General features: G+C 71.8%; 48 protein-coding genes (2 of these 48 running past the window's edge). 39 read left to right on the forward strand and 9 right to left on the reverse strand.

The window, feature by feature from the left end:
- From ACIBKY_RS05855 to ACIBKY_RS05870, 4 genes are all read left to right on the forward strand, one after another.
- Window positions 1-401: the 3' portion of a family 2B encapsulin nanocompartment shell protein gene (locus tag ACIBKY_RS05855; protein ID WP_397094731.1), read on the forward strand. 928 nt of this gene lie to the left of the window's left edge; 401 of the gene's 1,329 nt are visible here — the last part of the coding sequence; its start codon lies beyond the left edge, outside the window; it ends in the stop codon at window positions 399-401.
- A gap of 110 nt (window positions 402-511) precedes the next feature.
- The gene (locus ACIBKY_RS05860; RefSeq protein ID WP_397094733.1) at window positions 512-1,963 is read left to right on the forward strand and encodes an alpha/beta fold hydrolase; all 1,452 of its coding nucleotides are present in this window, start codon (window positions 512-514) and stop codon (window positions 1,961-1,963) included.
- An 11-nt stretch (window positions 1,964-1,974) separates the two neighbouring features.
- On the forward strand, window positions 1,975-2,427 hold the full coding sequence (locus ACIBKY_RS05865; RefSeq protein WP_397094734.1) for a hemerythrin domain-containing protein: 453 nt from the start codon (window positions 1,975-1,977) through the stop codon (window positions 2,425-2,427).
- Window positions 2,424-2,774 (forward strand): nucleotide pyrophosphohydrolase, encoded by a 351-nt coding sequence (locus tag ACIBKY_RS05870; RefSeq protein WP_397094735.1) that lies wholly within the window; start codon window positions 2,424-2,426, stop codon window positions 2,772-2,774. Before ACIBKY_RS05865 ends, ACIBKY_RS05870 begins: the two co-directional genes overlap by 4 nt.
- A gap of 475 nt (window positions 2,775-3,249) precedes the next feature.
- Here the strand turns inward: ACIBKY_RS05870 and ACIBKY_RS05875 are convergent, their stop codons facing one another.
- Window positions 3,250-5,352 carry an ATP-dependent RecD-like DNA helicase gene (locus ACIBKY_RS05875; RefSeq protein ID WP_397094737.1) on the reverse strand — a complete coding sequence of 701 codons (2,103 nt, stop codon included), beginning with the start codon at window positions 5,350-5,352 and terminating at the stop codon, window positions 3,250-3,252.
- Window positions 5,353-5,421: 69 nt separating this feature from the next.
- Between ACIBKY_RS05875 and ACIBKY_RS05880 the strand changes: the two genes are divergently transcribed.
- From ACIBKY_RS05880 to ACIBKY_RS05910, 7 genes are all read left to right on the forward strand, one after another.
- Complete coding sequence (locus tag ACIBKY_RS05880) at window positions 5,422-6,282, forward strand: 3-methyladenine DNA glycosylase (protein WP_397094738.1); 861 nt, start codon at window positions 5,422-5,424, stop codon at window positions 6,280-6,282.
- Between the two features lie 48 nt (window positions 6,283-6,330).
- On the forward strand, window positions 6,331-7,107 hold the full coding sequence (locus ACIBKY_RS05885; protein WP_397094740.1) for an SDR family oxidoreductase: 777 nt from the start codon (window positions 6,331-6,333) through the stop codon (window positions 7,105-7,107).
- Window positions 7,108-7,123: 16 nt separating this feature from the next.
- Complete coding sequence (locus ACIBKY_RS05890; RefSeq protein ID WP_397094742.1) at window positions 7,124-8,482, forward strand: pyridoxal phosphate-dependent decarboxylase family protein; 1,359 nt, start codon at window positions 7,124-7,126, stop codon at window positions 8,480-8,482.
- A gap of 59 nt (window positions 8,483-8,541) precedes the next feature.
- Entirely contained in the window at window positions 8,542-11,379 is a 2,838-nt protein-coding gene (locus tag ACIBKY_RS05895; protein ID WP_397094744.1) for an alpha-L-fucosidase, read from the forward strand.
- A 33-nt stretch (window positions 11,380-11,412) separates the two neighbouring features.
- A complete protein-coding gene (locus ACIBKY_RS05900) occupies window positions 11,413-13,089 on the forward strand; it encodes a glycosyl hydrolase family 28-related protein (protein ID WP_397094746.1) in 1,677 nt (558 codons plus the stop codon).
- A gap of 22 nt (window positions 13,090-13,111) precedes the next feature.
- On the forward strand, window positions 13,112-15,058 hold the full coding sequence (locus tag ACIBKY_RS05905) for a family 10 glycosylhydrolase (RefSeq protein ID WP_397094747.1): 1,947 nt from the start codon (window positions 13,112-13,114) through the stop codon (window positions 15,056-15,058).
- Window positions 15,059-15,312: 254 nt separating this feature from the next.
- Window positions 15,313-17,349 carry a M14 family metallopeptidase gene (locus ACIBKY_RS05910; protein WP_397094749.1) on the forward strand — a complete coding sequence of 679 codons (2,037 nt, stop codon included), beginning with the start codon at window positions 15,313-15,315 and terminating at the stop codon, window positions 17,347-17,349.
- Window positions 17,350-17,725: 376 nt separating this feature from the next.
- On the opposite strand, the gene ACIBKY_RS05915 is transcribed toward ACIBKY_RS05910, so the two are convergent.
- The 3 genes from ACIBKY_RS05915 to ACIBKY_RS05925 form a co-directional block, all read right to left on the reverse strand.
- Window positions 17,726-19,210, reverse strand: a complete 1,485-nt coding sequence (locus tag ACIBKY_RS05915; protein WP_397094751.1) for a sodium:solute symporter family protein — start codon at window positions 19,208-19,210, stop codon at window positions 17,726-17,728.
- Between the two features lie 24 nt (window positions 19,211-19,234).
- Window positions 19,235-19,999, reverse strand: a complete 765-nt coding sequence (locus ACIBKY_RS05920; RefSeq protein ID WP_397094752.1) for a sugar isomerase domain-containing protein — start codon at window positions 19,997-19,999, stop codon at window positions 19,235-19,237.
- 385 nt (window positions 20,000-20,384) lie between these two features.
- Window positions 20,385-21,368, reverse strand: a complete 984-nt coding sequence (locus tag ACIBKY_RS05925) for a LacI family DNA-binding transcriptional regulator (protein WP_397094753.1) — start codon at window positions 21,366-21,368, stop codon at window positions 20,385-20,387.
- A gap of 81 nt (window positions 21,369-21,449) precedes the next feature.
- On the opposite strand from ACIBKY_RS05925, the gene ACIBKY_RS05930 reads away from it, so the two are divergent.
- The 6 genes from ACIBKY_RS05930 (at window position 21,450) to ACIBKY_RS05955 (ending at window position 28,820) form a co-directional block, all read left to right on the forward strand.
- A complete protein-coding gene (locus ACIBKY_RS05930; RefSeq protein WP_397094754.1) occupies window positions 21,450-22,862 on the forward strand; it encodes an AGE family epimerase/isomerase in 1,413 nt (470 codons plus the stop codon).
- Window positions 22,862-23,587, forward strand: a complete 726-nt coding sequence (locus ACIBKY_RS05935) for a 6-phosphogluconolactonase (RefSeq protein WP_397094755.1) — start codon at window positions 22,862-22,864, stop codon at window positions 23,585-23,587. The genes ACIBKY_RS05930 and ACIBKY_RS05935 overlap by 1 nt, the downstream gene beginning before the upstream one ends.
- The gene (manD, locus tag ACIBKY_RS05940; RefSeq protein WP_397094757.1) at window positions 23,584-24,792 is read left to right on the forward strand and encodes a D-mannonate dehydratase ManD; all 1,209 of its coding nucleotides are present in this window, start codon (window positions 23,584-23,586) and stop codon (window positions 24,790-24,792) included. Before ACIBKY_RS05935 ends, manD begins: the two co-directional genes overlap by 4 nt.
- Window positions 24,789-26,090, forward strand: a complete 1,302-nt coding sequence (locus ACIBKY_RS05945) for a mannitol dehydrogenase family protein (protein ID WP_397094758.1) — start codon at window positions 24,789-24,791, stop codon at window positions 26,088-26,090. Before manD ends, ACIBKY_RS05945 begins: the two co-directional genes overlap by 4 nt.
- A gap of 134 nt (window positions 26,091-26,224) precedes the next feature.
- Window positions 26,225-27,475, forward strand: a complete 1,251-nt coding sequence (locus ACIBKY_RS05950) for an erythromycin esterase family protein (RefSeq protein ID WP_397094760.1) — start codon at window positions 26,225-26,227, stop codon at window positions 27,473-27,475.
- 52 nt (window positions 27,476-27,527) lie between these two features.
- Window positions 27,528-28,820: an MFS transporter gene (locus ACIBKY_RS05955; protein ID WP_397094761.1), complete on the forward strand. Its 1,293-nt coding sequence runs from the start codon at window positions 27,528-27,530 to the stop codon at window positions 28,818-28,820.
- Window position 28,821: 1 nt separating this feature from the next.
- Here the strand turns inward: ACIBKY_RS05955 and ACIBKY_RS05960 are convergent, their stop codons facing one another.
- Window positions 28,822-31,905 (reverse strand): BTAD domain-containing putative transcriptional regulator, encoded by a 3,084-nt coding sequence (locus ACIBKY_RS05960; protein ID WP_397094763.1) that lies wholly within the window; start codon window positions 31,903-31,905, stop codon window positions 28,822-28,824.
- Between the two features lie 59 nt (window positions 31,906-31,964).
- On the opposite strand from ACIBKY_RS05960, the gene ACIBKY_RS05965 reads away from it, so the two are divergent.
- The 5 genes from ACIBKY_RS05965 (at window position 31,965) to ACIBKY_RS05985 (ending at window position 38,002) form a co-directional block, all read left to right on the forward strand.
- Window positions 31,965-33,467: an MFS transporter gene (locus tag ACIBKY_RS05965; protein ID WP_397094765.1), complete on the forward strand. Its 1,503-nt coding sequence runs from the start codon at window positions 31,965-31,967 to the stop codon at window positions 33,465-33,467.
- Between the two features lie 113 nt (window positions 33,468-33,580).
- Window positions 33,581-34,750, forward strand: coding sequence for a serine hydrolase domain-containing protein (locus ACIBKY_RS05970; protein ID WP_397094766.1), 1,170 nt, complete (start codon window positions 33,581-33,583; stop codon window positions 34,748-34,750).
- A 34-nt stretch (window positions 34,751-34,784) separates the two neighbouring features.
- Window positions 34,785-35,741: an aldo/keto reductase gene (locus ACIBKY_RS05975; protein WP_397094768.1), complete on the forward strand. Its 957-nt coding sequence runs from the start codon at window positions 34,785-34,787 to the stop codon at window positions 35,739-35,741.
- Window positions 35,742-35,891: 150 nt separating this feature from the next.
- The gene (locus tag ACIBKY_RS05980; RefSeq protein ID WP_397094769.1) at window positions 35,892-37,454 is read left to right on the forward strand and encodes an alpha/beta fold hydrolase; all 1,563 of its coding nucleotides are present in this window, start codon (window positions 35,892-35,894) and stop codon (window positions 37,452-37,454) included.
- Window positions 37,455-37,507: 53 nt separating this feature from the next.
- Window positions 37,508-38,002 carry a beta-class carbonic anhydrase gene (locus ACIBKY_RS05985; RefSeq protein WP_397094770.1) on the forward strand — a complete coding sequence of 165 codons (495 nt, stop codon included), beginning with the start codon at window positions 37,508-37,510 and terminating at the stop codon, window positions 38,000-38,002.
- A gap of 30 nt (window positions 38,003-38,032) precedes the next feature.
- Here ACIBKY_RS05985 and ACIBKY_RS05990 read toward each other — a convergent pair whose 3' ends face one another.
- Window positions 38,033-38,434 (reverse strand): hypothetical protein, encoded by a 402-nt coding sequence (locus ACIBKY_RS05990; protein ID WP_397094771.1) that lies wholly within the window; start codon window positions 38,432-38,434, stop codon window positions 38,033-38,035.
- 113 nt (window positions 38,435-38,547) lie between these two features.
- Here ACIBKY_RS05990 and ACIBKY_RS05995 point away from each other — a divergent pair, with 113 nt between their 5' ends.
- On the forward strand, window positions 38,548-39,795 hold the full coding sequence (locus tag ACIBKY_RS05995; protein WP_397094773.1) for a hypothetical protein: 1,248 nt from the start codon (window positions 38,548-38,550) through the stop codon (window positions 39,793-39,795).
- 34 nt (window positions 39,796-39,829) lie between these two features.
- On the opposite strand, the gene ACIBKY_RS06000 is transcribed toward ACIBKY_RS05995, so the two are convergent.
- The 3 genes from ACIBKY_RS06000 to ACIBKY_RS06010 form a co-directional block, all read right to left on the reverse strand.
- Window positions 39,830-40,252, reverse strand: a complete 423-nt coding sequence (locus ACIBKY_RS06000; RefSeq protein ID WP_397094774.1) for an SRPBCC domain-containing protein — start codon at window positions 40,250-40,252, stop codon at window positions 39,830-39,832.
- A 45-nt stretch (window positions 40,253-40,297) separates the two neighbouring features.
- The gene (locus ACIBKY_RS06005) at window positions 40,298-41,050 is read right to left on the reverse strand and encodes an alpha/beta fold hydrolase (RefSeq protein WP_397094776.1); all 753 of its coding nucleotides are present in this window, start codon (window positions 41,048-41,050) and stop codon (window positions 40,298-40,300) included.
- A 364-nt stretch (window positions 41,051-41,414) separates the two neighbouring features.
- Complete coding sequence (locus ACIBKY_RS06010) at window positions 41,415-42,368, reverse strand: hydroxyacid dehydrogenase (RefSeq protein WP_397094777.1); 954 nt, start codon at window positions 42,366-42,368, stop codon at window positions 41,415-41,417.
- An 85-nt stretch (window positions 42,369-42,453) separates the two neighbouring features.
- Between ACIBKY_RS06010 and ACIBKY_RS06015 the strand changes: the two genes are divergently transcribed.
- From ACIBKY_RS06015 to ACIBKY_RS06090, 16 genes are all read left to right on the forward strand, one after another.
- Entirely contained in the window at window positions 42,454-44,079 is a 1,626-nt protein-coding gene (locus ACIBKY_RS06015) for a TIGR04028 family ABC transporter substrate-binding protein (protein ID WP_397094778.1), read from the forward strand.
- Between the two features lie 20 nt (window positions 44,080-44,099).
- On the forward strand, window positions 44,100-44,981 hold the full coding sequence (locus tag ACIBKY_RS06020; RefSeq protein WP_397094780.1) for an ABC transporter permease: 882 nt from the start codon (window positions 44,100-44,102) through the stop codon (window positions 44,979-44,981).
- Window positions 44,978-45,745: an ABC transporter permease gene (locus ACIBKY_RS06025; RefSeq protein ID WP_397094781.1), complete on the forward strand. Its 768-nt coding sequence runs from the start codon at window positions 44,978-44,980 to the stop codon at window positions 45,743-45,745. The genes ACIBKY_RS06020 and ACIBKY_RS06025 overlap by 4 nt, the downstream gene beginning before the upstream one ends.
- Complete coding sequence (locus tag ACIBKY_RS06030; protein ID WP_397094783.1) at window positions 45,742-47,259, forward strand: dipeptide ABC transporter ATP-binding protein; 1,518 nt, start codon at window positions 45,742-45,744, stop codon at window positions 47,257-47,259. Before ACIBKY_RS06025 ends, ACIBKY_RS06030 begins: the two co-directional genes overlap by 4 nt.
- Complete coding sequence (locus ACIBKY_RS06035) at window positions 47,256-48,230, forward strand: putative FMN-dependent luciferase-like monooxygenase (RefSeq protein ID WP_397094785.1); 975 nt, start codon at window positions 47,256-47,258, stop codon at window positions 48,228-48,230. The genes ACIBKY_RS06030 and ACIBKY_RS06035 overlap by 4 nt, the downstream gene beginning before the upstream one ends.
- On the forward strand, window positions 48,227-48,796 hold the full coding sequence (locus ACIBKY_RS06040) for a CMD domain protein (RefSeq protein ID WP_397094786.1): 570 nt from the start codon (window positions 48,227-48,229) through the stop codon (window positions 48,794-48,796). The genes ACIBKY_RS06035 and ACIBKY_RS06040 overlap by 4 nt, the downstream gene beginning before the upstream one ends.
- A complete protein-coding gene (locus tag ACIBKY_RS06045) occupies window positions 48,793-49,344 on the forward strand; it encodes an alkylhydroperoxidase domain protein (RefSeq protein WP_397094788.1) in 552 nt (183 codons plus the stop codon). The genes ACIBKY_RS06040 and ACIBKY_RS06045 overlap by 4 nt, the downstream gene beginning before the upstream one ends.
- Complete coding sequence (locus ACIBKY_RS06050; protein ID WP_397094789.1) at window positions 49,341-49,958, forward strand: VOC family protein; 618 nt, start codon at window positions 49,341-49,343, stop codon at window positions 49,956-49,958. The genes ACIBKY_RS06045 and ACIBKY_RS06050 overlap by 4 nt, the downstream gene beginning before the upstream one ends.
- Entirely contained in the window at window positions 49,955-50,467 is a 513-nt protein-coding gene (locus ACIBKY_RS06055) for an OsmC family protein (protein ID WP_397094791.1), read from the forward strand. Before ACIBKY_RS06050 ends, ACIBKY_RS06055 begins: the two co-directional genes overlap by 4 nt.
- 23 nt (window positions 50,468-50,490) lie before the next feature.
- Window positions 50,491-53,217, forward strand: a complete 2,727-nt coding sequence (locus ACIBKY_RS06060) for a glycoside hydrolase family 2 TIM barrel-domain containing protein (RefSeq protein WP_397094792.1) — start codon at window positions 50,491-50,493, stop codon at window positions 53,215-53,217.
- A 226-nt stretch (window positions 53,218-53,443) separates the two neighbouring features.
- The gene (locus ACIBKY_RS06065; RefSeq protein ID WP_397094794.1) at window positions 53,444-54,145 is read left to right on the forward strand and encodes a helix-turn-helix domain-containing protein; all 702 of its coding nucleotides are present in this window, start codon (window positions 53,444-53,446) and stop codon (window positions 54,143-54,145) included.
- A 10-nt stretch (window positions 54,146-54,155) separates the two neighbouring features.
- On the forward strand, window positions 54,156-55,391 hold the full coding sequence (locus ACIBKY_RS06070; protein ID WP_397094795.1) for a hypothetical protein: 1,236 nt from the start codon (window positions 54,156-54,158) through the stop codon (window positions 55,389-55,391).
- A gap of 45 nt (window positions 55,392-55,436) precedes the next feature.
- The gene (locus tag ACIBKY_RS06075; protein ID WP_397094796.1) at window positions 55,437-56,243 is read left to right on the forward strand and encodes a lysophospholipase; all 807 of its coding nucleotides are present in this window, start codon (window positions 55,437-55,439) and stop codon (window positions 56,241-56,243) included.
- 4 nt (window positions 56,244-56,247) lie between these two features.
- The gene (locus ACIBKY_RS06080) at window positions 56,248-56,664 is read left to right on the forward strand and encodes an NUDIX domain-containing protein (protein WP_397094797.1); all 417 of its coding nucleotides are present in this window, start codon (window positions 56,248-56,250) and stop codon (window positions 56,662-56,664) included.
- A 30-nt stretch (window positions 56,665-56,694) separates the two neighbouring features.
- On the forward strand, window positions 56,695-57,237 hold the full coding sequence (locus tag ACIBKY_RS06085; RefSeq protein ID WP_397094799.1) for a TIGR03086 family metal-binding protein: 543 nt from the start codon (window positions 56,695-56,697) through the stop codon (window positions 57,235-57,237).
- A gap of 31 nt (window positions 57,238-57,268) precedes the next feature.
- Window positions 57,269-57,671, forward strand: the 5' portion of a protein-coding gene (locus ACIBKY_RS06090; protein ID WP_397094800.1) for an ArsR/SmtB family transcription factor. The gene runs 182 nt beyond the window's last position; 403 of the gene's 585 nt are visible here — the first part of the coding sequence; it begins with the start codon at window positions 57,269-57,271; the stop codon falls past the right edge of the window.

Genomic DNA, 57,671 nt, shown 5'->3' on the forward strand with positions numbered 1-57,671 from the left:
TCCTGTCACGCCGCCGCAGCTCCCACTACTTCTTCGCCCACCCCCGGGCGATCGCCGCCCTCGGCAGGCAGTGCACCGCCCGCCGCGTCCAGCCGGACGTCACCGAGGTCAACGGCGCCAAGGTGATGGCCTGGCGCGGGGTGCCGATCCTGCCCACCGACAAAATCCCGATCAGCGAGCAGGGACTCAGCTCAATCATCGTCATGCGTACGGGGACGGAGAAACAGGGTGTCATCGGACTGACCCGCACCGGGCTGCCCGACGAGTACGAGCCCGGACTGTCGGTGCGCAAGCTGGGCATCGACGACAAGGCGATCATCAGCTACCTGGTGACCACCTACTACTCGGCGGCGGTGCTGGTGCCCGACGCGCTCGGCGTACTGGAGAACGTCGAGGTCTGAGTACGACGGCGGGATGACGTCGCGGGTCGGCCGTCCGGCCGACCCGCGGGGCGCGGTGCTGGGCAGTTCGGCCGATCCGCGGGATGCCCGTGTTCCGGAAGTATCCCCGTGTGCGTATCCATACCGTCCTCGCCCTGCTCACCCCGCTCGTGGCCGTGGCCGCCTGCGGCACCGTGACCACCACCGCGGCCCGCCCCAAGCCCAGCGTTGCCGCCCCCGCGGTCTGGCGGGCCTGCCCCGGCGGGCAGGGGGCCGAGTGCGCGGACGTCGCGGTCCCGCTCGACTGGAGTGAGCCGGACGGCCCGGTCATCGAGATCGCCGTGGCCCGCAGGAAGGCGCCCAAGTCCGAGGGCACGATCGTGTACCTGCCCGGCGGCCCCGGTCAGTCGGGCGTCGAGACGCTCATCGCGAGCAAGGAGTTCGGCGGGCTCGAACGCCGCTACGACATCGTCAGCCTCGACCCGCGCGGCGTCGGCGCCAGCAGCCCGCTCACCTGCCCGGCGGGGCAGGTCATGGCACTCGGCCCGGAGCGCCTCCCCACGACCGACGCCCAGCTGCGCGAACTGCGGCAGGCCACCGCCGCTCTCGCCAAGGCGTGCAGGAAGGCCACCGGGCCCGCGTTCGACCACCTCGACAGCGCCAGTGCCGCCCAGGACCTCGACCGGGTCAGGCAGGCCATCGGCGCCGACAAGATCACGATCTACGGCCACTCGTACGGCACGCTGCCGGCCCAGGAGTACGCCGCCAGGTTCGGGCAGCGGTTGCGCGGAGCCGTACTGGATGGGGTCATGGACCACAGCCTGGACCGGCGGACCTTCACCGTCAGCGCGGCCAGGGCGCTGGAGGAGTCGTTCGGGCAGTTCGCGACGTGGTGCGTCAAGGACAAGACGTGTGAGGTGGACGATCCGGTCGCGGCCTACCGGCGGGTGCTGGCCAAGGCGGAGCGCGGCAAGCTGGGCAAGGACGAGAACGGGCGGGCGTGGACGCCGTACACGGTGACCGCGACGATCGACGCGATGCTGTTCACGCCGTCGTGGCCCGCCGCGGGCATGTTCCTGAACACGCTCGACAAGGGCAGGCCGTGGCGGACCGACGGCGACGACACCCTCCCCAAGCGGATCAACCACGCCGACCCGATCGTCTGCCAGGACTACGCGATGGCCTACCGCGACGCCGCCGAGATCAAGGCCGACCTCGCCGCCGCTGCCGCCGTGGCGCCGACCGTCCGCTACTCTCCGAACGCGATGAAGGCGGTCCTGACCTGCCAGGGCTGGCCCGCGCCGGTCAGGAACCCGCAACGCGCGCCCGCCTCCAAGGCGACCGCGCCGCTGCTGCTCCTGCAGAGCCGCTACGACAACGCCACCCCCGTCGCCTGGGCCTCGAACGTGGCCAGGCAACTGGGAAAGCGGGCCCACCTGACCGTGTTGCCCGACTGGACCCACGCCATGAAGCTCTACAACAAGGGCTGCCAGGCACGTTACGCCGCCGGCTACCTGTCCTCGCTCACGCTCCCGCCCGCGAACCCGGCATGCACCAGCACGCCACCCGGGGTGACCCTCTAGGATCGGGGCCCGTGAGTCAGATCGCCGCGTTCGGAACCCAGCTCATCGAGGTGCACGACTGGTTGAGAGGGGAGCTCGAACGGTTGCGCGAGGACCTCGCCTCCGGCGGACGCCCGGCCGACCTGCGCGCCCACTGCCTGGCGTTCTGTACGGCCGTGACCCGGCACCACACGGGCGAGGACGGCGTGGCCTTCCCCGCGCTCGCCGAAGCCCACCCGGAACTGCGGCCCGTCATCGCGCAACTGGAGGAGGACCATCAGCTGGTGGCACACCTCCTCGAACGCATCGAGGCCCTGGACGGCAGCGACCCCGAGGCCGCCTTGTCCGAGCTGGACGGCCTGACCGCGATCCTGGAGTCGCACTTCACCTTCGAAGAACGCAAGATCGTGGCCGCGCTTGATGCCCTTGACCTGCCAGAATGGCGAGATCATCGGCCTGACTACCTGGTGCGGGACAGCTCGTGAGCACCGAGATCGAGGAGCTGGCCGCCCGGTTCCGCGCGTTCGTGGAGGCTCGGGACTGGGAGCAGTTCCACACGCCCAAGAACCTGGTGATGGCGCTGGCCGGGGAGGTGGGGGAGCTGGTGGCCGAGTTTCAGTGGCTGGCGCCCGGCGAGCCGCTGGACGAGGCCGCCATGGGGCGGGTGCGGGCTGAGCTTGGGGATGTGACGGGGTATTTGGTGCGGTTGGCGGATGTGCTCGGCGTGGATCTGATCGCTGACGCCCATGCCAAACTGGACCAGAGCGAGAAGCGGTACGACGCCGAAAGCTACCGAGGATCAGCCCGCAAGGCCCCACCCCTGCCTCCCTAGCCCCTGCCCTGCCTCCTGCCTCCTGCCCCTGCCTTCCCCTCTGGCTCCCCGACGTCGGGTTTCTTTGCATGCCTGGGTTTCTTGCCCCTTGGCCCTCTGGGCTTGCGCCCCTTCTAGGCTCTGGCCCCGGGCCTTCGCGTGTTCCGCCCCTTGGCAAGGAACGCCTCCAGACATGGGATTCCGCCGGGAGACGATCTTGGCCATGTCGGGGATCCGGCCCTTCTGGGTATCCGGAACAACGTCCCTACCAGGTCGGCGACTGTTCCGGTGGGGAACTGCCTTGCACAGCGCGCGAGCCGCGCCGGAGGCGCGCGGTTGAGGGCGTCCGAGCGGAGCGAGGTCCTTTGAGCGGGGTGGGCTCCAACTGCTCAACCACTTGGGTGGGCGACGGGTGGGACCCCCAAAGGAGCGCCCGACCGAAGGGAGGCCCTTTGACCCGGGGAAGGGCGCCCGACCGTAGGGAGGTCCTTGCCTTTCAGAGGCCCGCCGCCTCCAGCCGGGCTGTCAGGGTGGTGTTGCGGCGGTGGCCCAGGCGGTGGACGGCGAGGTCGAGGGCGTTGCGCTGGCCCACCAGGACCACCCAGGAGCGTGCCCGTGTCACCAGCGTGTACAGCAGCCGCCGCCGCAGCATGATGCCGCCCGACTCGGCCACCATCGGGGCGACCACGAACGGGTACTCGCTGCCCTGTGCCCGGTGCACGCTGATCGCGTAGGCGTGGGTGAGGTCGTCGAGTTCGTCGAAGGTGTAGGTGACGAGGTCGCCGTCGTCGATCTGGACGTCGGCCTGGCGTTCCTCGGGGACGAGGCGGGTCAGGGTGCCGGTCTCGCCGTTGAAGACGCCTTTGTCGTAGTTGTTGCGGATGGGCATGACGCGGTCGCCCACGCGGAAGAGGGTGGCGCCGGACCAGTGTTCCGGCTTGCCGTCGGCGGCGGGGTTGCGGACCTCCTGGAGGCGGCGGCCCAGCTCGGCGGTGCCGGTCGTGCCTTTGCGCATGGGGGACAGCACCTGTACCTGGGCGGGGGTGATCTGCTGTTTGCGGGGGATCGCGACCGTGGCCAGGTGGACCACCCGGTCGGCGATCGCCTCCGGGTCGTCGAGTTCCTCGAACCAGAAGCCGCCGCCGCCCGGCAGCGCGGGCAGGTCCCCGGCCCGGATGCGGTGGGCGGCCTTGATGATGGCGCTGCCCTCGGCCTGGCGGAAGACGCGGGTCAGGCGTACCCGGGGAATGCTCTCCACGGCGAGCAGGTCGGCGAGTACGCTGCCGGGGCCCACGCTGGGCAACTGGTCGCTGTCGCCCACGAGCAGCAGGTGCGTGCCGGACGGCAGCGCCGCGGCGAGCCTCGTCGCCAGGCCCAGGTCGAGCATGGAGACCTCGTCGACCACGACGAGGTCGGCCCGCACGGGCGTCTCGTCGAACAGCGCGTCGGGGTCGGGTTCGTGGGCGAGCACGCGGTGGATGGTCATCGCGGGCAGCCCGGCCAGCTCCGACAGGCGTTTGGCCGCCTTGCCGGTGGGGGCGCAGAGCGTGACGGCGCCGCCCATCGCGCGTACGGTCGCCGCCAGGGCCTTGACCGTGTGGCTCTTTCCGCAGCCCGGCCCGCCCGTGAGGATCGACAGGGTGCTGGTCAGGGCCATGGTGACGGCGGCGCGCTGGTCGTCGTCGAGGCTTTCGTCCTCCTGGTAGGAGCGCAGGGTCAGCGTGGAGCGGGCGCGGGCCAGCCGGGCGAGTTCGGTGGTGAGCCTGAGCTCGCGGCTGTGGAGCTCCTTGGGGTAGACGGCGTCGGCCTCACGCACGACGCGGCGTTCGGCGGTCAGCGCGTCGAGGCCCTGCCTGATGAGGTCCTCGTCCTGCTCGATGAGGTCGATGGTCTGGGTGACGAGCGCGGTGGGGGACAGGAAGCAGTGGCCGCCGCCGCTGGCCGCGGCGTCGAGCCGGTCGAGCAGCGCCGCCTGGATCCGCTGGGGGCTGCTCTCGGGTACGCCGGAGCGCAACGCGATCCGGTCGGCGGTGGCGAACGCGATGCCCCTGACCCGGTCGATCAACTGGTAGGGATCCTTGGCCAGCACCTCGCCGGACTCGGCGCCGAACACCTGGTAGATCTTGGCCGCGAGCAGCGGGCTGACCCCGAAGCCCTGGAGCACGACCATGAGTTCGGCGACGGCCTTCTGCTCCCGCCAGGCCTCGACGATCTGGGCCTGCCGGACGGGGCCGATGTTGATGACCTCGCGCAGGCGGCCGGGTTCGGCGTCGATGATGGTGAGGCTCTGCTCGCCGAAGTGCCCGACGATGGCCTGCGCCAGCCGCGGCCCGATGCCTCTGATCAGGCCGGATCCGAGGTAGAGCTGGATCGCGCGGATCGTCGACGGGGTGATCCGCTCGCAGCCGGTGACCGCGAAGCGGCGGCCGTGGCGCGGATGGTCCTCCCAGGCGCCCAGAAGCCTGACCGTTTCGCCGGGCTGCACGCCGCCGAGCGCCCGCCCGGCGGCGACGAACCCGGGCCGGCCGTCGCTGCTCACGCGGGCGACGGTGTAGGCGTCGTCACGCACGAAGACGAGCTGCTCGACGGACGCTTCCACGTCTCGAACATTAGGCCATGCCACCGACAGGGGGCGCGGGCACCGGGCTGGAGTTCCTACCATGATGCGGTGGAGACGCTGGAGGAGCGGGAGTGGCGGCGGCGGGCCGAGGCGCACGAGCGCCGGGTGGACGCCTGGGTCGGGCCGCATCTGCGCAGGCGGCAGGAGCGCGAGACGCATCCGGTCGAGGACTTCCTGTTCAGCTACTACAGCTTCCGCCCGGCGAAGCTGCGCCGCTGGCATCCGGGCGCCGGGGTCGTGCTGCTGGGGGCCGAGGGCCTCGGGGCCGAGTACGTGGACGTCGAGGGCGGGCAGCGACTGGACACGGAGAGCCTGCTGGACAAGCGGCTGGCCATGGTCGAGTGGACGGCGCGGCTGCTGGGGGCGACGGCCGGCCGTACCGGACAGTTCGGGTGTTTCGGGATGCACGAGTGGGCGATGGTCTATCGCACCGATGCGGTACGGCACGCCAGACAGCCCCTCAGGATGGCGCCCAAGGAGATCGCGGCGGTGGTGGAGGCGCGCGGGGTGCGCTGCAGCCACTTCGACGCGTTCCGGTTCTTCACCGAGGCGGCCCGGCCGCTGAACGTGCTGGAGCCCACCCGCGAACGGCAGGCCGAGATGGAACAACCCGGCTGCCTGCACGCGAACATGGACCTCTACAAGTGGGCCTACAAGCTGTCGCCGCTGGTGCCGAGCGAGCTGATCGCCGACTGCTTCGCGCTGGCGCGGGAGATCCGTGAGGTGGACATGCGCGCCAGCCCGTACGACCTGGGCGCACTCGGCTACCGGCCGATCCCGATCGAGACGGTGGCGGGGCGGACCGAGTACGCCGCGCTGCAGCGGGGGTTCGCGGAGCGGGCGGCGCCGCTGCGCGGGCGGCTGCTGGGCGTGTGCGAGGAGCTGATGGCGATTGACGCCCCGGCGTGAGGAGAACTAGGTTCTGGATACCGGCTGGTCGGTACAGGAGCGTGGTGTATGCACATCAGGGGCAAGGTCGCCGTGGTCACCGGAGCGGCGGGCGGGATCGGGCGGGCGATGGCACTGCGCTTCGCCGCCGAGGGTGCCGCCGGGATCGTCGTCGCCGACCTGGACGGTGACGGCGCCGCCGCCGTGGCCAAGGAGATCGGCGAGCGGGCGGTGGCCGTACAGGCGGATGTGTCCGTCGAGGGCGAGGTCGCGGCGCTGGCGAGCACGCCCTTCGGGCCCGTCGACCTCTTCTGCTCCAACGCCGGCGTCATCGCCGGACACGGCCTGGACGCGAGCGACGCGGAGTGGGGCACGTTGTTCGGGGTCAACGTCATGGCGCACGTGTACGCCGCTCGCGCCGTGGTGCCCGGCATGGTCGAGCGGGGCGGTGGCTACCTGGTCAACACGTGCTCGGCGGCCGGGCTGATCAGCTGCCCCGGCGACGCCCCCTACGCGGTCACCAAGGCGGCGGCGATCTCCTTCGCCGAATGGGTCTCCATCCACTACGCCGGCAAGGGCGTCAGGGTCAGCGTCCTGTGCCCGCAGGGCGTGCGGACCGGGATGCTCCGGCGCGGCGTCGAGGAGGACCACCTCACCGCGCGGGCGGTCGGCGCCTCCGGCCCGATCCTGGAGCCGGAGGAGGTCGCGGCCGCCGTCGTCGCGGGTGTCGAGGCGGAGCGGTTCTTCATCTTCCCGCACCCCGAGGTGCCCGAGTACGTGCGGCGCAAGGCCGACGACCCCGACCGGTGGCTGGCCGGGATGTCGCGGTTCGTGGAGTCGCTGTAGCGGATATGGTGCGCGGGTGGAGGACCTGAGCCGTCTGTTCCGCCTGGCCGCCGAGCATGGGGCCGGCTACCGCCGCTCACTGCCGGACCGGCCCGTCGGCGTGCCCGTCGATCAGGGCGCGCTGGTCGAGGCGTTCTCCGGGACGTTGCCCGACGGTCCCACTCCGCCGGAGCGGGTGCTGGCCGAACTGCTCGCCGCCGCCGCGCCCGGCCTGGTCGCGAGTGCGGGGCCCCGGTACTTCGGGTTCGTGGTCGGCGGCGCCCTGCCGGCGGCGAGCGCGGCCGAGATCCTCGCCACCGGCTGGGACCAGATGGCGACCAACGCCGTCTCCTCGCCCGCGGCGCTCGCGGCCGAGGCCGTCGCCGGGGGCTGGCTGAAGGAGCTGCTGGGGATTCCGGCGTCGGCTTCGGTGGGGTTCGTCACGGGATGTCAGGCGGCCAACACCGTCGGCCTGGCCGCCGCGCGGCACCAGGTGCTCGCGGAGGCGGGCTGGGACGTGGAACGGCGCGGGCTGCCCGGCGCGCCGCCGATCCGGGTGCTCGCCGGAGCGGAGCGGCACGGGACGATCGACCGGTCGCTGCGGCTGCTCGGCCTCGGGACCGATGTGCTGGAGCCGGTGCCGGCCGACGCGAACGGCGCCATAGACCTCGGGTCACTGCGGGAAAGGTTGCGCGCCGGGCCCCTCATCGTCTGTCTTCAGGCGGGCAACGTGAACACCGGCGCCTGCGACCGGCTCAGGGAGGCGTGCGAGCTGGTCCACCGGTACGGCGGGTGGGCGCACGTGGACGGGGCGTTCGGACTGTGGGCGGCGGCCGGCCCCGCCACCCGGCACCTGGTGGACGGCGTGGAACTGGCGGATTCCTGGGCCTGCGACGGGCACAAGTGGCTGAACCTTCCCTATGACTCGGGGTTCGCCTTCTGCGCGCGGCCCGAGGCGCATGGGGCGGCGATGTCCTACGCGGCCGCGTACCTGGTCGGGTCGGGTGGTGCGCCGGAGGGCGCGGACCTCACCGCGGAGTCCTCGCGGCGGGCCCGAGGGTTCGCGGTGTGGGCCGGGCTGCGGGAGCTGGGGCGCGACGGGGTCGCGGCGCTGGTCGAGCGCTGCTGCGCGCTGGCCCGCCGGTTCGCGGACGGGCTGGGCGCGGCCGGGTTCGAGGTGGTCAACGAGGTGGTGCTCAACCAGGTCCTGGTCGGGTTCGGCGACGACGCGCGTACGGACCGGGTGGTGGCGGCGGTCCAGGCGGACGGCACCTGCTGGGTGGGCGGCACGACCTGGCGGGGACGGCGGCTGATGCGGATCTCGGTGGCGAACGCCACCACCACCGAGGCCGACGTGGACCGCTCGATCGCCGCGATCATCCGCGCCTCGATCTAGGCGGCCGCACGCTTGACCGCGTTGCAACCGCTTGTAATCATCGGATGTCTGGAGGTGCCATGCGATCTCGCGCGCTCGCCGTCATCCTGGTCCTGTTATCCGGCCTGCTCTGGGCCCCACCCGCCCTCGCGGAGGCCGAGCATCCACGTCAGAAGTGGATGCGCGACTCCACCGCCGGGCTCTTCCTGCACTGGGGCATGTTCACCGCCCCCCGCCACCTCGACTGCGCCGCCTGGGAGCGCGACGTCACCGGGGGCGGCTGGACCGCCGGCTACTGGGTGGACGAGGCGCGTAAGCTCGGCGCTTCGTACATCGTGCTCGCGACCTTCCACAGCAGGCTCGGGTACGCCCGCCCGTGGCCGTCCAAGATCCCGGGAAGCTGTGCCACGGAGCGCGACCTGCTCGGTGAGCTGGTGGCGGCCGGCAAGGCCAAGGGCGTGCGGATCATCCTCTACATGACCGACGACCCGCAGTGGCACAGCGAGCAGGGCGTCCAGACACTCGACTCGGCCGCCTACTCCGCCTACAAGGGCCGGCAGGTGGACCTGACCACGCGCGACGGCTTCGGCATGTACTCCTACGACCTGTTCTTCGAGGTCATGGAGAACTACGCGGACCTGGCCGGCTTCTGGATCGACAACGACAACGCCTACTGGGAGCGGAACCGGCTCTACGAGCAGATCAGGGAACGGCGCCCGTCCTGGTTGCTGAGCAACAACAACGAGGACACGCCGATCATGGACACGGTCAGCAACGAGCAGAAGACCGGCATGACCCCGTCCTACGACTACCCGCAGGCCGCGTGGACGCCGATGCCGCGCCTGGTCGAGGCGGACTACAAGCTGCCGACCACGGGCCAGTGGTGGTACGACGGCGGCGACCACCCCGTCGACACCCGGCTCAGCACCGGCCGCTACATCACCAACGCGGGCTCGTCCATGAAGTCGCTCATGGCCGAGACCCCGATGGTCAACGGGAGGTTCCCGCCGCAGCAGGAGGCGTTCAACGACTTCATGGCCGGTTGGGTTCCGCCCATCCGCTCGTCTCTCTACGGCACCGAGGGTGGCGGGTACATGTACGGCGGACTGCAGCCCGGCTTCTGGAACGACGGCGCCCACGGGGTGGTCACGGTGGAGCCGGGCGCGCGCACCCAGTACGTCCACGTGGTGACCCGCCCCCGCACCGACCACGTACGGCTGCGCGACAACGGATACTGGGTCACCCGCGTCAGCGACCTGCGCACCGGCGAGAGCCTGCGCTTCCACCAGTCGGCCGGGCACCTGACGATCCTGGGCATCACCGACTGGGACCCGTACGACACCGTCTTCAAGGTCGAGACAGCGGGCCAGCGCTTCTACCACGACAAGATCCGCGCCACCGCACCAGAACTCGTAGACGGAGATTTCTCGACTTACTGGGATAACAAGGGCCAGCTCCCTGCCTCCACCACCCTCGACCTGGGCCGCCGCCGCGTTCTCACCTCGCTGGCGGTCAACCAGCGCGAATGGTCGCCCACCTACGCCCGCGAGAGCTTCGGCCGCCCCGAGGACTCCGCGCGGATCAAGGACTACCGCGTCTTCCTGAGCTCCGACGGCAAGGACTGGGGCAGCCCCGTACGCACCGGCGCCCTGCCCAGCGCCCGCGGGGTGCGTTTCATCGACCTCGGCGAGCAGAAGGCCCGCTACGTCAAGCTGGAGGTGCTCAACACCTGGGGCGGCCCGCAGGCCCCGCGCTACCACCGCCAGTTGCAGATCGACGAGATCAAGGTCGCCTACGCCCACCCGTTCTCGGCCGGCCCCGCCGCGCCCCTGGAGGCCGAGCACGCCGACCGCGCGCGCGGCGCCCGCCCCGACCTGTGCCGCACCTGCTCCGGCCACGTCCGGGTCACCGGCCTGCGACATGGCACGCTGACCTTCGACGACGTGACGGTGCCGGAGGACGGGACCTACCGGCTGCGGCTCGACCACACCTCCGGCACGGACACCTCGGTGAAGGTCGCGGTGAACGGGGCCGCGGCGATCGAGGTCCCGGTGAAGGCCGACGCCAAGGACGTGCCGGTCTCCACGGCGCTGGCCGTACCGCTCAAGAAGGGCGCGAACACGATCGTGCTGTCGGCGAGCGCGGCCGGGATCGACCGGATCGGGGTCGCGCCCCTGCCACCCGCCTCCCAGGTTCCGACCACGACGCTGACCGTCGAGCCGGGCGGCCTGCAGTGGGCGGGTCCGGGTCAGCAGGCGATCAAGGTCTCGGCCACGCTGCGCCTGGACGCCGACGACCAGCTCGACCAGGTCAGGCTGGCGCCGACGGCCCCGCAGGGCTGGACGGTCCAGGGCGACCCGGCGACCGCGGCCACGCTGCGGCTCGGCCAGACGCTCTCGGCGACCTGGACGCTCACCTCGCCGCCCGGCCGGGACATCACCCCGGCCGACATCCCGATCACCGCGGCCTTCCAGGTGCTCGGCCGCCCCGCCCAGACCTCCAAGCAGGTCCGGGTACGGCCCCGCCCGGCCGACCGGGTGTGGATGCGCGAGGCCGAGGACTCGGCCAACCGGCTCGGCAGCGCCGGCATCACCGGCTGCGGCCCGTGCTCCGGCGGGCAGAAGGTGCGCAACCTGGGCGGCGGACCGGACGCGTACGTGCTGTTCGAGAACGTGGGCGTGCCCTCGGCCGGGACCTACACGCTGTTCGCCGACTACACGGTCAACGGCCCCCGGTCGTTCTTCGTCACCGTCAACGGCGGCACGCCGGTCGAGGTCCAGGTGGACGGCGTCGGCAACAACACGCCGTACACCACGAGGGTCCCGGTGACGCTCGGCGCCGGGCAGAACACCATCAAGATCCACAACGACACCGGTTCCGCCCCCGACCTGGACCGGCTCTCGCTCGGCCGACCCTGAGGATCCGGCTGACGCACCCTGAGGAGCTCCGCCATGCACGACACCGTGACCCGCCGCGCCCTGCTGGGCGTGGCGGTGGCCGCCGCGGCGGTCCCCGCGCTCGCCGCCCCCGCCCGGGGGGCCTTGTCAGAACAGGACCGAGGACCCAAGGACGACTCGGCCGCGCTGCTGGAACAGTGGGCCGCGGCACCCGGCGCGCACCCGCTCGTCCCCGACGTCTCCCGCGCCGGATACCGCCTCGGATCCAGGCTGCCCAGACACGGGCGCGTGGTGACGAAGGTGACCGACCACGGTGCCAGGGCCGACGGGAGCACCGACTGCGCCCCGGCCTTCAACGCCGCGCTCAAGGCGGCGGGGGAGCGGGGCGGCGGCGTCGTGCTGGTGCCGCCCGGCACGTACCTGCTGAACTCCCCGGTCTTCATGCACTGGTCGAACGTGGTCCTGCGCGGCTCGGGCCGGGAGCGGACGATCCTGCGTTTCGCCAGGAGCCTCGACGACGGCTACCGGCCCGCCCGCCAGTCCAACGGCAACAGCCGCTGGTCGTGGACGGGCGGCCAGGTGTGGTTCATCTCCCCGGAGCGCCGGGCGTTGTCGGAGTCGGAGGACTTCGCCGGCACCGAGAACTGGCTGATGGGCGAGACGCTCGCCGAAGTGTCGGCGGCCACCCGCGGCGCGCGCACGCTCATGGTCTCCGGCACCGCCAAGCTCCGCGCGGGCGACATGGTGCTGCTGGAGACCGAGAACCGGCCCGACGCGGGGCTGCTGAAGCACGTGGCCGGTGACGTCCCGGGCACCCGGACCTATGACTGGCCGCGCCGCGCGCCGCAGCTGGTGACCGGATCCGGCGGGCAGTACGTGCAGTATTCGTCCCTCCAGTGGCCGGTCAGGGTGGCGGCCGTCCTGGGCCCGCGCCTGGTCAGGCTGGCCGAGCCGATCCGCTACGACCTGCGCCCGGAATGGCCGGCCCGGCTGCGCGCCCTGGGCCCGACCGTGCACGACAGCGGCGTCGAGCGCCTGACCGTACGCAACGCCGTCCTCCCGATGACCGCGCACAACAGGCACCCCGGCTCCAACGGCGTCTGCTTCCAGGCGGTGCACGACTGCTGGGCCTACGACGTCCGGGTGGAGAACTGCGACCTGGGCTTCGGTTTCACCACGGCCAAGTCGAACACGCTCAGCCGCGTGTCCGTGGGCGGCCGGGCCGCGCACCACAGCTTCGCCTGCCGGATGCAGTCGCACGACAATCTGGTCGAGGACTTCGAGATCGAGGCCTTCACCGTCCCCGTGCCCGCGGGCGCCGTGCACCACGGCCTCAACCTGGAGGGGCTGTCCTCCGGCAACGTCTGGCGGCGCGGCACCATGGCCGAGGGCACCTTCGACACCCACCGCGGCCTGCCGTTCGAGAACGTCAGGACCGACATCACCCTGGTCAACAACGGCCGGGTCGGCGGCTCCGGCGCCTCGGGGCCGTTGTTCGGCGCGCGCGTCGCCCACTGGAACGTCCGCGTCACCGGCGGCAGCCCGTACGCCCTGACCATCGCCGACGTGGCACCGCGCAGCGTGTCGATCGGCATCCAGGGCGCGAACGGCGGCAGCGAGCTCACCCCCGACTTCACCGGTGACCTGGAGACCTTCCAGGGCGATCACGGGGTACGGCCACGCGTCCAGGACCTTTACCAGGCGCAGCGGGAGATTATTGACAGGGACTGATAGGGAGAAGAAGCTTTCTTTCGTGACGACAGGTCGTGGTGTCTTAGCCGTCCTTGCCCTCCTCCTCACGGTTCTCCTCAACCCGGCGCCGGCCGCCGCCTCGGTCTCCTCCACCGCGGCCGTGGCCTGCGCCGTGGATCCGGCCACGCCCAAGCGGCAGTTCCGCGCGATGTGGGTGGCCAGTGTCGCCAACATCGACTGGCCCAGCGCCACCGGGCTGAGTGTGGCGGCGCAGCAGGCCGAGTTCCGCTCATGGCTGGACCTGGCGGTGCAGAAGCGGATGAACGCCGTCGTGGTGCAGGTCAGGCCGACGGCCGACGCGTTCTGGCCGTCGCCGTTCGAGCCGTGGTCGAACTGGCTGACCGGGACACAAGGGGGCAATCCCGGTTACGACCCCATGGCCTTCATGGTGGCCGAGGCGCATGCCAGGAACCTGGAGTTCCACGCCTGGTTCAACCCGTACCGGGTCGCCAACCACGCCGACCCGAACCGCCTCATCTCCACCCATCCGGCCAGGAAGAACCCCGGCTGGCGCTTCGCGTACGGCGGCAAGCTCTACTACAACCCCGGCATTCCCGCCGTACGATCCTTCATCCAGGACGCGATGATGGACGCGGTCACCAAGTACGACGTGGACGGCGTGCACCTGGACGACTACTTCTATCCGTATCCGGTCAGCGGGCAGGCGATCCCCGACTCGGGCACGTTCGCGCAGTACCCCAACGGGTTCACCAACATCAACGACTGGCGGCGCGACAACGTCAACCTGCTGATCAAGGAGCTGGGCCGGCGCATCCACGCGGCCAAGGCGCACGTGCGGTTCGGCGTCAGCCCGTTCGGCATCTGGCGGAACGCGGGCACGGACCCGCTCGGCTCCAACACCTCCGGCCTGCAGTCCTATGACGCGATATATGCGGACTCGCGGCGGTGGGTGAAGGAAGGCTGGCTCGACTACATCACGCCCCAGCTCTACTGGCACATCGGCTACAACGTCGCCGACTACAAGGTGCTGACCGCCTGGTGGGCCGGTGTCGTCAGGGGCACGGACGTGCACCTCTACGTGGGCCAGGCCGCCTACCGCGCCGGCGTCGACCCCGCCTGGCAACGCACCGCCGAGCTGTCGGACCACCTCACCTACAACCGCGGGCATCCCGAGGTACGCGGCGACGTCTTCTTCAGCGCCAAGGACGTCAAGGCCAACCGGATCAACAGCGTCTCCACGATGACCGCCGCCCACTACACCAAGCCCGCCCTCCTGCCCGAGCACGGCTCGGCGGCGGCGCCGGGCGCACCGACGATCACCTCGGCCACCCGCGGCAGCGGCGGCGTGGCGCTCGCCTGGCAGGGCGGCGGCACCGCCTACGCCGTCTACCGGGTGAACGGCTCGCCCGCCGCCGACCCGTGCTTCTTCGCCGACGCGCGCAACCTGCTGACCACCACCCGCGCCACCACGTTCACCGACGCCACCGCCGCCGCGGGCAGCACGTACACCTACTACGTGAGCGCGCTCAACCGGACCCACCAGGAGAGCGGCCAGAGTGCGGGCCGGGTGGTGAACGGGGGCGGCGGCGGCACGTTCAGCGTCATCGTCGACAACGCGGGCGCCGGGTTCACCGCCGGGGCGAACTGGGGCACCTCAACCTTCTCCGCGCAGCGTCACGGCGCCGACTACCGGTACGCCCCGCCGGTGGCGGCCAGCGACCCGGCGTGGTTCAGCGCGGCGATCCCGGCGGCGGGCAGCTACCGGGTCGAGGTCTGGTATCCGGCCGATCCGGGGTACAACAGCGCCACGCCGTACCTTGTGGCGGGGCAGACCATCAGGGTCGACCAGCGGACGGGCGGCGGTACGTGGCGCGGACTCGGCACCTTCACGCTGCCCGCGGGCACCGCGAACGTCGTCGGCGTCAGCAGGTGGACCTCCACCACCGGCTACGTGATCGCGGACGCGGTGCGGATCACCAAGGTCTGACCACGCCACCGTGCCCGGCTCCGGCGGGTGCTCGCGCACCCCTGGCCGCTGAGGGTGGCCGGCGTGCCCTCGCCCTTCAGCACCACGTAGCCCTCGGTGGAGATGAGGGGAGCCGCCACAGTCGTAAGGGCGCAGGTGGGAAAGGGCGACCGCGCCTGGAAATCGCTTTCCATGGCGCCCATGCGAGCACGCGAGCCTTGCCGGGCGTGCCGCCGCGGCTTTCAATGATCTCCTAGGCTGATCTAGGAGGAGCCATGCGTGGCTTACGTGCGTCAGCAAGTGTCCTCGCGTTAACCCTGATAACCGTCCTGTCCGCGACCCCTGCCGTGCCCGCCGCCATGACGGCGGCGCCCCCGGCGGAACCGGAACCCGCCTCCCTCATGACCCTCTCGGTCCCCGACCGCGCGACCCTCGAACGCCTGGTCGCCCAGGGCACCGACCTCACCGAGCGGGTACGCCCGCAACCGGACGGCAGCATCCGGGTCGACGCCGTCCTCACCCCGAGCCAGCTGGCCGAACTCCGGCCGCTCGGCGTCGCCAAGGCCGACCCGGCCGCCCCCGCGCCCGCCCCGCCCCAGGACAAGGGCGCCGCCGTCGCCGACCAGATCGTGATCGAGCGCGCCGTCCGGTGGAAGACGCGCGACGGCTACTTCCTGTCGGTCGAGGCGACCAGCAGCGCGGGCGGGTCCGCCGTGCTGACCGCCGCCTGGCGCGGCTCCAGAGGGAGCGGCGGCCAGGTGCCGATGGTCGCGTACGTGGACGCGGGCGCCTATCTCGGGCACCAGTTCGCGACGCCGTCATCGGTCGCGAGCCGCCCGCAGTGGGTCACCGTCACCTCGGCCGGTGGCGGCACCGCGCAGGCCCGGGTCAAGGAATGGCCGGACGGCGAGCGGCCCGACCGCAACGTGCCCGGGTACCAGAAGGACTTCATCACCCAGTACATGACGCCCGACCAGCTCAACGAGCGCGTACGGGCGCTGCACCGGCGCTATCCCCGCCTGACCGACATCATCGCCCTGCCCAACAAGACGAACGGCTACCGCCGCCACGCCCAGGCCCAGTTCGGGACCGTGGTGGTCAGCTCGCTGGCCTACGGCTCCGAGGGCGGCAACGACCTGGCCGTGGAACTGGTGGACCCGGGCGCGCCCGACCGTCCGCTGCGGGTGACCGTCAACGGCAAGATCATCTCGGTGAGTCTGGCCACCGGGCCCACCGGCGCGCTCGCCAGCACCGCGGCCCAGGTCATCGCCGCGATCAACGCCGGTGCCGGCACGCTGGTCAAGGCGGCGCCGTACCGCAACGACCCGGGGACCGGCGTGGTGGCGGCCGCGGCGCTCACCCAGCTGACCGACTTCCTGAAGGCGCCCGCGAGCGTCTCGCGCAAGCCCGCCACGGTGCTGGCACTGCGCGTCGGCGAGCGGCGGGACGGCTCGCGCACCGGCGTGCTCGCCTACGCCCAGGAACACGCGCGTGAATGGGTGACCCCGCTGGTCACGATCGAGGCGGCCGAGCGGCTGCTGCGCAACTACCATCGCGACCCGGCCACCCGCAGGCTGCTGAACCGCACGGACATCTTCATCGTGCCGACGGTCAACCCGGACGGCGCCAACTACAGCTTCTACGACTTCAACATGCAGCGGAAGAACATGGTCAACTACTGCCCCGCGCAGCAGGCCGACCCGGCCCTGCGCAACACGTGGGGCGTGGACATCAACCGCAACTACGCCACCGGCTCGCTGTTCGACGGCTACTTCGGCGCCTCGGCGAACTGCCAGAGCGGCAACTACGCGGGCCCCGCCGAGCACTCCGAGGCCGAGAGCCGCAACGTGATCTGGCTGGCCAAGACCTTCCGCAACATCAAGTTCGCGCTCAACGTCCACAGCTACGGCGGCTACTTCATGTGGCCGCCCGGCGCCTACAAGCTCGACGGCCGGGTCACGCTGCCCCGGCCGAGCGCCAGTGAGGAGGCCTACTTCCTCAAGTCGGCGCGGACGATCGAGGAGGCCATCGCCTCCTCGCGCGGCACCGTGACCTGGCCGCAGCAGACGGGTCCGGTCACCGACGTGCTGTACTCGGCGGCGGGCAACTCCGCCGACGAGCTCTGGTACGACTACGGCGTCTACGGCTGGGACTTCGAGGTCGGCAGCGACATCTGGGACCCGGTCACGAAGACGTGGCAGGGAGTCGGCTTCCAGCCGCCCTTCGAGGAGGGGCACCAGGAGGCGCTGGAGTTCGCCACCGGGCTCATCAGCCTGATCGGCGTCGCGGCCGACTACCGGCACAAGGGTTGAGGCACGGGTGCCCGCTCCGTTGAGGGGCGGGCACCACTCTTGCTCGCTTCCGCGCGCGCGTGATACGAATTGCGCAAATAACGGCCTGGGCCGTAAATATCCCCCCAAGGGAGCGCGCCGTGAGACACGCCTCAGCCGCCCTGCTCCTGATCGTCGCCACCCTCGCCGCCGCCCCCGCGTCGGCCGACATCCTGATGACCAACCACGGCTTCGAAAGCGGCCTCACCGGCTGGACCCAGAGCCACGGCGAGAGCGGCGTGTCCGCCTCGACCCGCGCGAGCCTGGGAGGGCGGCACCAGCGCCCTGGTCAGCGACGACTCCGGCGCCGCCGACGGCGACACGCTCTACGCGCTGAAGGCCCGCAACCTCGTCCGGATCAGGCTCGGGCGCTGACCTCGGTCTCGCCGCCCAGCGAGTCCACGAGCTCGTCGGCCTCCTGACCGCGCCACGGCAGCAGGAGGCCGACGAGCACGAACACCGCCAATGAGCACAGCACCGGCCCGCCGACCTCCACCCACCGCGGAACCACCACGACATACTTGACCAGCGCGAACACGACCAGGCCCGTGGCCCACGAGGCGATCGCCGCGAACGGCCCGCAGCGCCGGAAGGCCGGCAGCATGCCCAGCAGCATCGGGATCGCGATCGGCCCGACCAGCGCGCCGAACCACAGGATGATCAGCCCCAGCACCCCGCCGAAGCTGTCGGCGGTCAGCGCGATGCCCATCGACAACGCGATGAACAGGAACGTCGCCACCCGCCCCGCCAGCAGCTCCGTGGCCGAGGACAGGTGACTGGCGCGCTTCCAGACCGCGGGGACGATGTCGCGGATCACCACGGAGGAGATCGCGTTGGCGTCGGAGGAGGTCATGGCCATCGTGTGCGCGAACATCCCGGCCAGCACCAGCCCGATCAGGCCGCCGGGCAACAAGGACTGGGTGAGCAGCGCGTACGACTGGTCCGGCTGCGCCAGCCCCGGCAGCAGCACCGGCGCCGCCCACATCGGGAAGAACAGCACCAGCGGCCAGACCAGGTACAGCCCCGCCGACAGCAGCGCCGCCCGGCGCGCCGACGCCCCGTCGGGCGCGGCGATGAAGCGCTGGGCCAGGTTCCAGGTGCCGCCGTTGTAGGACAGCGTGTTGATCAGCAGGTAGACCATGACGAACGCCATCGTGTACGAGCCGTTGAACGGCTGCCCGTGCCCCTCGGGCAGCCGGTCCCAAAGAGTCCAGATCGCCGGTACGCCGCCCAGCTTCGCCAGCACCGCCACGAACAACGTGATCCCGGCGACGAGCTGGATCACGAACTGCCCCAGGTCGGTCAGCGCGTCCGCCCACAGCCCGCCGACCGTCGAGTAGATCAGCGTCACGCCGCCGGTCAGCAGCACGCCCCACGCGATCGGCACCCCGGCGAACACCTGCAGCAGCAGCGCCGTCGCCGCCCACTTGGCGCCCACGTCGAAGACCTTCAGCGCGGTGCCGCTCCACGCCAGCACCTGCTGGGTGGGCACGTTGTAGCGCGTGGACAGGTACTCCAGCGGCGAGATGATGCCCAGCCGCCGCCGCAGCCTCGGCCACCGGGGCGCGAACAACGCCGACCCGATCAGCATCGCGATCGTGATGCCCAGCGCCCACCAGACGTACAGGGTGAAACCGGCCGTGTAGGCGATGGCCGCGTTGCCGACGAACACCGCGGCGCTGTAGCCGGACATGTGATGCGAGATGCCGGACAACCACCACGGCATCCGGCCGCCGGCGGTGAAGAAATCCCTGGCGTCGTGGACGCGGGACTTGGCCCACCATCCGATCGCCAGCATGACGAGGAAATAGCCGCAGATGACCAACCAGTCGAGCACGCCCATGGAGGCTCCTTGGGGGGTTGAGGATCACAACCAGCGCACACGCCCACGGAAGCGGTGCAGGAACACGGCGTTCGCCTCGTCACCGCCGGGCGCGTTGCCGCTGCGCCAGATGTCGGGCTTCGCGCCCCGCTCCGCCAGCAGCGCGATCGCCGCGGCCATCAGGCAGTTGAGCGCGTAGGCGTTGGCGAACGTGGAGATCGCGCCGACCCGCTCGGCGATCCCGTCGATCTCCAGTACGGCGTCGCCGACCGGCACCTTCGTGTCCACGTGCACGTCCACGAGGTCGTGCAGGTTCTTCCCTGACGGATGGCGGGCCGGGTGGTCCGGCGCGGTGGAGCCGGCGTGGACCCGCGACGACACCCCGACGACCGTGGCGCCGCGCTCCCCGGCCGTCAGGGCCGCGTCGATGAGCGCCGCGTTGATCCCGTAGGCGTTGACCAGGATGAGCAGGTCGTCCGCGCCGATCCGGTTGTCCTCGACCACGAGCCTGCCGTAGCCGGGGGTGCGTTCCATGGCCATCGAACGCAGGGCGCCGCCGGACAGCAGGGTGCCCTCGTCCAGGACGGCCGAGACGTTGACCAGGCCGCCCGCCCTGAAGAACACCTCCTGCGCCGCGAGGTTCGAATGGCCGCCGGGGCCGTACACATAGATCAGCCGATCCCGCGCGGCATGGTCGGCGACCAGCGCGGCGGCGGCCTGGATGTTGGCGGCCTCCTCGGCCTCGATGCGGGCCAGCAGGTCGGTGATCGTCTCGAAGTAGGCGCGCATGAGCGCGGCGGGTCCGGTCACGGGCTCGACTCCTCCGGCCGGGGCATGAAAGCGATTGCACGGAATCTAGGCCGCCCTCTCGTCCGAGGTCAACCCCCCGACCTCTTCACCCCACCCCACAGCCCGACACACCCCAGCCCGCGTCACCCCACCCCGCGACGCCTCGCATAGCCAGGGCTTGAGTCGCCTCACCACCCTCGCGGGGGCGTGCACCGTGTGCGTGCCGGACGCCACGCCACCACGCCCCGCCATGCGCCATAACGCGTCGCGTGGCCATGCGCCGCGACGCCACCCGATGCCTCGACTCGCCGTGCCTCGTGTCACCCCGCCTCGCCTTGCGTCGCCTCGCTCGTGGGGGCGTGCGCCGTGTGTGTGCCGGGCCCCCGTGTGAGCGGCCGGTGTGCTGTTACGGGGTGGGGCCGGTGGAGTCGCGGGGGGTGAAGACGCCGGGCAGGCGGCGGGACTCCGGGGGTGCGTCGGGGGCCTCGATGTGCCGGGTCAGGACCTCCATGGCGGTCTGGCCCAGGTCGTCCATGGGGGCCGAAACCGTGGTCAGGCGGGGGGTGACCGTCTGGGCGAGCAGGACGTCGTCGCAGCCCACCACGCTGCGGTCGCCGGGCACCGACACCCCCCGCCCCGCCAGCTCGGCGAGCACCCCGCACGCCATCAGGTCGTCGAAGGCGAACGCGGCCGTGGCGGAGGTGCCGATCAGGGCCTCACCGGCCTGCCGTCCGCCCTTGTACGTGGCGCGGAACGGCCCGAGCTCCACCAGGTCCACGCCCCGCCCACGCGCCCACCGGCGTACGGCCTGCGAGCGCCGCCCCGCTGCCCACGACGCGCTCGGCCCCGCGAGCAGCGCGAACAAACGATGGCCCAGCCCGTACAGGTGCTCCCCGGCGTCGAACAGCGCCACCGTGTTGTCGCACACCACCGAGGACATCTCCCGCAACGTCCGGTTCACCAGCACGATCGGCAGGTCGCCCGCCGCCTCGCGCAGGGCGGCCGCGGGCGAGCGCGGCGAGGCGGCGATCACCCCGTCGACCTTGCCGCGGAGCTGGTTCACCAGGCGTACCTCGGTGGCCGCGCTCTCCTCTGCGTCGATGAGCATGAGCGCGCTGCCGATCCGGTCGGCGGTGCGCTGCACGGCCCGTACCAGCAGCGGGAAGAACGGGTTGGTGATGTCGGGCACGAGGAGCCCGACCATCCCGGCCCGCCCCGTGACCAGCCCGCGCGCCGCCGAGCTGGGCTGGTAGTCGAGCTCGCGGGCGGCTCGCAGCACCCGTTCACGCACGACGGGGCTGACCAGCTCCGGCCGGTTGAACGCGCGGGACACGGTCGCCGCCGACACCCCGCACATGGCGGCGATGGAGTAGATCGTCGCGCGGCCCACCTCACGCTCCCTTCTTGACGGGTAACTCTAGCGAAGACAGAATCCATGCAATCGCTTTCATTTCACGACCCTAGGGGCAGCATGGGGCCGGAACACGCGGCACGACGGCAACTCGAGGACGTCATCTTCCCGTTCTGGCTGGCCAACGGCATCGACGAGGTCAACGGCGGCTACTACACCTGCTTCGACAACCGGGGCAGGACCAGGCTGTCGACCGACAAGTACACGTGGTCACAGGGCCGTTTCGTCTGGTTGCTGGCCCGCGCGGCCCGCCTCGCCGAGCGCGGTCTGCTCACCCTGGACGCGCAGGAGCTGCTCGCCCACGCCGAGCGCGGCGCCCGCTTCCTGGTCGATCACGCGGTACGGCCCGGCGGCACCTGCGCCTACCTCCTGGACGAGACGGGCACCGAGAAGCCCTCCGAACGTAGCGTCTACGCCGACTGTTTCGTGGCCATGGGCCTGTCCGAGCTGTCGCGGCAGACCGGCTCGGCGGAGTGGCTGGACGTGGTGGACCCGATCGTGGCCAGGGCAGCCGGGGACATCACGAACGGCGACCCGCCGACCCCGCCCTACCCGCTGCCGCCTGGCCACTCCGGCTTCGGCGCCCGCATGATCCTCCTCAACGCCCGCCTCGACCAGCTCCGCGCCCACACCGCCCAGCTGCCGCCCTCCACCGGACACCCACGCTCCAGCCAGGAAGAACAGGAAGAAGCGGCGTCAGGCCAAGCCGGGGAAGCGGCGTCAGGCCATGCCAGGGGAGCGGCGACAGGTCAAGCCGGGGGAGCGGCGACAGGCCATGCCGGGGAAGCGACGTCAGGTCAAGCCGGGGGAGCGGCGTCAGGCCATGCCGGGGAAGCGGCGACAGGTCAAGCGGGTGGGGGTGCCGCGGGGTTGCGAGAGGAACTTGCCGAGGCCCTCCAGGGGGTTCTGGCGCACCGGGAGGAGACAGGGTTGTTCGCCGAGATCCTGGTCGACGATCCGGGGCAGCGTGACACCGTCCTGGCCAGGCACCGCAACCCCGGCCACGCCCTCGAAGGCGCGTGGATGATGCTGGAAGCCGGAGAACTGCTGGGCGATCACCGGGCCGACGAGCGGGTGCTGGACAGCATCTCCAAGCTCTGCGCCACCGGCTGGGACGTGCAGCGGGGCGGGCTGCTGCGCTACACCGACGTGACGGGCCGGCGGGGCGGCGGGCCGTACGAGGAACTGATCGTCAGGACGTGGACCACGAAGTTGTGGTGGGTGCACACGGAGGCCGCCTACAGCACCCGCCTCGCCGCCGTGAAATATGGCGATAAATCGGCGGAAAGGTGGTTCGGGGAGGTCTGGGGTTACACGCTGGACACCTTTCCCGGGCGTGATGACGGGGAGGAGTGGGTGCAGATCCGCGACCGGGACGGGCGGCCGCTCGACGAGGTGGTGGCGCTGCCCGTCAAAGATCCGTACCACATCGCCAGGAACCTCATGCAGATCGTCGAACTGGGGGAGGGCTGATGCGGGTCAGCGTCCACGCCGACCGGGCGGCCACCGGCGCGGCGGCCGCGCTGGCCGCCGCCGAGGCTCTGCGCGAGGTCCTGGGAGCCCAGGATGAGGCGCGGGTGGCCTTCGCGGCGGCGCCGTCGCAGCGCGAGATGCTCGCGGGTCTGCGTGCCGCCCCGGGCATCGACTGGTCGCGGGTGGTGGCGTTCCATCTGGATGAGTATGTGGATCTGCCGGCGGACGCGCCCCAGCGTTTCGCGGCCTTTCTGCGGGAGGAGATCTGGGGGCAGGTCAGGCCCGGGGCCGTGCACGAGATCGTGCCGGGCGCCGAACCGGCCGCCGCGGCGGACCGCTACGCCACGCTGCTCGCGCGGGCCCCGCTCGACCTGGCCTTCCTCGGCATCGGCGACAACGGCCACCTGGCCTTCAACGATCCGCCCGTCGCCGACTTCGCCGACCCGCTCACCGTGAAGGTGGTCGACCTGGACGAGCCGTGCCGCAGGCAGCAGGTGAGCGACGGCTGCTTCGCCACCCTGGACGAGGTGCCGCGCCGTGCCGTCACGCTGACGGTCCCCGCCCTGCTGGCGGCGCGCCGCCTGGTGGTCACGGTCCCGGGCGCGCGCAAGAAGGCCGCGCTCCGGGCCGCCCTGCACGGCCCGCTCACCACCGCCTGCCCGGCCTCCGCCCTGCGCACCCACCCCCGCTGTACGCTCTTCGCCGACCAGGAGGCACACGGATGAAGATCGTCGACGCGCGGGTCATCGTCACCTGCCCGGGCCGCAACTTCGTCACCCTGAAGATCACCACGGACGACGGGGTGACCGGTCTCGGCGACGCCACGCTCAACGGCCGCGAGCTGGCGGTCGCGTCCTACCTGCGCGACCACGTGGCCCCGCTGCTCATCGGCCGCGACCCCGCCCGCATCGAGGACACCTGGAATTACCTCTACCGGGGCGCCTACTGGCGGCGCGGCCCGGTCACGATGACGGCGATCGCCGCCGTCGACACCGCTCTGTGGGACATCAAGGGCAAGGTGGCCGGGCTCCCGGTGTACCAGCTGCTCGGCGGCCGTTGCCGCGACGGCGTCACGGTGTACGGCCACGCCAACGGCGAGACCGTCCCGGAAGTCCTGGACGAGGTGGCCCGCTACACCGAGCTCGGCTACAAGGCGGTGCGCGTGCAGTGCGGCGTCCCCGGCCTGCCCGTCACCTACGGCGTCAGCCGGGACAAGATGTTCTACGAGCCCGCCGCCGCCAAGCGGCCGGTCGAGGCGACCTGGTCGAGCGAGCGGTACCTGCGCACGGTCCCCGAGCTGTTCGCCGCCGCGCGTGACCGCTTCGGCCCCGACCTCCACCTGCTCCACGACGTTCATCACCGGCTGACCCCGATCGAGGCGGCCAGGCTGGGCGCGAGCCTGGAGGAGTACGCGCCGTTCTGGATCGAGGACCCGGTCCCGGCGGAGCTGCAGGAGGGTTTCCGGATCATCAGGCAGCACACCACGACGCCGATCGCGGTCGGCGAGGTGTTCAACTCGATCTGGGACTGCCGGCAGCTCATCACCGAGCAGCTCATCGACTACATCCGCGCCACGGTCGTGCACGCGGGCGGCATCACCCACCTGCGCCGCATCTTCGACCTGGCCGCCCTCTACCACGTCAGGACCGGCTCGCACGGCGCCACCGACCTGTCGCCGGTGTGCATGTCGGCCGCGCTGCACGTGGACCTCGCGGTGCCGAACTTCGGCATTCAGGAGTACATGCGCCACACCGAGATGACCGACGAGGTCTTCCCGCACGGCTACCGCTTCGCCGACGGCTACCTGCATCCGGGGGAGGAGCCGGGGCTCGGGGTGGAGATCGACGAGAAGCTCGCCGCCCGCTACCCGTACGACCCGGCCTACCTGCCGGTCAACCGGCTGCTGGACGGGAGCATGCACCATTGGTGAGGCTCAGCCGTACCTCGTATGAGGGGGCTTTCCGGCCGGGCGCGACGGGGATCGTGCATCTCGGGATCGGCGCCTTCGCCCGCGCGCACCAGGCCGTCTACACCGAGGAGGCGATGGCGGCCACCGGCGACGACCGGTGGGGGATCTGCGGCGCCACCATGCGCGGCCCTGGCGTGGCCGAGCGGCTCGGGCCGCAGGACGGCCTCTACAGCGTGCGCGCGGGCGGTGACCTGCGCGTCGTCGGCGCGGTGACCGAGGTGCTACGGCCCGGCGACGACCTGCTCACCGACCGGCTGGCCGCGCCGGGCACCCAGGTGGTCACGGTGACGATCACCGAGAAGGGATACCGCGCGGGACCCGCCGTCGACCGGCTCGTGCGCGGGCTGCGGGCCAGAGCCGCCGCGGACGCGGGGCCGATCACGGTGCTGAGCTGCGACAACCTGCCCTCCAACGGGGTCAGGCTGGCCGCCCTGGTCAGGGAGGCCGCGGAGCCGTGGCTGCTCGGCTGGGTCGGCGAGCAGGTCCGCTTCCCCTGCACGATGGTGGACCGGATCGTGCCCGCGAGCACGCCCGCCGATCTGGCCGAGGCGGCGGCCCGGCTGGGGCTGGAGGATCGGGGCGCGGTGGTCGCCGAGCCGTTCCTGCAGTGGGTGATCGAGGACGACTTCGCCGCCGGGCGGCCCGCTTGGGAGAAGGCGGGGGCGTTGCTGGTGGCGCGGGCGGGGCCGTACGAGGTGATGAAGTTGCGGTTGCTGAACGGCAGCCACTCCGCGCTCGCCTACCTCAGCGCGCGCGAGCACGTCGCGCAGGCGCTCGGCGAGCTCCGTGAGGCGCTCGTGCGCCTCATGGACGAGGTGACGCCGACCCTGGGGGAGCTTGACGGCGTGGACCTGGGCGCGTACAAGGCCTCGCTGCTGGAGCGTTTCGCCAACCCCGAGCTGCGCCACCGCACCGCGCAGATCGCCGCGGACGGCTCGCAGAAACTGCCGCAGCGGCTGCTCGACCCGGCCCGGGAACTGCTCGCCGCCGGGCGCGAGCCGCGGTGGATCGCGCTGGTCGTGGCGGGGTGGATGGCACACGTGAGTACGGCCGCCGCCGTGGACGACCCGCTGGCGGAACGGCTCAGGGTCACCGGTGACGCGGCGCGGGTGGCGGGGCGGCTCCTGGCGGTCAGGGAGGTGTTCGGCGAGGACCTGCCGGAGCACGCGGGCTTCCGTGAGCTCGTGACCGGGGCGCTGGAGCGGATCATGGCGGAGGGGGCGGCGGCGACGGTGCGCGCGTACCTCGCCGGGCCGTGAGGCCTCCGCTCCCGGGAGGAGGCCGGCCCGCGGCGCTACACCGGCCGGGGTAGCGCCGCGGGGGCTCAGCGGCGGACGCGGCGGACGGCGTCCCGCAGGACGGTAGGGGCGTAGCCGATCGAAGGAGATCTCAGATGATCACGCACGCCGCCCTCGCCGCCGCCACCGCGTTCTCGCTCACCACGGGACCGGTCGTCGACTGGGTGAAGGAACAGGCCGTCCCGCTGGCCACGATCGACCCGGCGGCGCCGCTGGACGACCTCGCGCCGCTGGCCAGGATGATCGGGGACGCCAAGGTCGTGGGGCTGGGCGAGTCGACGCACGGGGCGCGCGAGGAGGCGCTGCTCAAGCACCGGCTCCTGCGGTATCTGGTGGAGAAGCGCGGGTTCCGCACGATCGCGTGGGAGGAGGACTGGACCACCGGGCAGCTCGTCGACCGCTACGTCGTCACCGGGAAGGGCGACCTGGACGCGGTGGTGAAGCAGATGACCACGACGTGGCAGGCCGAGGAGGTCAGGGAGGTGCTGCGCTGGCTGCGCGCCTACAACGCCAGGCACGCCGACAAGGTGCGCTTCGTGGGCGTGGAGTTCTACGCAACCCGCCCCGCCGCGTACGACGCGGTCATCCGGCACGTGGCGAAGGCCGCTCCCGCCAAGCTCGAATCGGTCAAGACGCATCTGGCGGAGATCCGCCCGCCCTCCGACGACGTCGGCAAGTACCTGCGCGAACTGTTCGAGAGCGGCCGGGACATGAAGCCGTACATCGCCCACGCGCGTGCCGCGTACGACGTGGTCAAGGCGCTGCCGGACTCCCGCGCGCAGGCGCTGGCCCTGCACAACGCCCGCCAGATCGTCTCGTTCTTCGAGTACCTGGACCGCAGGGCCGACACCGGCTACCGCGATCAGCAGGCCTCGCGCAACCTGCGCTGGTGGCAGCGCTTCTCCGGCGACAAGGTCGCCTACTGGGCGGCCAGCGCCCACACCGCCAACGCCCCGGACCTGCGCCTGTCGCTGCCACCCGCCCCCGAGCGCCGCTTCGCCAGCGCGGGTTCACATCTGCGCCGCTGGTACGGCCCGCGGTACCTGTCCATCGGCTTCACCTTCGACCACGGCACCCTGGAGGCCGGCGGCAAGCCGGTCCGCATCCCGCGCCCGCCCCGCACCTTCGCCGACCGCCCGTTCGGCGACGCCGGAATCTCCCAGTACGCCATCGACCTGCGGGTCAAGACGCCACCTCAGCTCAACCGGCCCAAGAAGATGCGGGGCATCGCCAACTACGACCCCAAGCGCCCCTTCGACTACTACATGTACGGCGGCGCGATCACCCAGTGGTTCGACGTGATCGTGCACCGGCAGACCGTGACCCCGCTGCGCATGCTGGGCTGAAGCTTATTGACACGATGCAGGCAGTGCGTGAAGCTTTTCGCGCATGACGGGTATGGCGGATGGAACCGGCACGACGGGCGTGGCCACGGCACGGTCGCGCCGGGCGCTCGTGGCCGGATCAGTCGGAAATTTCATCGAATGGTATGAGTTCGGGGTCTACGGGTACTTCGCCACGATCATCGCGGCGAACTTCTTCGCCCCCGCCGGGGCCGGCGATCTCGAAGCCCTGGTCAAGACCTATGCCTCGTTCGCTCTGGCGTTCTTCTTCCGGCCTCTCGGCGCCGCCATCTTCGGCCGCCTGGGGGACCGGATCGGCCGCCGCCCGCTGCTCATCCTCGTCGTCCTGCTCATGTCGGCCGCGACCGCGCTGATCGGCGTCCTGCCCACCTACGACACGATCGGCGCCGCGGCTCCGTGGCTGCTGACGCTCGTCCGGATTCTGCAAGGGCTGTCCGCGGGCGGTGAGTTCGGCGGGGCCGTATCGCTGATGACCGAGTTCGCGCCCGACCGCAAGCGCGGCCTCTACGGGTCGTGGCAGTCGTTCACCGTCGCGCTCGGGCTGCTCGGCGGGGCCGGGGCGGCGGCCGTCATGGCCACCGTGCTGCCGGAGACCGACCTCAAGGCGTGGGGCTGGCGCATCCCCTTCCTGCTCGCCGTCCCGCTCGGGGCGCTGGCCCTGTGGTTGCGGCTGCGGCTGGAGGAGACGCCGTCGTTCACGAACCGCGAGACGCGGGTGAAGCCCACCGCGGGTGAGACCGCGCGCGCCATCCTGCTCGGCATCGCCCGCCTCATGGGCTGGTCGGCGGCCGGGTACACCTTCCTCGTCGTCATGCCGTCCTACCTGCAGACCACCCTCAACGCCACCTTCCAGCAGGCGCTCGTCGCCACCGTCGTGGCCAACCTGGGGTTCGGGCTGGCCATCATCCCTGCCGGGATCCTCAGCGACCGCTACGGCCGGCGCGTCGTCATGACCACCGGCGCCGCCCTCATCGTCGTCCTAGCGCTACCCCTCCTGAACGTCCTCCAGGACCCCGGCGGCTCCCTGACCCTGAAGGCCGCCGCCGTCTTCGTGGCAGGAGCCGTGGTCGGCCTGATGGCGGGGCCGGGGCCGGCGATGCTCGCCGAGATGTTCCCCACCAACGTCCGCTACACCGGCCTGGGCCTGGCCTACTCGTTGTCGAACGCGGTGTTCTCCGGCTCGGCGGGGCTCATCATCACCCAGCTCATCAAGAACACCGGCGACGCCGACATCCCCGCCTACTACGTGATGGCCACCTGCCTGATCAGCACCGCCGCCCTCCTGACCCTCCGCGGCAGCGCCCACACGGAACGCCTGCGCCCCTGACTCACAGGGTGTTCGTGTAGGCCGCTGCGAAGGCCGCCTCGCCCAGGGCGGCCCTGGCCCGTGCGGTCGCGCGGGCGATGTCGTCGGTCTCGTCCGGGGAGGCCGGGGTGCTGTGGGCGGTGCGGCTCGCGGCGGCCGTGCCCAGCAGGCGGGCGGCCTCCTCGGGCTCGGCCACCGTGGCCAGCGCCTCCATCGTGCCCGCGATCGTGCGCGGGTCGCCGATCTTCCTGGAGGCCACCAGCGACTCCCTGAACAGCTCCTGGGCCTCCGGCTCCCTGCCCTGCATCCGCCGGACATGGCCGAGCTCGTTCAGGACGGTCGGGACGAACAACTGCGGATCGACGTCCGGACCGCGTGGCGCGCCCCGTAGCAGGACGGCGATGTGCTCCTCGGCCAGCTCCAGCCGCCCCGAGTGCCGGGCCGCGATGCACAGGCCCAGCCTGGCGAAGATCGTGCCCTCCTTGTAGCCCTGGCCGTCGGCCAGGCGGAGCGCCTCCAGGCAGGTCTCGATCCCGCGGTCGTAGTCGCGCCGGTAGGTGGCGATCCAGCCCAGCCACGACAGGCGGCGTACCTTGTCCGGCCACAGGCCGAGCTCCTCGGCCACCACGGCGTCCTCGGTGAAGATCCGGACGGCCGCGTCGTAGTCGCCGCGGATCTCCTCCAGACCGCCCAGCCACTCATTGGCCTGCAGTACGCCCCACCGGTCACCGAGTTCGGTGAACAGCCGCCGGCTCTCGTGACCGACTCGGTCGAGTTTGTCCAGTTCGCGCAGGGTGAAGGCGTCGCGGGACTGCCGGCTGAGCGCCACCGCGACGCCCCACCGGTCGCCGAGCTCGCGGCAGGTCGCCAGGGCCCGGTCCACCACGGCGGTCGCGGTCGGCATGTCGGTCACCCCGTACTGCACGAACAGCTCCGCCCGCGCCCGCACGGCCGGGTCGGCGATCTCCAGCGCCGCCTCCCAGTCCACGCTTTCACCCAGCAGCAACGCGAACCCGGCCCGCCAGGCCCGCGCCTTCTCCGCCTCGGCCCCATCCGGCTCCGCCTTGACCCCGTCCGGCTCCGCCTTGACCCCGTCCGGCAGGCCGGGCCCGGACAGGGCGACGTCGAGGGAGCGGAGGGCCTCGTGCAGACGGCCGCGCAGGTACCAGTGCCAGGACAACGCGTTCACCAGCCGCAACGCCTCAGGGGACGATGCGGAGTCGAGGGCGCTGCGCAGGTTGGCGGCCTCAGAGTCCAGGTCGCGCATCCAGCGCACCTGCTCGGCGCCGCGCAGGTGCCCCTCCGCCCGCTCGGCGAGGGAGGTGTAGTAGGCCACGTACGCCCGCCGTACCTGATCGGTCTCCCCGGCGTCGTCCAGACGCCGGCGGCAGTAGGCCGCGACCGACTCAAGCAGCCGGTACCGCACCCCGGACGGCCCCTCCACCACGGTCACCAGCGACCGGTCGACCAGCCGCGCGAGCAGCTCCATCACGTCGAGCCCGCCGTCGCCGCACAGGACCTCGGCCGCCTCCAGCGTGCACCCGTCCGCGTGTACGGCCAGCCGCCGCAGCACGACCCGCTCGTCGTCGGTGAGCAGGGTCCAGCTCCAGTCGATCATCCCCATGAGCGTCTGCTGCCGGTCGGAGACCCCGCGCTGCCATCCGGACAGCACCCGGAACCGGTCGTCCAGCCGCGACAGCAGCTCGTGGATGCCGAGCGAACGCACCCGGGTGGCCGCCAGCTCCAGCGCCAGCGGCAGCCCGTCGAGCCGCCGGCACAGCTGCGCGACGGCCGCCGCCGTGGACCCGTCGAGCACGAACCCGCGCGCCGACGCCGTGGCCCTGGCCATGAACAGGCGTACCGCGTCGGAGGCCGCCACCGCGTCGAGACCCTCCTCCTCGGGCAGCCCCAGCGGCGGCACGCTCCACAGCGTCTCGCCGGCCACGCTCAGCGGCTCCCGGCTGGTCGCCAGGATCCTCAGCCCCGGCGCGGCCCGCAGCAGCGACTCGGCCAGCTTCGCCGCCTGGTCGATGACGTGCTCGCAGTTGTCCAGGACGAGCAGCATGCGCCGCGCGCGCAACGAGTCGGCCAGCCGGTCGAGCGCGTCGCCCGGCCCGGCGCTGTCGCGGATGTCCAGCGCGGCCAGTACGGCGCCGGCCAGCGAGGCGGTGTCGCGGTCGTAGGCGGCCAGCTCGACCAGCCAGGCGCCGTCCGGGTACGCGCCGGTCAGCTGGGCGGCCGTGGCGATGGACAGGCGGGTCTTGCCGACGCCGCCGGAGCCGGTGAGGGTGACCAGGCGGCTCGCGCCGAGCAGCTCGCGTACCTCGGCCACGGCCCGGTCGCGGCCGATGAGGTCGTCGACGGTGGCGGGCAGGTTGGTGAGCGGGCGCCGGTCCTGGCCGCTGAGGCCCGGGTCCTGGCGCAGGATGCGCGCCTGCAGGTCGGCCAGCTCGGGGGACGGGTCGAGGCCCAGTTCGTCGGCCAGGCGTTCGCGCAGCTCGCCGTAGCTGGCCAGCGCGTCGCTCTGCCGTCCCGCCCGGTAGAGGGCGGTCATGTGCACGGCTCGCAGCCGCTCGCGCAGCGGGTGTTCGGCCACCAGCTCGGCCACGTCGACCGGCTCGCCGGCGGCCAGCCGTAGCTCCGCGAGTTCTTCGACGGCGGTCAGCCGCTGTTCCTCCAGCTTCGTGATCGGCGCGCGCGTGAACTCCATGTCGGAGAAGTCGGCGTACGGCGAGCCCCGCCACAGTTCCAGCGCCTCGGCCAGCCGTCCTTCTCCGGCCAGCATGGCGAAGCGCAGCGCGTCCACCGCCTCGGGCGCGACCCGCAGCTGGTAGCCGGGCGCCCGCGAGACGATCAGATTCTTGCCGCCGGGCTCGGCGTCCTCCAGCGCCTTGCGCAGCTGGGAGACCCGCACCTGCAGCGCGGCGGCCGGGTTGGCCGGCGCGTCGTCACCCCACAGGTCGTCCACGAGCCGGTCGGTGGACACCACCCGGCCGTCGTGGGCCAGCAGGTCCGCGAGCAGGGCACGCACCTTCAACCCCGGAATCGAGACGACCTCTCCGGCGTCCGTCCAGACGGTCAGCGGCCCCAGCACTCCAAAACGCATACGAAGCACCTTAAGGTGCCGGAAAGGAGACCAGAAGCGCGTCCGGCCACTGTGGAGCCATGAACACGACCTCGACCGCCGGCAAGCGAGACTGGATCGCACTCGGCGTCCTCAGCTCGATCGCCCTGCTGCTCTCCATCGACGTCAGCGTCCTGTACCTCGCGCTGCCGCACCTCAGCTCCGAGCTGGGCGCCAGTGCCCCGCAGCAGCTGTGGATCATGGACATCTACTCCTTCATGCTGGCCGGCTTCCTGGTGACCATGGGCACGCTCGGCGACCGCGTCGGCCGCCGCAAGCTGCTGCTCATCGGCTCGGCCGCCTTCGGCCTGGTGTCCGTCGCGGCGGCCTTCTCCTCCAGCGCCGAGATGCTGGTCGTGACCCGGGCCCTGCTGGGGATCGCGGGAGCCACGCTGATGCCCTCCTCGATGGCCCTGATCCGCAACATCTTCCGCGACCCCAAGCAGATGGGCGCCGCGATCGGGATCTGGTTCAGCTGCTTCATGGTGGGCATGGCCGCGGGCCCGCTCGTGGGCGGGCTGCTGCTGCAGCACTTCTGGTGGGGCTCGGCCTTCCTGCTGGGCGTGCCGTTCATGGCCGTCGTGCTGATCGCCGGTCCGCTGGTGCTGCCGGAGTACCGCGACGGTACGGCCGGCCGCCTCGACCTGGCCAGCGTCGCCCTGTCGCTGGGCGCCATCCTGCCCGCCATCTACGGCCTGAAGGAGATCACCAGGAGCGGCTGGCAGCCCCCGGCCCTGGTGGCCGTCGCCGCCGGTCTGGCCATGGGCGCGCTGTTCGTCCGCCGCCAGCGCCGCCTGGCCGACCCGCTGCTGGACCTGCGCCTGTTCGGCAACCGGGCCTTCGCCGCCTCCCTGACCATCCTGATGCTCGGCGGCGTCGTCATGGCCGGTGTCACGCTGACCGTCACCACGTTCCTGCAGTCGGTCGCGGGCCTGTCCCCGCTGGCCGCCGGGCTGTGGATGATCCCGCCGAGCCTGGTCATGATCGTGGCCCTGTCCGCGGGGCCCATGCTGGCCCGGCGCGTCCAGCCCGCGTACGTGATGGCCGGTGGCCTGGCGCTCGGCGCGGCCGGCATGGCCCTGATGACCTTCGCCGACGCGACGAGCGGCGTTCCGGTCCTGGTCACCGGGCTGGTACTGGCCCAGGCGGGCATCGCGCTGCCGATGGGCCTGGGCAACGGCATCATGATGGCCGCCGCCCCGCCGGAGAAGGCCGGTTCCGCCGCCTCGATCTCCGAGACCAGCGGCGAGTTCGGTGTCGCGGTGGGCGTCGCGGCGCTGGGCAGCCTGGCCGCCGCCGTCTTCCGCGCCGGTCTTCCCGCCGAGGTGAAGGCGGACACCCTGGCCGGGGCCGTGGCCGAGACGCTGGGCGACCCGGCGCTTCTGGCCGCCGCCCGCGCGGCGTACACCTCGGGGCTGCACGCGGTGGCCGGAGTGGGCGCGGCGCTCTTCCTGGGCCTGGCCGTCCTGACGGTGGCGGTCCTGCGCGCCCGCGCCGGTCGCGAGGAGCGGCCGGTCGCGCTCGCCGGGCAGGTGGCCGCCTGAACCCCGATCGGAGCGCCCCGCCGGATCTCGACCGGCGGGGCGCTCTTACGTGGAGTTAGCAGGCGCTCCAGTGGTATCGGCGGCACCATCCGCTACGAACAAGGAGATCCGCCTTGACCGACGACCCTTCGCGGCGCTCCGTCCTGGGCCTGCTGGGCGCGGCGCCGCTGATGGCGAGCACCGGCCGGGAACCGGCCGCCGCCGGCCGCTCGCTGGAGGCCTACGACGACTACATCCGGGACCTGGCTGACCAGGACCGGTTCTCGGGGACCGTGCTGGTGGCCCATCGCGGCCGCGTGGTCCTGTCCCGCGCGTACGGCATGGCGGACAAGGAAAGGAAGATCCCCAACGGCCCCGACACGATCTACGCCCTCGCCTCGGCGTCCAAGCCGTTCACCGGCCTGGCGATCGTCCAGCTGGCCCAGCAGGGCAGGCTGAGGTTCCACGAGAAGCTCAGCACCTACCTGGACGGCTTTCCCGCCGACGTCGGCGCCGTCACCGTGCACCAGATGCTCACGCACACCGGCGGCATGACCGACCCGACCAACAGCGGCGGCGGCGACAAGATCCTCAACAGCATCGAGGAGGCCGAGGCCGAGCTCGGGAGGCTGGCCCGGGAGCAGAAGCTGCGCTTCGTCCCCGGCACCAGGAAGGAGTACGCCAGCATGGGCTACAACGTCCTGGGCGAGATCGTGGCCGCGGTCTCCGGCATGCCGTTCCACGCGTACATGCGCGAGCACGTCTTCGAGCCCGCGGGCATGCGGCGCTCGGCGTACTACACCAGACCCCAGTGGCTGGACGACGAGCGCATCGCGCACCCGTACATGCTGCAGGAGGACGGCTCCCGTATCGACGGCGTCCGCAACCTCGACAAGGGCGGCACCATCGGCGTGAAGGGGTCCAACTCGGCGCGCGGCTTCATCGGAGCGGGCGGCGGGAACGCCTTCGCCTCGGCCTCCGACCTGCTGCGCTTCGCCTGGGCGCTGAAGAACCACAAGCTGCTCAACCGCGCCTACACCGAGATGTGGCTGAGCCCGAAGATCTCCGGGCCGTCCCCGGGAACGCCCGACCCGCGCCGTGGGGAGAGCTTCCACGCCTACGGCCCGATCGCCCCCATCTTCAACCACCAGCGCCTCATCACGCACGGCGGCGGCATCGCCGGCGGCTCGACCAACTGGAGCGTCTACCTCGACACGGAGTGGACGGCCGCCGTGCTCTGCAACTACGACCTGCGCGACCTCCAGCAGATCATCGACCAGGAGCGCGAGGCGATCGCCGGGTAACGTGAACAGCCTGATCGAGCGTGGAGGGGCTGGCATGGACTACACCCGGCTGGGGTCATCGGGACTGAAGGTCTCGCGCGTGTGCCTGGGCATGATGAGCTTCGGCCACTCGCGGGCCTGGCAGCTCGGCGAGGACGCGGCGGAGCCGATCGTCCGGCGCGCGGCCGAGGCGGGGATCACCTTCTTCGACACCGCCGACATGTACTCGGCCGGAGCCAGCGAGGAGATCACCGGAACGCTGCTGAGGAAGACCTTCGCCAAGCGCGACGACTACGTGCTGGCCACCAAGGTCTACTTCCCCATGGGCCGGGGCCCCAACGACCGCGGGCTGTCGCGCAAGCACGTGCTCGCCGCGATCGACGCCTCACTCGACCGGCTCGGCGTGGACCACGTGGACCTCTACCAGATCCACCGCTGGGACCCCGAGACACCGATCGAGGAGACGATGGAGGCGCTGCACGACGTCGTCAGGTCGGGCAGAGCCCGCTACATCGGCGCCTCCAGCATGTACGCCTGGCAGTTCGCCAAGGCCCAGCACGTCGCCGAGCGCAACGGCTGGACGAGGTTCGTCTCCATGCAGAACCACTACAACCTGGTCTACCGCGAGGAGGAGCGCGAGATGCTGCCTCTCTGCCTCGACCAGGGCGTGGGCGTCATCCCGTGGAGCCCGCTGGCGCGCGGCCTGCTGGCACGCTCCGGCGAGACGGTCCGCTCGGGCAGCGACGCCTACGCCGACGAGCTGTACGACGAGAGCGACCTGGCCGTGGTCGACGTGGTCAGGTCGGTGGCCGGGGCGAAGGGCCTGCCCCCGGCCAGGGTCGCGCTCGCGTGGCTGCTCGGCCGGCCGGGCGTCACCGCGCCTATCGTCGGCACGACCAAGCTCGCCCAGCTGGAGGACGCGATCGCCGCGGTCGACGTCTCGCTGAGCGCGGACGAGGTCGCCGCGCTGGAGGCGCCCTACCGGCCGCACGCTGTGAGCGGGCACGCCTGACGGCTCTCGGGGAGGATGTCGCGCCGCGGGACCGGCACCTGAGGAGGAGGCGGCCGCACTAGGGGGATAGGCCTTACGGCGGTGGTGGGTTGATCGTGGTTCCTCCAGGCTTGCCGTATGTCCATGATTTCCGTGGTTTTAGCGGCGGCTGTGGGGTTTTCGCCGATCGTCCCCACGCCGCCGCCTCCCGTCCCGAGTACGCAGCAGGCCCGGCCGCACCCGTTCGCGCCGGTGCCCTTCCCGCTGCCGTCCGGCCTGGACACCGCCTCCAAGGCCCCGCACACTCCCGAGCCCGGCGCGCCGTCCTGGTGTCCCGCGGTGCCGGGCCGGCGGGTGGAGTGCGGCACCGAGCGGCGCCCGCTGGTCGCCGGCAAACCGGAGCTGGGCACCGTCGAGGTGGCCCACGCCCTGGTGCGCCGCGAGAACGAGGCCGCCCCCGCCAAGAACACCGTCATGGTCAACCCGGGCGGGCCGGGCGGCGCGCCCATCGGCGAGGCCGGCTGGTACTCCATGCTGCTCGGCTCCCTGGCCGCCGACCACGACCTCCTGCTGATCGACCCGCGCGGCACCGGCCAGTCCGGCGCGGTGGTCTGCGGCACCGACGGCTTCCTGTGGGCCGACCGGGCCGAGCAGCGGCGCATCGTGGACACGTGCGCGGTCACGCTCGGTCCGCGCGCCGCCGGATACACCTCCGCCGCCACGGCCGACGACTTCAACGCGGTCCGGCGGAAGCTCGGCCTCGGCAAGGTCGTCCTGTACGGCATCTCCTACGGCACCTACCTGATGCCGATCTACGCCGAACGCCACCCGGGCACCGTGCGCTCGATCGTCCTGTCGGGCGCCTACCCGGTCACCTTCGACCCCTTCGGCGGCCCGAGCGCCAGGGCGATCTCGCTCAGCCTGCGCCGGATCTGCGAGCGCAGCGGCGCCTGCGACGGCGCCGCGGCCGTCCGCGATCTGCGCAAGGTGGCCGCGATGCTGCGGGCCGGGCCGATCGACCTCACGATCACGGTCGGGGGGCGGCCCCAGACGGTCAAGCTGACCGAGAGCGCCCTGGCCATGATCCTCACGTTCGCCGCCAGCGGCGGCCTGGGCGGCTCTCCCGACGAGGTCTCGCTGATCGGCACGATGCCCGCGCAGCTGCACCGGGCGGCGAGGGGCGACACCGGACCGCTGGTCACCGCGATGACCGCGCTCTTCCAGGCGACCGCCAACCAGGAGATCCCGGACATGGGCCTGACCATCGCGGTGGTCTGCAACGACTACACGCGCCCGTGGTCGGTGGACGCGCCGATCCGGCAGCGGTGGCGGCAGTTCGAACGGGCGCTCAAGCGGGCCGACCCCCACGGGTTCGGCGCCTTCAGCCGCGAGGGCTACGCCTTCAGCATCCCCGACGGCGGTGAGGTGTGCATCGGGTGGCCGAAGGAGGGTACGGCCCGGCCGTACGCGCTGAGCGGCAAGCTGCCCGACGTGCCCACACTGGTGGTCTCCGGCGACCTGGACAACAACACGGCGGCGGAGAACAGCAGGCTGAGCGCGGCCCAGTTCCCGAGGGCGCGGTTCCTGTCGGTGCCGAACACCGGGCACGTCGCCGAGATGGACGCCTCGGGGTGCGCCGTGGGCCTGGTCGCCGGGTTCATCCGGGACGAACGGCTCGGGGACACCTCGTGCCTGGCGAAGATCCCGCCACTCAAGGTCAACAAGCCCTATTGATTATGTAGGAAATGAGGGTAATTTGGGAGGCCCGACCCCTGGGAGGTAGTGCGATGAGCGTCACCGACGAACTGCTCGCCAACGCCGACCGGTACGCCGCCGCGTTCGACAAGGGTGAGCTGCCGCTCCCGCCCGCGAAGGGCATCGCCGTCGTCGCCTGTATGGACGCGCGGCTCAACGTCTACGGCCTGCTCGGCCTGCGGGAGGGCGACGCGCACGTCATCCGCAACGCCGGTGGCGTCATCACCGCTGACGAACGGCGCAGCCTCGCCATCAGCCAGCGGTTGCTGGGCACCACTGAGATCATCCTCATCCACCACACCGACTGCGGCATGCTGACCTTCACCGACGACGCGTTCAAGGAGGCCATCAGGGCCGAGACCGGCATCAAGCCGGACTGGTCCGCGGAGGCGTTCTCCGACCTGGAGGGCGACGTCGTCCAGTCGGTGGCGCGCGTGAAGGCCGACCCCTTCATCCCCCACCGCGATGAGGTACGCGGCTTCGTCTACGAGGTGGAGACCGGCCGGCTGCGCGAGGTGAAGGCCTGACGCCGGGCGCCGGAGGCCCGCCTCCGGCGCTCAGCCCGTCGCCTGCCTGGGCGCGGCGATCAGCCCGTAGATCACCAGCACGCAGAGCGCGATGCTGATCACCGAGTAGATCGGGTACGCGCTGAGAAAGGCGAACTGGCCGATCATGGCCAGCGCGGCGAAGATGGCGCCCAGCCATCTGGCCCAGATCTGCCCGGCCAGGATGCCGAGCGCCACCGCCACCTGGACCAGGCCGAGGATCAGCCAGATCCAGCCCCAGGTCGTGTAGTCGAGGACCAGAAGCTGCCCGCCGGAGGTCAGATAGTACTCCTGGCGGAAGAAGGCGATGATCCCCTGGATCACGTGGAAGAAGCCGAGGATGACGCCCAGCATTCCGGCGAACCCGAGCCAGCCGGAGCGGCCGGCGGGTTCCGTGTAGTACGCGTTCATCATCTGGAAGTGCCCCCCTGGGAGGGGGCGCGACAGGGCCTTGCCCTATGCGGGCCGAGAATTTGCCGCCCGATGGCCGCCGAACGGGCATTCCCTCTCTGAACGAGGGGGTGGCGATGTCCGAGGAGCCGCTGGGCGCCGGGGAGCGGGCGGAGCTGGCGCGGCTGCGAGGCGAGGTCGCCGAGCTGCGGAGCCGTACCGGCGGGGGAAGGTGGCGCGCGGTCGTCTCCGCGGTGCTGATCACGCTCGGCTGCGTGCTCGTCCCGCTGGCCGGCGTCGGGTTCTGGGCCGCCAACGAGGTCTCGGACACCGAACGGTACGTCGAGAACGTGACGCCGCTGGCCGGTGACCCGGCCATCCAGAACGCCGCCGCCAACCGGGTCACCGGCGCGGTCATGCGGGCGCTGGACGTCCAGGCGATCGTGGGCCAGATCGCCGGCAGGCTGCCGCCGCGCGTCGGGGACAAGCTCAAGGGGCTGTCCGGCCCGATGACCGACGGCGTCGAGGGCTTCGTGCGCGACAAGGTCGGGCAGGTCATCGCGAGCGACACCTTCCAGACCGTGTGGGTGCAGGCCAACCGGGTCGCGCACAAGCAGTTCGTCGCGGTGCTCTCCGGCGAGGGCAGCCAGTTGCTCAAGGTGAACGGCGGCGCCGTCAGCCTCGACCTCGGCCCGATCATCGACCGGGTCAAGCAGAAGCTGGTCGCCTCCGGCCTCGGCCTGGCCGCCTCCATCCCCGAACTGCACCCCACGATCGAGCTGTTCGACTCGGCCGACCTGGTCACCTGGCAGCGCTGGTACGGCTGGCTGATGACGCTCAGGTGGGCGCTGCCGGTGCTGGCGCTGATCCTGATCGCCCTCGGCGTCTACGTCGCGAACAGCCGCCGCCGTGCCCTGGCCGGGGTGGGGATCGGGCTGATGGCGGGCATGCTGGTGCTGGCCGCCGCGCTGGCCGCCGGGCGCGCCGCCTACCTCGGCTCGGCCGCCCGGCACGGGCTGGACCAGGCGGCCGCCGCGGACCTGTTCGACACGCTGGCCCGCTTCCTCAGAGGCGGGCTGCGCACGGTGCTGGTGCTGGGCCTGGTGATCGCCGCCGCGGCGTTCTTCACCGGCCCGTCCGCGACCGCCGTCAGGACGCGGTCCGCGCTGAAGCGGGGCATCGGCCTGGCCGGTTCCCGGCTGAACACCGGCCGCTTCGGCGCCTGGCTGGCCCGCAACGCCACACCGGTGCGCGCCGGGCTGGTGGCGCTGGCCGCCCTGGTCTTCGTCTTCTGGGACCGCCCGACCGGCGCCGTGGTGCTCGGGATCACCGTCGCGACCCTGCTGCTCCTGGGCGTGGTGCAGTTGCTGGCGCGGGGTTCATGAACGCGGCCTGCCGGTCATGAACGCGGCCTGCCGGTCATGAACGCGGCGTGCCTTCGTGAACGGGCATGCCGGCCAGGTGCTCGCCGAGGCGGTCCAGGGACTCCAGCCAGGCCGCCCTGACGTGTTCCTGGCCGTCGCCCCGGTGCTGGAAGCGCAGCTCGGTGCCGTCTCCGTCGCCTGCCAGCGTCACGGTCACGACCGCATCGCCGGAGGTGAAGACGAGCCGGGCGGGGGCGCGGGCCTCGCGGTAGACGCCGCCCAGCGTGGTCTCGAAGCCGTGCTCGCCGACCAGCGTGACCTCCCACGCGCCGCCGGGGCGCGCGTCGAGGAGGACCCGGTCGGCGGGGGTGGTGAAGATCCGGGGACCGAACCAGCGGGCGAAGCACCCGGGTGTGGTCCAGGCGGCGTACACCTGGTCGGGGGAGGCAGCGAGCGTGCGTTCGATGGAGTACTGCATGGCCCCACGGTGCGCCGCCGCGCTTACGGTCCCCTTCCGGCGGGCTTAAGGGCGGAGAAATCCGGCGACGTCTGCCGCAAACCTTTTGTGGCGGAACGTCCCCAAGTGGCTGGCTCCGGGATACACCAGAAGCTTCCCGTACGGCAGGCCGTCCGCGGTCTCACGGAACAGCCCGGGCGTGTAGGCCAGATCGCGCTCCCCGCCCACGACCAGCGCGGGAACCTCGATCTCCGCCAGCCGGTCGCGCAGGTCGAAGGAGTCCTCCGCCTGGGCGAAGCGCAGCATGTCGCGCGGGTCGGCAGGACGGATCGCCGGATCGGCCAGCCACATGAGCGCGGTGAAGAACGCCCTGGTCAGCGGGTTCGCGCCGGCCAGCGGAGCCAGATGGTGGGCGCCGCGACGGCCGGCCGCGACGGCCTCGGTGTAGCGGCGCTGTGCCAGCCGCGTGTGCGGCGGCAGCGTGTACGCGGCCCCCGCCACCACCAAGCGGCGCACCGCCTCCGGATGGTCGGCGGCCAGTTGCAGGGCCAGGGAGCCGCCCGAGGACATGCCCAGCACGTCCACCGGCCCGCCGAACCGCTTGCCGATGGCCTCGGCGTGCTGCCCGGCGACGTCGGCCATGGTGGTGCCCTCGGGCATGCCGGGCGCACGGTTCACGGCGTGGACCCGGAAGCGCTCGCCCAGGGCGGCCAGGACGGGGCGTTCGCCGGCGGCGGGCTTGGCGGAGTGCTCGGGAGTGAACCACCGCAGCACGACCAGCGGTTCACCGGCACCCGACTCCGACCACGGAAGCTCCATGCCTCCCAGTCTGCGCGCCACCCCCGCCCCGCGCGTGCTTCTCCCTCCCACTCCGCCACGAAACCCACGGCTCACCCGCCTCCTCTTCCCACGCCGTCACAAGCCCCTTCACCCGCCACCTCGCCCGCCTCTTCCACCCCCGCGTTCCACCCCCGCCTTCCACCCCCGCCTTCGACCCCCGCCTTCCTCCCGCGCGTTCTACCCGCGCGTTCTACCCGCCGCCTCTTTGCGCGCGGTGGCACGACCTTTCGCGCGTGCCGCCTCTTCTTTGCGCGCCGTAACGCCGCCCTTCGCGTGTGCGCCTCTTCTCTTGGCGCTGCGACAGGGGTCTGTTCTTCCTGTGGCGGTTCCGGTCTGAGGTGGGTCAGGCGAGGCGGGCCGCGGCTTCGCGGGTCAGGGCGTGCCGGAGCGGCAGGCCGGTGGCGAAGCGTTCCAGTTCGGCCGCCACCAGTTCGCCCAGCAGCCCGCGCTCGGCCCCGAGGCTGCCCGCGATGTGCGGGGTCACCACGACGTTGGGCAGCGTGAACAGCGGCGATCCCGGCACGGGCGGCTCGGGGTCGGTGACGTCCAGGACGGCGAACAGGTCGGGCCGCCCGGCCAGCACCTCAAGCAACGCGCTCTCGTCGATGACGGCGCCCCTGGCGGTGTTGAGCAGCGTCGCGCCCGGCTTCATGGAGGCCAGCAGCGACCGGCCGACCAGCCCGCGCGTCTGCGGCAGCAGCGGCGTGTGCACGCTGACCACGTCGCTCGTGGCGAACACCTCTTCCAGCCCAGCCATCCGCACACCCTCGCAGGTGGCGGACGGGTCGTAGGCCACCACTTCCACGCGCAGCGCCCGCAGCCGGTCCGCGACCAGCCGTCCGATCGCGCCCAGCGAGACGAGGCCGACGCGCGAGCCGTACAGGCCGGGCTGGGGTGTGCGGGGGAGCGGCGCCCTGGCGGCGCGGGCGTTCAGGACGTAGCGCCACCCGCCCTTCAGCGCGTAGACGATCTGCGCGTACGTGAAGTCGGCCACGGGCACGGCGTTGGCGGTGTAGGCGGAGACGAGGGGGATGCCGCGGTCCCAGAACTCCGGGGTGACGATCCCGCGGACCGATCCGGCGGCGTACAGGACGAGCTTGAGCCGGGGCATCGACTCCAGCAGGGCCCGGTCGAGGACCGGGGCGCCCCAGCTGGTGCAGAGCACGTCGGCCTGGGTGGGGCCGGGGTGGGCGGCGGGGCCGTACACGATGTCGGCCTGGGCGCGGACGCGGTCCAGGACGGGTGCGTAGACGTCGGGGAAGACCTGGGGGTTGAGCACGAAGGCCGCGGACAGCACACCGACGACCCTATATTTGCCTACTTTTCTGGTAGGTATTAGGGTTTTGTCGCGTAAGTCCCCGGAAGTGAAGGGTCGTCGTTCCATGTCCTCAACCAGACCTGCGGTCTTCAGCGTCGCCATGCTCGCCGTCGTAGGGCTGCTGAGCTCCTGTGGAGGCGGCACCGGATCGGCCGCGGGAGCCAAAGCCGCGGACGGCGGGCCCGTGTACGGCGGCACGCTCACCTACCTGGAACACCAGGCGCCCACGTGCCTCTATCTGCCGGCGGCCGGGTTCTATCCGAACGGCGGCGTGCTCAACCAGATCACCGACAAGCTGACCTGGCAGAACCCCGAGACCCTGAAGATCGAGCCGTGGATCGCCACCAAGTGGGAGGTGAACGACGACGCCACCGAGTACACCTTCCACCTGCGCGACGGCGTGACCTTCAGCGACGGCAGCCCGCTCGACGCCGCCGCGGTCGCGGCCAACTTCGACGTGTACGGCAAGGGCGACGAGAAGCTGAAGCTGCCCCCGGCCGAGTTCGTCAACAACTATGAGCGCTCCGAGGTCGTCGACCCGAAGACGGTGAAGTTCTTCTTCGACAAGCCCTCGCCCGGCTTCTTGCAGGGCACCTCGGTGATCGGCGCGGGGCTGGTGTCGAAGAAGACGATCGGCCTGCCGTACGAGGAGCAGTGCCAGATCGGGAACGTGATCGGCTCGGGGCCGTTCACGCTGGCCAGGCAGATCGTGGACAAGGAGATCGACCTCCAGGTCCGCAAGGACTATGACTGGGCGCCGCCGTCCTCCGGTCACCAGGGCCGCGCGTACCTCGATCTCGTCAAGATCATCGTGACTCCGGAGGACAACGTGCGCGTCGGCGCGCTGACCTCGGGGCAGGCCGACTACGTGCGCTACGTGCAGGCCTACGACGAGCAGACGGTCAAGGGGGCCGGCTTCACCGTCAAGGCCGAGCCGACCCGCGGCGTCAACAACGGCCTCTACCTGCGGCCGGGCAACAGCATCCTGAAGGACGTCAGGGTCCGCAGGGCGCTGCAGAAGGGCACGAACGCCAAGGAGGTCGTGGACACGCTCTTCACCGGGAACTACCCTCAGGCCACCTCAGTGCTCAGCCACCTGGCCCAGGGCTACGTGGACCTGTCGAAGGAACTGGCCTACGACCTCGACGGGGCCAACAAGCTGCTCGACGAGGCGGGCTGGACGCGCGGCGCCGACGGCACGCGGGAGAAGGACGGCGTCAAGCTCCAGCTCGGCGTCTTCGTCGCGGGGCCGCAGCCGCTGTCGAAGCAGACGCTGGAACTGGTCGCCCAGCAGTGGTCCAAGCTCGGGATCAAGCTGGAGATCCGCCCCGCCGACGCCGGCACGATGGCCGTGGACATCAAGGACGCCGAGAAGACCGCCGTCTCCCACAGCATGGTCGGCCGCGCCGACCAGGACGTGATCAAGAGCCAGTTCCACAGCGAGAACCGCGACGTGATCCTTTCCGCGGACAAGAAGCTCGACGCGCTGCTGGAGGAGCAGTCCGCGCTGGCCGACGTGACGCGGCGCAACGCCAAGGTCGGCGAGATCCAGCGGTACCTGATCGAGCAGGGCTACGCCATCCCGCTGTTCGAGGAGCCTCAGGTGTACGGCGTGGCGCCGTACGTCCAGGGGGTGGCCTTCGAGGCGGTGGCCCGGCCCAGCTTCTACTCGGTCTGGCTCAATAAATGACGAAATATCTGGCTAAGAGGGTGGGTCAGGCCCTTCTGGTGCTCTGGGCCGCCTTCACCGCCGCGTACGTCCTGCTCCAGGCCATGCCCGGCGACTCCATCCTGATCAAGTTCCAGAACCCGGAGCTGGGCCTGTCACCCGAGCAGATCGCCGAGATCCGCGCCTACTACGACGCCGGCGGCTACCTGCACACCGTCCTCGGCTTCCTGCGCGGCGACTTCGGCTACTCGGTCGACACCGGCACCCCGGTGCTCGAACGGCTGGCCGAGGGGCTGCCGGAGACGGCCAAGCTGGCCACGGCCGCGTTCGTGCTCGCGGTGCTGCTGGCCGTGCTCATCGCGTTCGCCGCGAGCCACAGCTCCCGGCTGCGCGGCGTGCTGCTGGCGGTGCCCTCGCTGTTCATCTCGGTGCCGGCCTTCTGGCTGGGCATCCTGCTGATCCAGGTGTTCTCCTTCCGGCTCGGGCTGGTGCCGGTGATCGGCGGCAGCGAGATCCAGCAGCTCATCCTGCCGGTGCTGACGCTGGCTGTGCCGATCTCCGCCCCCATCGCGCAGGTCCTGGCCCGTAGCCTCGACCAGGTCTTCACGCAGCCGTTCGTCCCGGTGGTGGCGGCCAAGGGCGCCTCGCGCTCATGGATCCTGTGGCGGCACGTGGCACGCAACGCGCTGCCGCCCACGCTGACGGTGGCCGGTCTGACGTTCGGCGAGCTGATCGCCGGTTCGGTCGTGACCGAGACGGTCTTCGGCCGCAACGGCGTCGGCCGCCTCACCGAGCAGGCGGTCAACGCCCAGGACACGCCGGTGCTGCTGGCCGTGGTGGTGCTGGCCGCGACGGTGTTCGTCCTGGTCAACTTGCTCGTGGACCTGGTGTTCCCGGTGCTCGACCCGAGGCTGGCGCGATGAGGTGGCTGTCCTGGCTCGTGGTGGCCCTGGTGGTGCTCTGGGCGGTCGTGCCCTGGTTGTTCACCGGCTACGACCCGCTGAACGGCGTACCCGCCGAGAAGCTGCAGGGGCCCGGCACCGCACATTGGTTCGGCACCGACGCCGTGGGCCGCGACGTCTTCGCCCGCGTGGTGCACGGCTCCGTGCACTCGCTGTCGGGCGCGTTCGTCGCGGTCGGGGTCGGACTCGTGCTCGGCACGCTGCTCGGCCTGCTCGCGGGGTCGGCGGGCGGGCCCGCCGACGAGGTCATCATGCGCCTCATGGACGTACTGCTCTCGGTGCCCGGCCTGCTGCTCGCGCTGACCGTGATCATCCTGCTCGGCCCCGGCACGGTGAACGTGGCGATCGCGGTGGGTGCCGGCTCGGTCGCCGCCTTCGCCCGCCTCACCCGTGCCGAGGTGGTGCGGGTACGGCGCAGCGACTACGTGGAAGCGGCCTTCGGCAGCGGCGGCACCTTCGCCGCGGTCCTGTGGCGGCACGTGCTGCCCAACTCGCTCGGCCCGGTCGTAGCGCTGGCCGCCCTGCAGTTCGGCGTGGCCATCCTGGCCATCTCCACCCTCGGCTTCCTCGGGTACGGGGCCGAGCCGCCCACGCCGGAGTGGGGCCTGCTGATCTCCGAAGGCCGCAACTACCTGGCCACCTCGTGGTGGCTGACCACGCTGCCCGGCGCCGTCGTGGTCGCGGTGGTGCTGGCCGCCGGCCGCATCTCGAAGGAGATCCGATGAGCCTGCTCGACGTCAGGAACCTGACGGTCTCCTACGGAAGGCACCAGGCGGTCAAGGGCGTCTCGCTGAGCGTCGGGGAAGGCGAGTTCGTCGCGGTGGTGGGTGAGTCCGGCTCGGGCAAGACCACCACGGCGAACGCGATCATCGGCCTGCACCCCGGCGACGGCGGCGAGATCCTGCTCAACGGCACCGACATCGCCCGCTGGTCGCAGCGCCGCCTGCGGGCGATCCGCGGCGCCCAGATCGGATTGGTCCCGCAGGACCCGTCGAACTCCCTCAACCCGGTCAAGAAGATCGGCGTCCAGATCGCCGAGACCCTGCTCATCCACAGGCATGGGGACAGGTCAGCACGGCGGCGCCGGGTCCTGGAGCTCCTGGAACGCGTCGGCCTCGACGACCCGGTGAGAAGGGCCGGGCAGTACCCGCACGAGCTTTCGGGCGGCATGCGCCAGCGCGTGCTCATCGCCGCCGCCATCGCGCTGCGGCCCAGCCTGATCATCGCCGACGAGCCGACCAGCGCGCTGGACGTGACCGTGCAGCGCCGCATCCTCGACCTCATCGACGACCTCAGGCAGGAGTACGGCACCGCCGTCCTGCTGGTCACCCACGATCTGGGCATCGCCGCGGCCCGTTCCGACCGGCTCGTCGTGATGCGCGACGGCCGCGTGGAGGAGGGCGGCGGCACCCGCGAGGTGCTGGCCGCCCCGGCCGCCGCCTACACCAGGCGGCTGCTGGCGGACGCCCCCGCGCTGAGCACCCGCGCCTTCAAGGACCCGCCGCCGCAGGCCGGGTCGGCGATCGTGGTGCGGGACCTGGTGAAGGAGTTCGGGGGCTTCCGCGCGGTGGACGGGGTGTCCTTCGAGGTGGCCACGGGCAGCACGCACGCGCTGGTGGGGGAGTCGGGCTCCGGCAAGACCACCACCGCCCGCATCGTCACCCGCTTCGAGAAGGCCACCTCGGGCAGCGTGGAGATCCCCGGCGTCACCGAGTTCCGGCGTGGCGTGCAGCTCGTCTACCAGAACCCCTACGGCTCGCTCGATCCCCGGCACAGCGTGGCCAGGATCGTCGAGGAGCCACTGCGCAACTTCCGGCTCGGTGACCGGGCGGCCCGCCGTACCCGGGTGGGGGAGTTGCTCGACCGGGTGGCGCTGCCGGCGACGCTGCTGGAGCGCAGGCCCCGGGAGCTGTCCGGAGGACAGCGGCAGCGGGTGGCCATCGCCCGCGCGCTGGCCGTGGAACCCCGGGTGCTGGTCCTGGACGAGGCGGTCTCCGCGCTGGACGTGACCGTCCAGGCGCAGATCCTGGACCTGCTGGAAGAACTCCAGCGCGACCTTGGCCTCACCTACCTGTTCATCTCGCACGACCTCGCGGTGGTGCGCCAGATCTCTCACACCGTTTCCGTCATGAACAAGGGACGCATCGTGGAATCAGGGACGACGCAACAGATCTTCGACAGCCCGCAGGACGGCTACACCCGCGAGCTGCTCGCCGCCGTGCCGGAGCCGGTGCGATGACCCGGCTCGGCTTCTTCACCCGGCTCCTGGACGACGTCCCGCCCGCCGAGCGCTACCGGCTCGCGCTGGAGCAGATCGTCCACGCCGAGCGGCTCGGCTTCGAGACCGCCTGGGTCGCGCAGCACCACTTCGACGGCGAGGAGGGCGGGCTGCCCGCGCCGCTGGTGTTCCTCTCGCACGTGGCGGCGCGGACCGAACGGATCAGGATCGGCACCGGAATCATCACGCTGCCGCTGGAACACCCGGTGCGGGTGGCCGAGGACGCCGCCGTGCTCGACCTGCTGTCGGGCGGGCGACTGGAGGTCGGCGTCGCCGGCGGCGGCACTCCCTCGGCGTTCGAGGCGTTCGGCAAGGACCCGGCGCGGCGTAACGAGATCTACGCCGAGCACCTGGACGTCCTGGTCAACGCCTGGTCCGGGGGCGATCTGGGCGGCGGGAAGCGGCTGTACCCGCCGGGGCCGAGACTGCTGGACGCGATCTGGGAGGCGACGTTCTCGCCCGGCGGCGGGGAACGGGCGGGGCGGGCGGAGCACGGGCTGATGCTCTCGCGTACGCAGCCGCGGCCGGAAGGGCGGCCCGAGCTGTCACTGGCGGAGATCCAGAAGCCGATCGTGGACGCCTACTACGCCGCCCTGCCCTCCGGAGTGGCGCCGCGGATCATGGCCTCGCGCACCGCGTTCGTCGCCGACACCCGCGAGGAGGCGCTGCACTGGGCCGCCCAAGGGCTGGCCAGGCCGGGCCTGCCGCAGCCCGACGGCGGCGGCGTGGACGAGCTCATCGCCGCCTGGGACGCCCACGTCGGCACCCCCGAGGACGTCGTGGCCAGCCTCAAGGCCGACCCGACACTCAAGCGGGTCACCGACCTGGTCTTCCAGGTGCACTCCATCGACCCGCCCCACGAGCAGGTCCTGCGCTCCATCGAACTGCTCGCGACCGAAGTCGCCCCCGCCCTGGAAGGGAGCACGGTATGACCGCCGACGTGATCGACCGGCTGGCCGGCATCCAGCCGGGCTCGCGTCTGGACCGCCTGCGCGAGCGCCGCCCCGACGCCCGCGAGCACGCCCAGCGCAGCTACGAGGCGCTGTTCTGCCCGGAGACCGAGGAGCACGTCACGCTCATCGAGCGCGACGCCGTGGCCGCGTTCGTCGCCGGGCTGCACCGCGACGACGCCGTCGCCGGCTTCTACGCCGGACGGCTGGGCGAACTCGCCCCCGACCTGCTCACCCGGGTCGAACAGGAGATCGACACCGGCCGGACCACCGGCCCGTACGGCGCCTACGGCGATCCGGAACTGGCCGCGGAGAGCACCGTCGGGCCCGTGCACCGCTCCAAGCTCGACGGCCGGCTGGCCGCCGCCTTCGACCACGCCCACCTGCTGGTCTTCCGGCCGCGGGAGGCCCAGGCGGAGCACCTGCAGAACCTCCTCGACGCAGGCTGGAGCACGACCGGCATCGTCACGCTCTCGCAGCTCGTCGCCTTCCTCACCTACCAGGTCCGCGTGATCGCGGGCCTGCGCCTGCTGGGAGCCGCCGCGTGAAGTTCACCCAGGACCGGATCGGCTGGCGGCCGTGGCTCGCGCCGCTGGCCGAGGAGGAGCTCACCGACGAGCACTGGGAGGCGCTGGTCGACAAGGCACGGGCGGCTTCGCCGTACTTTCTGCTGCTGGCGCGCGATCCGCACGTGCTGCACGCGCGCACCAAGACCGACAACGACATCTTCTACAACGCCGACGGCGGGCTGCCGCGCGCCGAGCGCGAGCTGGCCGCGACCGCGACCTCGCGCCGCAACGGCTGCGTCTTCTGCGCCTCGGTGCACGCCCGCTTCGCGAGCCACTACGCCAAGCGCACCGCCGACGTGCAGCGGCTGCTGGACGAGGGCGTCGAGGCGCACCAGGACGGGCGCTGGCGGGCGGTCATCGACGCCTCCGCCGCGCTCGCGGAAACGCCCGGCACGCTGGACGCCGGGCACCTCGCGGCGCTGCGCGCGGCCGGGCTCGACGATCTGGCCATCAGTGACGTCATCCATTCCGCCGCATTTTTCAACTGGGCCAACCGGCTCATGCTGTCCCTTGGAGAACCCGAATGAGCACTCTCGACCATCTTGTCTACGCCGTGCCCGACCTTCTGGAGGGGGTGGCCGCGTTCGCCGGGCGGACCGGCGTGACGCCCGTGGAGGGTGGCGCCCATCCCGGCGGCACCGCCAACTTCCTCGTCGGCCTGGGTGAAGGGGCGTACCTGGAGATCATCGGGCCGGACCCGTCGGTCGCGGGCGCGCGGCCGCGCGCGTTCGGGCTGGAGTCGCTGACCGCGCCGGCGCTCGCCGCCTGGGCGGTGCGTCCGGCCGACATCGACGCCACGGTACGGCAGGCCCGCCAGGCCGGCTACGACCCCGGTGACGTGCAGCCGCTTTCGCGCCGCAAGCCCGACGGCACGCTGCTGGAGTGGCGGCTGACCAGGCGTGACGACCCGGCGGGAGTGCGGCCGGTGCCGTTCCTCATCGACTGGGGCGCCGCGGCGCACCCGTCGGCGTCGGGGCTGCCGCAGCTTGAGCTGGTCTCGTTCACGATCGCGCACCCCGAGCCGGGCACCCTGGCGGCCGACCTGAAGGCGCTGGGCGCCACGGCCGAGGTCGTCGTCGGTGAGTCCGTGGCGCTGCGCGCCGTGCTGGGCACGCCCGAGGGCCCGGTGACGCTGGCATGAGCACGTTGCGCGACTACCTGGAGCAGAAGCGCGCCGCGCTGCTGGCCCGCCGGGACAAGCCGTCGGACGGACCGGTGCCGCTGCGCGCCACCGTCACCGCCGAGGGACGCAGCGGCGTCCGCCGCATCCGCATCCGCGAGCACCAGATCCTCAGCGACAGCGCCGCCGACTTCGCCGGATACGACCTCGGACCCGGCTCGCCCGAGCTGCAGGCCGGAGTGCTGGGCAGTTGCGTCACGCACATCTTCCTGATCAAGGCGGCCGAGCTGGAGGTACCGCTGGACGCCCTGTCCGTGGACGTGAGCGCCACCTACGACCCGCGAGCCCAGGCACCGGGCAACACCGGCATCCCGGTCTACCCGCAGGACTTCCGCTACGTCGTGAAGATCGAGTCGCCCGCCTCCGACGAGGACCTGGCCAGGCTCCACGCCGAGGTCGAACGCGTCTGCCCGATCCTCAACCTCATCCGCAACCCGCAGGACATCAAGGGGGAGGTAGTGCGGGTCTAGAGCTTTTTGGGAAGAATGTCCGAGTGTTCGATCATGCACCTAGCGCAGGGCTGCGCGCTCCCCGCGCGGCCCTGGCCGGCGACGCCCCAGCCATCGACCTCAACGGCCCGTGGAGCTTCCGGCTCAGCCCGGACGCCCACGCGAGCCTGGACTTCGTCCATCCCGGCTACGACGACTCCGCGTGGGATCGGCTGCCCGTGCCCTCGCACTGGCCGCTGCACGGGTACGGCTCGCCCGCGTACACCAACGTCTCCTACCCCTTCCCGATCGACCCGCCGAACGTCCCGGACGACAACCCGACCGGCGACTACCGGCGGGTCTTCGACGTGCCGGAAGGCTGGGACGACGCGGTGCTGCGCTTCGACGGCGTCGACTCCCACGCCAGGGTCTGGCTGAACGGGCACGAACTCGGGTTCACCACCGGCAGCCGGCTGGCCGCCGAGTTCACCGCGGGACCCTGGCTGGTGCCCGGCCGCAACGTGCTGGCCGTCCGTGTCCACCAGTGGTCGACCGCCAGCTACCTGGAAGACCAGGACATGTGGTGGCTGCCCGGCATCTTCCGCGACGTGACGCTCACCCGCTCCACCGCCGACCTGTTCGTGCACGCCACGCACGACGGGCGGCTCTCCTTCGAGGGCGACGGGCTGCTCAGCGTCCCGGCGCTCGGCCTGACCGGCCTCGAACCCGGCGTGGAGGCGCGGCTCGACGTCACGCCGTGGAGCGCCGAGAACCCCTTCCTGTACGACGCGGTCCACGTGGGCCCCACCGAGACCGTGCGGCTGCGGATCGGGTTCAGGACCGTGTCCATCGAGGACGGCGTGCTCCTGGCCAACGGAGTGCCGCTGAAGCTGCGCGGGGTCAACCGGCACGAGTTCCATCCCGACCACGGGCGGGCGGTGCCGTACGAGACCATGCGCGAGGACGTGCTCCTCATGAAGCGCCACAACGTCAACGCGGTCAGGACCAGCCACTACCCGCCCCACCCCGCCTTCCTCGACCTCTGCGACGAGTACGGCCTGTGGGTGATCGACGAGTGCGACCTGGAGACGCACGGCTTCGGCCAGGCCGGCTGGCGGCGCAACCCCAGCGACGACCCCGCCTGGGCCGAGGCCTACGTCGAGCGCATGCGGCGCATGGTCGAACGCGACAAGAACCACCCGTCCATCATCATGTGGTCGCTCGGCAACGAGTCCGGCACCGGCCGCAACCTCGGCCTCATGGCCGAGTGGGCCCGCCAGCGCGACCCGTCCCGCCCGCTCCACTACGAGGGCGACGTGACGTGCGCGGACACCGACGTCTACAGCCTCATGTACGCCTCGGTAGCCGAGGTGGAGGCCATCGGCAAGGGCACGGAAGCCCCCCTCGACGACCCCGCCCTCGACGCCCGGCGGCGGCGCATGCCGTTCGTGCACTGCGAGTACGCCCACGCGATGGGCAACGGCCCCGGCGCCCTGCTCGACTACCAGGACCTCTACGACACCCATCCCCGGCTGGCCGGCGGCTTCATCTGGGAATGGATCGACCACGGCCTGCGCCACGAGAAGCTCGGCTACGCCTACGGCGGCGACTACGGCGAGCCCGTCCACGACTCCAACTTCGTCATCGACGGCCTCGTCTTCCCCGACCGCACCCCCTCGCCCGGCCTGCTGGACCTGAAGGTGGTCTTCTCGCCCGTCCGCATCACCTTCCCGTCCGCGGGCGAGGTCTCCATCGAGAACCGGTACGGCTTCCGCGACCTCACCCACCTGCGCTTCGAGGCGACCGCAGAAGACGTGACCACGATCCTGGAAGTCCCGGCGGAGGGCGGCGTCGTCAAGCTCCCCGCGGCTCCGGCCACCTCGGACGAGACCTGGCTGACGGTCCGCGCCGTGCTGGCCGCCGACGAGCCGTGGGCACCGGCGGGCCACGAGATCGCCTGGGGCCAGGTACGCCTGACCGCCCCGGCCCCTTCTCCGAGGTCTGCCGGGAGCCTGGCCGAGGCCGAGTTCTCACCGGGCACCGGGCGGCTGGTCCGGCTGTTCGGCATCGAGGTCGAGGGGCCGAGGCTGGAGCTGTGGCGGGCGCCGATCGACAACGAGCGCTTCGGCGGCCTCGACTGGCACTGGCGCACCATGGGCCTGCACCGCCTGACGCACCGGGTGGACGCGGTGGACCGGGACGGAGACCGCCTGACCGTCGTCACCCGGGTCGCCCCGGCCGCCTCCGACCTGGGCCTGCGCACCACGTACACGTGGACGGGCGTGGACGACGGCGTGCTGCTGGAGGTCCACGTGGTGCCGGAGGGCGAGTGGAAGCACCCGATCCCACGCCTGGGCGTGGCGATGTCACTCCCCGCCACGTACGACCAGGTCACCTGGTACGGCCGCGGCCCCGGCGAGGCCTACCCCGACACGGGCTTGGCCGCCAGAGTGGGCCGCTGGTCGGCGAGCGTGGACGACCTCCAGACCCCGTACGTGTTTCCCCAGGAGAACGGCCACCGCGCCGGCGTCCGCTGGGCCACGCTGGCCGACGAGACAGGCAAGGGCCTGCGGATCGCGGGCCACTACGGCCTGACCGCCCGCCGCTGGACCACAGCGGACCTGGAGGCGGCCCGCCACCTGCCCGACCTGATCCCAGGAGACCGCATCCACCTCAACCTGGACCTGGCCCACCACGGCATCGGCTCCGCGTCCTGCGGCCCCGGCGTTCTCCCCCCGTACGAACTCCAGGCCCGGGAATCCACCCTCACCCTCCACTTCACCCACCCCTGACCCTCACCCCGGCCCCGGGCGGCTGGGGCCAAAGCCGCCTCGGACCTTGGGTTCGTGGCGCCGGGGCTCCGCGCCGTGGCGCCTGGCCAGGAGGACGGTCGTTACGGAGGGGTGGTGTGAGCTGGACGGCCGTTTCCTGGACGGGGGCCGGCCGAGGTACGGCGGGTGGGGTGGGGGCGGCTGGGCCGTAAAGGAAAAGGCGCTCTTATGGATAGGGTAAAGACTCGTGAGCGGAGAGTTGAAGGAGCGGGTCCGGGAGCTGCGGGCGACCGGGCAGTCGCCCAAGGAGATCGCCAGGGCGCTCGGCGTCAAGCCGTCCATCGTCGCCCCACTGGTGCGGGAGATCGCCGCCGAAGGCGCCGCCGGCGGTGCCACGCCCGAGCTGGTCGGAAGCTGGGTGAGCGCGGGCTGGAGCACCGGCCTGTCGGTCGCCCCCGACCGTGGCTGGACGGACGCGGCGGCGGGCGAGCCCGGCACCGGCGGCCTGGTCAGCGTGCTGGTCGCGCGCCGCCACGGCTACAACCGGGTGTCGATCTGCGGGTACCTGGCCGATGTGTACTGCCTGGGGGTCAAGGTCACCCACGGCCCCGAGGTCATGGACGAGCGCGGCATGCGCCAGTTCCGCGACTTCTTCTTCAGCGACTACTCCGGCTACCAGGAGGCCCCGATCGAGCTGGCCAGGCAGATCGTCTACGGCTCCGAGGAGTACGCCACCGGCCTGGGCTTCTCGTCCTTCGAGGACTTCGAGCAGGTCAAGGGGCATCTGGGTGACCTGGAGGGCCCTTCGGCGATCACGTTCGGCCGCGACGGACGCCCGTTCTACGTCCCGAGCCCGCAGGACGACCAGAACAAGGTCCACCGCCAGCTCCGCCGCGCGGTCGGCGACGAATTCGACTACGTCGAGATCGACGTGGAAGACGATGCTTAGGTAGCGGTTCATGATGGAGGCGCCGCTCACCTGGGGACAGCAGGACGTCTGGCGCGCGGTCGTCGCGGCCGAGCCGCAGGAGCAGTACCTGAACCTCGCCCGCCTCTTCGTCCTCCAGCGCCCGGTCACCCCGGAGCAGGCGCACCGCGCGCTCGACCGGCTGATCACCCGGCACGAGGCGCTGCGCACCCGGCTCACCGGCCCGCGCGCGGCCCCCGGGCAGGCGCTCGCGGAGTCCGCCGAGCCGCAGGTCGAGGTGGTGGAGGGGGAGCGGCCGCACCGGGTGTCGGAGCGGTTGTCGGCGGCGCCGTTCGGCTACTGGAACGAGTGGCCGCTGCGGGTGGCGTTCCTGGTCGCCGACGGGTACGTGCGCCAGGTCGTGCTGGTGCTCTGCCCCCTGGCCGTGGACGGGCCCGCCGCCGACCTGGTGGCGCGCGACTTCCGCGTGCTGCTCGGGCGCGGGGAGCTGCCGCCGCACCAGGCCGACCGGCCGCGGGACCTGGCCGCGTGGCAGAACTCGGGCGACGGGCGCGGGCACTCGGACGAGGTGGTCGCGTGGTGGCTGGAGCAGTACACGCGCATCGACCCGTTCGAGCTGACCGCCACGCCCAAGCGGCCCCGGTACATGGAGGCGACCATGTCCTCGCCCGCGCTGGCCGCGGCGGTGCGGACGGTGGCGGCGCGGCGACGGGTCAGCTCCTCGACGGCGCTGCTGACCGGGGCCGTGAGCCTGGCGGGGCGGCTGACCGGGCAGCGCACCTGCGGCATGCGGGTCAACGTCGACAACCGCTCCGGCGGCGGACGGCGGGACGTGGTGTCCACGATCGCCCAGGAAGGGCTGGTCGTCCTGGACCTCGGCACCCCCGACTTCGGCGAACTGCTGGCGCGGGGCCGGCAGGCGATCTCGCGGGCGTATCGCCGGGCGGAGTTCAACCCTTGTGCGATGGAAGAGGCACTCGCCGGACGGGTCAGGACGTTCGGCCGCTTCGACGACCGGCGGCAGGGCCGGCGCGACCAGGGTCCCGAGCTGGACGCCCGGCAGATCCGGCTGGCCATGGACAAGACCGACCTGGCCTGGACCGATGCCATGGACCGCAACATCTGCGACTTCCACCTGCGGGTCGCCGGGGAGCCGGACCGCATGGAGGTCTCGCTCTACGCCGACACGGGATTGCTGTCGCCGCTGGCCATCGAGGCGTACCTGCTGGACCTGGAACGGCTGTTCGTGGAGGAATCCCTGGTCTGAGTCCCCGGGAAGGAATACGATCTCCGCAACTACGGTGGAGGTCGCATGTCAGAGGCGCAGGAGATCACCTTCACCGGCACGCGCGGGCCCCTCACCGCCCGCCACTGGCCCCACCCCTCGCCGCGCTACGTCGCCCTCCTCGTCCACGGGTACGGCGAGCACTCCGGCCGCTACGAACACGTGGCCGCCCACCTGGTACGGCACGGCGCCGCCTGCTACGCCGTCGACCACATGGGACACGGCCGTTCGTCGGGCGAACGCGTCCTGATCCACGACTTCGAAGAGGTCGTCACCGACGTACACCAGCTGGAAGAACGCGCCAGGGCCGACCACCCGTGGCTGCCCGTCGTGGTCATCGGCCACTCGATGGGCGGCATGATCGCCGCCCGCTACGCCCAGCGCTACGGCGCCGACCTGGCCGGGCTCGTGCTGTCCGGCCCGGTGATCGGCTCCTGGGACGTCATCGGCGTCCTGCTCGCCATGGACGACCTGCCCGACATCCCGATCGACCCCGCCACGCTCTCGCGCGACCCGGCGGTCGGCGCCGCGTACGCCGAGGATCCGCTCGTCTGGCACGGCCCGTTCAAACGCCCCACGTTGCAGGCCTTCGCCCGCAGCCTCGGCCAGATCGCCGGTGGCGGCTCGCTCGGCGACCTGCCCACGCTGTGGATCCACGGCGAGGACGACCAGCTCGTCCCGCTCAGCGGCAGCCGGGGCGGCGTCGAGGCGATCAAGGGCGCCGACTTCGGCGAGCGCGTCTACCCGGGCGCCCGGCACGAGGTGTTCAACGAGACCAACAGGGACGAGGTCCTGGGTGAGGTCACCGCCTTCGTGGACCGGATCCTCCCCTGACCTCGTGGATCGATTCCGGGCCATCGTGGACGTGCACGTCCTGCTCCTGCGTCCGCCGGAGGAGGTGCTGCTGATCCGGCGGGCCAACACCGGCTACCGCGACGGCCAGTGGGGGCACCTGGAGCCGGGCGAGACGGTCGTGGAGGGCGCGATCAGGGAGGCGCGCGAGGAGGTCGGCGTGACGATCGAGGCCGCCGGGCTGCGGTTCGTCCACGTGATGCACCGCTCGCCCGACCGGGTCGGGTTGTTCTTCGCCGCCGGGGAGTGGGCCGGCGAGCCGTACAACGCCGAGCCGCACAAGTGCTCGGCCATCGGCTGGCATCTGCTGGCCGATTTGCCCGCCGACACCGTGGATTATCCGGCCGCCGCACTGGCCGCGATCGGGCGTGCGGAGCCGTTCGCCGTGTTCGGGTGGCGATGATTTCCCCGGCGGGGCCGGGTCTATCCCTGTGTGAGCGCCGTCCTGCTCGAACGAGCCGTCAGCTATACCCTCGGCAGCCTGGTCCTGGTCGGACCTGAGCTGCTGGGCAACCGGACGCCCTGCGCACGGTGGGATCTGCGTGCGCTGCTCGACCACATGAACGACTCCCTGCTCGCGCTCGCGGAGGCGGCCGACCTCGGCCACGTCGCGCTGCGGCCCACCGGCTGCGAGGGCGATCCGGTCGCGATGTTGCGCCGCAGGGCGTGCCGCCTGCTCGGCGCCTGGCCGACCGTGTCCCGCTGCTCGCAGGTCGCGGTCGGGGACGCGTGGCTGGCGCGCGAGGCGGTGGCGGGGGTCGGCGCGATCGAGGTGGCCGTCCACGGCTGGGACGTCGCCGCCGCCTGCGGCCACGCCCGTCCCGTGCCGGAGCCGCTGGCCGCCGCGCTGCTCGATCTCGCGCTGGCGTTCGTGGACGACGATGACCGGCCGCACCGCTTCCATGCTCCGGTACGGCCCGCCTCACCTGCGCGTTCTTCCGATCGGTTGCTGGCGTTCCTCGGCAGGTCGGCTTGACAGTTTTATTTTTCAAGGGCAGCCTGGAGGCATGCACGACATCGCGGTGATCGAAGATCCGGCCGCGGCCGAGGCGTCGCTCGACCCGATGCGCACCCGGCTGCTGGCCGCTCTCGCCGAACCCGGATCGGCCACCACACTGGCCGCGAAGGTCGGCCTCGCCCGGCAGAAAGTCAACTACCACCTCAAGACACTCGAGAAGCACGGCCTCGTCGAACTCGTCGAGGAACGCAAGAAGGGCAACTTCACCGAACGCGTCATGCGGGCCTCCGCCGCGTCGTACGTGATCTCGCCCAGCGCGCTCGGCGCCGTACAGCCCGATCCCGCCCGCGCGCCCGATCAGTTGTCGGCCCGCTGGCTCCTCGCGCTCGGCGCCCGGCTCGTCCGCGAACTCGGTGAGCTGATCACCGGCGCGGCCAAGGCCAAGAAGCGGC

The sequence above is a fragment of the Nonomuraea sp. NPDC050394 genome (assembly GCF_044459065.1).
GTDB lineage: Bacteria > Actinomycetota > Actinomycetes > Streptosporangiales > Streptosporangiaceae > Nonomuraea.

What these genes read in the sequence shown, in the direction of transcription:
- ACIBKY_RS06000 (WP_397094774.1), bottom strand. Translation starts at nt 40,252, where the DNA reads ATGCAGTACTCCATCGAACGCACGCTCGCTGCCTCCCCCGACCAGGTG.
- ACIBKY_RS05900 (WP_397094746.1), top strand. Translation starts at nt 11,413, where the DNA reads ATGCACGACACCGTGACCCGCCGCGCCCTGCTGGGCGTGGCGGTGGCC.
- ACIBKY_RS06075 (WP_397094796.1), top strand. Translation starts at nt 55,437, where the DNA reads ATGTCAGAGGCGCAGGAGATCACCTTCACCGGCACGCGCGGGCCCCTC.
- ACIBKY_RS06025 (WP_397094781.1), top strand. Translation starts at nt 44,978, where the DNA reads ATGAGGTGGCTGTCCTGGCTCGTGGTGGCCCTGGTGGTGCTCTGGGCG.
- ACIBKY_RS05975 (WP_397094768.1), top strand. Translation starts at nt 34,785, where the DNA reads ATGGACTACACCCGGCTGGGGTCATCGGGACTGAAGGTCTCGCGCGTG.
- ACIBKY_RS05910 (WP_397094749.1), top strand. Translation starts at nt 15,313, where the DNA reads ATGCGTGGCTTACGTGCGTCAGCAAGTGTCCTCGCGTTAACCCTGATA.
- ACIBKY_RS06030 (WP_397094783.1), top strand. Translation starts at nt 45,742, where the DNA reads ATGAGCCTGCTCGACGTCAGGAACCTGACGGTCTCCTACGGAAGGCAC.
- ACIBKY_RS05955 (WP_397094761.1), top strand. Translation starts at nt 27,528, where the DNA reads ATGGCGGATGGAACCGGCACGACGGGCGTGGCCACGGCACGGTCGCGC.
- ACIBKY_RS05990 (WP_397094771.1), bottom strand. Translation starts at nt 38,434, where the DNA reads ATGATGAACGCGTACTACACGGAACCCGCCGGCCGCTCCGGCTGGCTC.
- ACIBKY_RS05935 (WP_397094755.1), top strand. Translation starts at nt 22,862, where the DNA reads ATGCGGGTCAGCGTCCACGCCGACCGGGCGGCCACCGGCGCGGCGGCC.
- ACIBKY_RS06040 (WP_397094786.1), top strand. Translation starts at nt 48,227, where the DNA reads ATGACCGCCGACGTGATCGACCGGCTGGCCGGCATCCAGCCGGGCTCG.
- ACIBKY_RS05885 (WP_397094740.1), top strand. Translation starts at nt 6,331, where the DNA reads ATGCACATCAGGGGCAAGGTCGCCGTGGTCACCGGAGCGGCGGGCGGG.
- manD (WP_397094757.1), top strand. Translation starts at nt 23,584, where the DNA reads ATGAAGATCGTCGACGCGCGGGTCATCGTCACCTGCCCGGGCCGCAAC.
- ACIBKY_RS05915 (WP_397094751.1), bottom strand. Translation starts at nt 19,210, where the DNA reads ATGGGCGTGCTCGACTGGTTGGTCATCTGCGGCTATTTCCTCGTCATG.
- ACIBKY_RS06050 (WP_397094789.1), top strand. Translation starts at nt 49,341, where the DNA reads ATGAGCACTCTCGACCATCTTGTCTACGCCGTGCCCGACCTTCTGGAG.
- ACIBKY_RS05985 (WP_397094770.1), top strand. Translation starts at nt 37,508, where the DNA reads ATGAGCGTCACCGACGAACTGCTCGCCAACGCCGACCGGTACGCCGCC.
- ACIBKY_RS06015 (WP_397094778.1), top strand. Translation starts at nt 42,454, where the DNA reads ATGTCCTCAACCAGACCTGCGGTCTTCAGCGTCGCCATGCTCGCCGTC.
- ACIBKY_RS06035 (WP_397094785.1), top strand. Translation starts at nt 47,256, where the DNA reads ATGACCCGGCTCGGCTTCTTCACCCGGCTCCTGGACGACGTCCCGCCC.
- ACIBKY_RS06055 (WP_397094791.1), top strand. Translation starts at nt 49,955, where the DNA reads ATGAGCACGTTGCGCGACTACCTGGAGCAGAAGCGCGCCGCGCTGCTG.
- ACIBKY_RS05930 (WP_397094754.1), top strand. Translation starts at nt 21,450, where the DNA reads ATGGGGCCGGAACACGCGGCACGACGGCAACTCGAGGACGTCATCTTC.
- ACIBKY_RS05995 (WP_397094773.1), top strand. Translation starts at nt 38,548, where the DNA reads ATGTCCGAGGAGCCGCTGGGCGCCGGGGAGCGGGCGGAGCTGGCGCGG.
- ACIBKY_RS05965 (WP_397094765.1), top strand. Translation starts at nt 31,965, where the DNA reads ATGAACACGACCTCGACCGCCGGCAAGCGAGACTGGATCGCACTCGGC.
- ACIBKY_RS05950 (WP_397094760.1), top strand. Translation starts at nt 26,225, where the DNA reads ATGATCACGCACGCCGCCCTCGCCGCCGCCACCGCGTTCTCGCTCACC.
- ACIBKY_RS06070 (WP_397094795.1), top strand. Translation starts at nt 54,156, where the DNA reads ATGATGGAGGCGCCGCTCACCTGGGGACAGCAGGACGTCTGGCGCGCG.
- ACIBKY_RS05960 (WP_397094763.1), bottom strand. Translation starts at nt 31,905, where the DNA reads ATGCGTTTTGGAGTGCTGGGGCCGCTGACCGTCTGGACGGACGCCGGA.
- ACIBKY_RS06005 (WP_397094776.1), bottom strand. Translation starts at nt 41,050, where the DNA reads ATGGAGCTTCCGTGGTCGGAGTCGGGTGCCGGTGAACCGCTGGTCGTG.
- ACIBKY_RS05895 (WP_397094744.1), top strand. Translation starts at nt 8,542, where the DNA reads ATGCGATCTCGCGCGCTCGCCGTCATCCTGGTCCTGTTATCCGGCCTG.